The 54,788-nt window shown below is 69.1% G+C and carries 53 protein-coding genes (1 of these 53 running past the window's edge); 20 read left to right on the top strand and 33 right to left on the bottom strand.

Annotation, left to right across the window (positions count from 1 at the left end; genetic code table 11):
• Together AC07YS_RS17335 and AC07YS_RS17330 are read right to left on the bottom strand one after the other, a co-directional pair.
• On the bottom strand, window positions 1-313 hold the 5' portion of the coding sequence (locus AC07YS_RS17335) for a GNAT family N-acetyltransferase (protein WP_495268873.1). The gene continues 227 nt to the left of window position 1, outside the view; 313 of the gene's 540 nt are visible here — the first part of the coding sequence; it begins with the start codon at window positions 311-313; the stop codon falls past the left edge of the window.
• Window positions 310-912 carry a helix-turn-helix domain-containing protein gene (locus AC07YS_RS17330; RefSeq protein WP_307638432.1) on the bottom strand — a complete coding sequence of 201 codons (603 nt, stop codon included), beginning with the start codon at window positions 910-912 and terminating at the stop codon, window positions 310-312. Before AC07YS_RS17330 ends, AC07YS_RS17335 begins: the two co-directional genes overlap by 4 nt.
• A gap of 159 nt (window positions 913-1,071) precedes the next feature.
• Between AC07YS_RS17330 and putA the strand changes: the two genes are divergently transcribed.
• Window positions 1,072-4,812: a trifunctional transcriptional regulator/proline dehydrogenase/L-glutamate gamma-semialdehyde dehydrogenase gene (putA, locus tag AC07YS_RS17325; RefSeq protein WP_495268874.1), complete on the top strand. Its 3,741-nt coding sequence runs from the start codon at window positions 1,072-1,074 to the stop codon at window positions 4,810-4,812.
• Between the two features lie 6 nt (window positions 4,813-4,818).
• On the opposite strand, the gene AC07YS_RS17320 is transcribed toward putA, so the two are convergent.
• Window positions 4,819-5,211, bottom strand: a complete 393-nt coding sequence (locus AC07YS_RS17320) for a carboxymuconolactone decarboxylase family protein (protein ID WP_062481171.1) — start codon at window positions 5,209-5,211, stop codon at window positions 4,819-4,821.
• Between the two features lie 166 nt (window positions 5,212-5,377).
• On the opposite strand from AC07YS_RS17320, the gene AC07YS_RS17315 reads away from it, so the two are divergent.
• Complete coding sequence (locus tag AC07YS_RS17315) at window positions 5,378-6,847, top strand: YadA family autotransporter adhesin (RefSeq protein ID WP_495268875.1); 1,470 nt, start codon at window positions 5,378-5,380, stop codon at window positions 6,845-6,847.
• Window positions 6,848-6,900: 53 nt separating this feature from the next.
• Entirely contained in the window at window positions 6,901-7,308 is a 408-nt protein-coding gene (locus tag AC07YS_RS17310; RefSeq protein ID WP_493196110.1) for an outer membrane protein assembly factor BamE, read from the top strand.
• Here the strand turns inward: AC07YS_RS17310 and AC07YS_RS17305 are convergent, their stop codons facing one another.
• A complete protein-coding gene (locus tag AC07YS_RS17305) occupies window positions 7,309-7,740 on the bottom strand; it encodes a YbaN family protein (RefSeq protein ID WP_495268876.1) in 432 nt (143 codons plus the stop codon).
• 118 nt (window positions 7,741-7,858) lie between these two features.
• On the opposite strand from AC07YS_RS17305, the gene AC07YS_RS17300 reads away from it, so the two are divergent.
• Window positions 7,859-8,371 carry a bacteriohemerythrin gene (locus AC07YS_RS17300; protein WP_062481180.1) on the top strand — a complete coding sequence of 171 codons (513 nt, stop codon included), beginning with the start codon at window positions 7,859-7,861 and terminating at the stop codon, window positions 8,369-8,371.
• 29 nt (window positions 8,372-8,400) lie between these two features.
• Here AC07YS_RS17300 and AC07YS_RS17295 read toward each other — a convergent pair whose 3' ends face one another.
• From AC07YS_RS17295 to AC07YS_RS17275, 5 genes are all read right to left on the bottom strand, one after another.
• The gene (locus tag AC07YS_RS17295; RefSeq protein ID WP_070060062.1) at window positions 8,401-9,912 is read right to left on the bottom strand and encodes a tripartite tricarboxylate transporter permease; all 1,512 of its coding nucleotides are present in this window, start codon (window positions 9,910-9,912) and stop codon (window positions 8,401-8,403) included.
• Between the two features lie 33 nt (window positions 9,913-9,945).
• The gene (locus tag AC07YS_RS17290; protein WP_492733992.1) at window positions 9,946-10,434 is read right to left on the bottom strand and encodes a tripartite tricarboxylate transporter TctB family protein; all 489 of its coding nucleotides are present in this window, start codon (window positions 10,432-10,434) and stop codon (window positions 9,946-9,948) included.
• Window positions 10,435-10,572: 138 nt separating this feature from the next.
• The gene (locus tag AC07YS_RS17285) at window positions 10,573-11,946 is read right to left on the bottom strand and encodes a sensor histidine kinase (protein ID WP_495268877.1); all 1,374 of its coding nucleotides are present in this window, start codon (window positions 11,944-11,946) and stop codon (window positions 10,573-10,575) included.
• Entirely contained in the window at window positions 11,943-12,626 is a 684-nt protein-coding gene (locus AC07YS_RS17280) for a response regulator transcription factor (protein ID WP_062481198.1), read from the bottom strand. The genes AC07YS_RS17285 and AC07YS_RS17280 overlap by 4 nt, the downstream gene beginning before the upstream one ends.
• Before the next feature lie 227 nt (window positions 12,627-12,853).
• Window positions 12,854-13,285: a hypothetical protein gene (locus tag AC07YS_RS17275; protein ID WP_495273900.1), complete on the bottom strand. Its 432-nt coding sequence runs from the start codon at window positions 13,283-13,285 to the stop codon at window positions 12,854-12,856.
• A gap of 270 nt (window positions 13,286-13,555) precedes the next feature.
• Here AC07YS_RS17275 and AC07YS_RS17270 point away from each other — a divergent pair, with 270 nt between their 5' ends.
• Together AC07YS_RS17270 and AC07YS_RS17265 are read left to right on the top strand one after the other, a co-directional pair.
• Window positions 13,556-14,077: a hypothetical protein gene (locus AC07YS_RS17270; protein WP_495268879.1), complete on the top strand. Its 522-nt coding sequence runs from the start codon at window positions 13,556-13,558 to the stop codon at window positions 14,075-14,077.
• A 3-nt stretch (window positions 14,078-14,080) separates the two neighbouring features.
• Window positions 14,081-14,887, top strand: a complete 807-nt coding sequence (locus AC07YS_RS17265) for a DUF1266 domain-containing protein (RefSeq protein ID WP_495268880.1) — start codon at window positions 14,081-14,083, stop codon at window positions 14,885-14,887.
• Between the two features lie 245 nt (window positions 14,888-15,132).
• On the opposite strand, the gene glmS is transcribed toward AC07YS_RS17265, so the two are convergent.
• Window positions 15,133-17,013 carry a glutamine--fructose-6-phosphate transaminase (isomerizing) gene (gene glmS, locus AC07YS_RS17260; protein WP_070060065.1) on the bottom strand — a complete coding sequence of 627 codons (1,881 nt, stop codon included), beginning with the start codon at window positions 17,011-17,013 and terminating at the stop codon, window positions 15,133-15,135.
• A 141-nt stretch (window positions 17,014-17,154) separates the two neighbouring features.
• Between glmS and AC07YS_RS17255 the strand changes: the two genes are divergently transcribed.
• Window positions 17,155-17,637 (top strand): Lrp/AsnC family transcriptional regulator, encoded by a 483-nt coding sequence (locus tag AC07YS_RS17255; protein WP_139705322.1) that lies wholly within the window; start codon window positions 17,155-17,157, stop codon window positions 17,635-17,637.
• 18 nt (window positions 17,638-17,655) lie between these two features.
• On the opposite strand, the gene otsA is transcribed toward AC07YS_RS17255, so the two are convergent.
• From otsA to AC07YS_RS17235, 4 genes are all read right to left on the bottom strand, one after another.
• On the bottom strand, window positions 17,656-19,041 hold the full coding sequence (otsA, locus tag AC07YS_RS17250) for an alpha,alpha-trehalose-phosphate synthase (UDP-forming) (RefSeq protein ID WP_159273914.1): 1,386 nt from the start codon (window positions 19,039-19,041) through the stop codon (window positions 17,656-17,658).
• Window positions 19,038-20,960, bottom strand: a complete 1,923-nt coding sequence (locus AC07YS_RS17245; RefSeq protein ID WP_495268881.1) for a glycoside hydrolase family 15 protein — start codon at window positions 20,958-20,960, stop codon at window positions 19,038-19,040. Before AC07YS_RS17245 ends, otsA begins: the two co-directional genes overlap by 4 nt.
• Complete coding sequence (gene otsB, locus AC07YS_RS17240; protein WP_495268882.1) at window positions 20,957-21,748, bottom strand: trehalose-phosphatase; 792 nt, start codon at window positions 21,746-21,748, stop codon at window positions 20,957-20,959. The genes AC07YS_RS17245 and otsB overlap by 4 nt, the downstream gene beginning before the upstream one ends.
• 73 nt (window positions 21,749-21,821) lie before the next feature.
• On the bottom strand, window positions 21,822-23,093 hold the full coding sequence (locus tag AC07YS_RS17235; RefSeq protein ID WP_495268883.1) for a multifunctional CCA addition/repair protein: 1,272 nt from the start codon (window positions 23,091-23,093) through the stop codon (window positions 21,822-21,824).
• A gap of 165 nt (window positions 23,094-23,258) precedes the next feature.
• Here AC07YS_RS17235 and AC07YS_RS17230 point away from each other — a divergent pair, with 165 nt between their 5' ends.
• A complete protein-coding gene (locus tag AC07YS_RS17230) occupies window positions 23,259-23,996 on the top strand; it encodes an OmpW/AlkL family protein (protein ID WP_062477953.1) in 738 nt (245 codons plus the stop codon).
• A gap of 16 nt (window positions 23,997-24,012) precedes the next feature.
• Here the strand turns inward: AC07YS_RS17230 and AC07YS_RS17225 are convergent, their stop codons facing one another.
• The 3 genes from AC07YS_RS17225 to AC07YS_RS17215 form a co-directional block, all read right to left on the bottom strand.
• A complete protein-coding gene (locus tag AC07YS_RS17225; RefSeq protein WP_495268884.1) occupies window positions 24,013-24,699 on the bottom strand; it encodes a glutathione S-transferase family protein in 687 nt (228 codons plus the stop codon).
• A gap of 109 nt (window positions 24,700-24,808) precedes the next feature.
• Complete coding sequence (locus AC07YS_RS17220) at window positions 24,809-25,372, bottom strand: MgtC/SapB family protein (protein WP_495268885.1); 564 nt, start codon at window positions 25,370-25,372, stop codon at window positions 24,809-24,811.
• Between the two features lies 1 nt (window position 25,373).
• Window positions 25,374-27,404: a lytic transglycosylase domain-containing protein gene (locus tag AC07YS_RS17215; protein ID WP_492733985.1), complete on the bottom strand. Its 2,031-nt coding sequence runs from the start codon at window positions 27,402-27,404 to the stop codon at window positions 25,374-25,376.
• 9 nt (window positions 27,405-27,413) lie between these two features.
• Here AC07YS_RS17215 and AC07YS_RS17210 point away from each other — a divergent pair, with 9 nt between their 5' ends.
• Window positions 27,414-28,031, top strand: coding sequence for a 5-formyltetrahydrofolate cyclo-ligase (locus AC07YS_RS17210; protein ID WP_062477936.1), 618 nt, complete (start codon window positions 27,414-27,416; stop codon window positions 28,029-28,031).
• 117 nt (window positions 28,032-28,148) lie between these two features.
• Here the strand turns inward: AC07YS_RS17210 and AC07YS_RS17205 are convergent, their stop codons facing one another.
• Window positions 28,149-29,132, bottom strand: a complete 984-nt coding sequence (locus AC07YS_RS17205) for a LysR substrate-binding domain-containing protein (RefSeq protein WP_062477933.1) — start codon at window positions 29,130-29,132, stop codon at window positions 28,149-28,151.
• A 175-nt stretch (window positions 29,133-29,307) separates the two neighbouring features.
• Between AC07YS_RS17205 and AC07YS_RS17200 the strand changes: the two genes are divergently transcribed.
• Entirely contained in the window at window positions 29,308-29,625 is a 318-nt protein-coding gene (locus AC07YS_RS17200) for a DUF2917 domain-containing protein (protein ID WP_062477930.1), read from the top strand.
• 94 nt (window positions 29,626-29,719) lie between these two features.
• Here AC07YS_RS17200 and AC07YS_RS17195 read toward each other — a convergent pair whose 3' ends face one another.
• Complete coding sequence (locus AC07YS_RS17195; protein WP_495268886.1) at window positions 29,720-30,136, bottom strand: BLUF domain-containing protein; 417 nt, start codon at window positions 30,134-30,136, stop codon at window positions 29,720-29,722.
• Window positions 30,137-30,229: 93 nt separating this feature from the next.
• Here AC07YS_RS17195 and AC07YS_RS17190 point away from each other — a divergent pair, with 93 nt between their 5' ends.
• Window positions 30,230-31,000, top strand: coding sequence for a Crp/Fnr family transcriptional regulator (locus tag AC07YS_RS17190; protein ID WP_495268887.1), 771 nt, complete (start codon window positions 30,230-30,232; stop codon window positions 30,998-31,000).
• 14 nt (window positions 31,001-31,014) lie between these two features.
• On the opposite strand, the gene AC07YS_RS17185 is transcribed toward AC07YS_RS17190, so the two are convergent.
• A complete protein-coding gene (locus AC07YS_RS17185) occupies window positions 31,015-31,914 on the bottom strand; it encodes a DUF6279 family lipoprotein (protein WP_495268888.1) in 900 nt (299 codons plus the stop codon).
• Here AC07YS_RS17185 and glmU point away from each other — a divergent pair.
• Window positions 31,913-33,343, top strand: a complete 1,431-nt coding sequence (glmU, locus tag AC07YS_RS17180) for a bifunctional UDP-N-acetylglucosamine diphosphorylase/glucosamine-1-phosphate N-acetyltransferase GlmU (RefSeq protein WP_139705299.1) — start codon at window positions 31,913-31,915, stop codon at window positions 33,341-33,343. The two genes, AC07YS_RS17185 and glmU, sit on opposite strands and share 2 nt — an antisense overlap.
• Window positions 33,344-33,389: 46 nt before the next feature.
• On the opposite strand, the gene AC07YS_RS17175 is transcribed toward glmU, so the two are convergent.
• Complete coding sequence (locus AC07YS_RS17175; protein WP_307583109.1) at window positions 33,390-33,725, bottom strand: hypothetical protein; 336 nt, start codon at window positions 33,723-33,725, stop codon at window positions 33,390-33,392.
• Window positions 33,726-33,897: 172 nt separating this feature from the next.
• On the opposite strand from AC07YS_RS17175, the gene AC07YS_RS17170 reads away from it, so the two are divergent.
• On the top strand, window positions 33,898-35,412 hold the full coding sequence (locus AC07YS_RS17170; protein WP_495268889.1) for an aminotransferase-like domain-containing protein: 1,515 nt from the start codon (window positions 33,898-33,900) through the stop codon (window positions 35,410-35,412).
• On the opposite strand, the gene AC07YS_RS17165 is transcribed toward AC07YS_RS17170, so the two are convergent.
• The 8 genes from AC07YS_RS17165 to AC07YS_RS17130 all read right to left on the bottom strand — a co-directional run bounded on the left by AC07YS_RS17165 (window position 35,385) and on the right by AC07YS_RS17130 (window position 42,445).
• Window positions 35,385-36,311, bottom strand: coding sequence for an ROK family protein (locus AC07YS_RS17165; protein WP_495268890.1), 927 nt, complete (start codon window positions 36,309-36,311; stop codon window positions 35,385-35,387). The two genes, AC07YS_RS17170 and AC07YS_RS17165, sit on opposite strands and share 28 nt — an antisense overlap.
• A gap of 40 nt (window positions 36,312-36,351) precedes the next feature.
• The gene (locus AC07YS_RS17160; RefSeq protein WP_056575522.1) at window positions 36,352-36,546 is read right to left on the bottom strand and encodes a DUF2905 domain-containing protein; all 195 of its coding nucleotides are present in this window, start codon (window positions 36,544-36,546) and stop codon (window positions 36,352-36,354) included.
• 9 nt (window positions 36,547-36,555) lie between these two features.
• Window positions 36,556-37,332: a histidinol-phosphatase gene (gene hisN / locus AC07YS_RS17155; RefSeq protein WP_495268891.1), complete on the bottom strand. Its 777-nt coding sequence runs from the start codon at window positions 37,330-37,332 to the stop codon at window positions 36,556-36,558.
• A gap of 99 nt (window positions 37,333-37,431) precedes the next feature.
• Window positions 37,432-38,301, bottom strand: coding sequence for an ABC transporter permease (locus AC07YS_RS17150; protein WP_095743641.1), 870 nt, complete (start codon window positions 38,299-38,301; stop codon window positions 37,432-37,434).
• Window positions 38,298-39,197: an ABC transporter ATP-binding protein gene (locus AC07YS_RS17145; RefSeq protein WP_495268892.1), complete on the bottom strand. Its 900-nt coding sequence runs from the start codon at window positions 39,195-39,197 to the stop codon at window positions 38,298-38,300. The genes AC07YS_RS17150 and AC07YS_RS17145 overlap by 4 nt, the downstream gene beginning before the upstream one ends.
• A 4-nt stretch (window positions 39,198-39,201) precedes the next feature.
• The gene (locus tag AC07YS_RS17140) at window positions 39,202-40,212 is read right to left on the bottom strand and encodes an ABC transporter substrate-binding protein (protein ID WP_070060080.1); all 1,011 of its coding nucleotides are present in this window, start codon (window positions 40,210-40,212) and stop codon (window positions 39,202-39,204) included.
• A 32-nt stretch (window positions 40,213-40,244) separates the two neighbouring features.
• The gene (locus tag AC07YS_RS17135; RefSeq protein ID WP_495268893.1) at window positions 40,245-41,144 is read right to left on the bottom strand and encodes a TauD/TfdA dioxygenase family protein; all 900 of its coding nucleotides are present in this window, start codon (window positions 41,142-41,144) and stop codon (window positions 40,245-40,247) included.
• A 392-nt stretch (window positions 41,145-41,536) separates the two neighbouring features.
• Entirely contained in the window at window positions 41,537-42,445 is a 909-nt protein-coding gene (locus tag AC07YS_RS17130) for a LysR family transcriptional regulator (protein ID WP_095949478.1), read from the bottom strand.
• 89 nt (window positions 42,446-42,534) lie between these two features.
• Here AC07YS_RS17130 and AC07YS_RS17125 point away from each other — a divergent pair, with 89 nt between their 5' ends.
• Window positions 42,535-43,545, top strand: coding sequence for a zinc-binding alcohol dehydrogenase family protein (locus AC07YS_RS17125; protein WP_495270293.1), 1,011 nt, complete (start codon window positions 42,535-42,537; stop codon window positions 43,543-43,545).
• A gap of 19 nt (window positions 43,546-43,564) precedes the next feature.
• The gene (locus AC07YS_RS17120) at window positions 43,565-44,158 is read left to right on the top strand and encodes a GNAT family N-acetyltransferase (protein ID WP_495270292.1); all 594 of its coding nucleotides are present in this window, start codon (window positions 43,565-43,567) and stop codon (window positions 44,156-44,158) included.
• On the opposite strand, the gene AC07YS_RS17115 is transcribed toward AC07YS_RS17120, so the two are convergent.
• From AC07YS_RS17115 to AC07YS_RS17105, 3 genes are read right to left on the bottom strand one after another with little or no spacing between them, the layout of a single operon-like run.
• Complete coding sequence (locus AC07YS_RS17115) at window positions 44,150-44,863, bottom strand: sulfite exporter TauE/SafE family protein (protein ID WP_062480617.1); 714 nt, start codon at window positions 44,861-44,863, stop codon at window positions 44,150-44,152. The two genes, AC07YS_RS17120 and AC07YS_RS17115, sit on opposite strands and share 9 nt — an antisense overlap.
• On the bottom strand, window positions 44,860-46,272 hold the full coding sequence (locus tag AC07YS_RS17110; RefSeq protein WP_495270291.1) for an amidohydrolase family protein: 1,413 nt from the start codon (window positions 46,270-46,272) through the stop codon (window positions 44,860-44,862). The genes AC07YS_RS17115 and AC07YS_RS17110 overlap by 4 nt, the downstream gene beginning before the upstream one ends.
• Before the next feature lie 38 nt (window positions 46,273-46,310).
• Window positions 46,311-47,687, bottom strand: coding sequence for a uracil-xanthine permease family protein (locus AC07YS_RS17105; protein ID WP_495270290.1), 1,377 nt, complete (start codon window positions 47,685-47,687; stop codon window positions 46,311-46,313).
• A 147-nt stretch (window positions 47,688-47,834) separates the two neighbouring features.
• On the opposite strand from AC07YS_RS17105, the gene AC07YS_RS17100 reads away from it, so the two are divergent.
• Entirely contained in the window at window positions 47,835-48,875 is a 1,041-nt protein-coding gene (locus tag AC07YS_RS17100) for a LacI family DNA-binding transcriptional regulator (protein ID WP_495270289.1), read from the top strand.
• A 7-nt stretch (window positions 48,876-48,882) separates the two neighbouring features.
• On the opposite strand, the gene AC07YS_RS17095 is transcribed toward AC07YS_RS17100, so the two are convergent.
• Window positions 48,883-50,241, bottom strand: coding sequence for a PQQ-dependent sugar dehydrogenase (locus AC07YS_RS17095; RefSeq protein WP_495270288.1), 1,359 nt, complete (start codon window positions 50,239-50,241; stop codon window positions 48,883-48,885).
• Window positions 50,242-50,371: 130 nt separating this feature from the next.
• On the opposite strand from AC07YS_RS17095, the gene AC07YS_RS17090 reads away from it, so the two are divergent.
• The 4 genes from AC07YS_RS17090 to AC07YS_RS17075 form a co-directional block, all read left to right on the top strand.
• On the top strand, window positions 50,372-51,145 hold the full coding sequence (locus tag AC07YS_RS17090) for an alanyl-tRNA editing protein (RefSeq protein WP_495270287.1): 774 nt from the start codon (window positions 50,372-50,374) through the stop codon (window positions 51,143-51,145).
• Window positions 51,146-51,206: 61 nt separating this feature from the next.
• Complete coding sequence (locus AC07YS_RS17085; protein WP_495269923.1) at window positions 51,207-53,435, top strand: protein-disulfide reductase DsbD family protein; 2,229 nt, start codon at window positions 51,207-51,209, stop codon at window positions 53,433-53,435.
• Window positions 53,436-53,561: 126 nt separating this feature from the next.
• Window positions 53,562-54,254, top strand: coding sequence for a redoxin domain-containing protein (locus AC07YS_RS17080; RefSeq protein WP_174250269.1), 693 nt, complete (start codon window positions 53,562-53,564; stop codon window positions 54,252-54,254).
• Window positions 54,255-54,489: 235 nt separating this feature from the next.
• On the top strand, window positions 54,490-54,788 hold a 299-nt coding region (locus tag AC07YS_RS17075; RefSeq protein WP_495273816.1), incomplete at its 3' end, for a contractile injection system protein, VgrG/Pvc8 family.

The following is a 54,788-nucleotide window of genomic DNA, read 5'->3' as shown; positions in this document are numbered from 1 at the left end:
GGTGCACCAGCATCTTCGCGACCTCGCCACGGTGCGGCTGGTTCTCGGGCTGCGCCAGCACCAGCTGCACGGTGCCGACGATGCCTGCGTCGTCCTCGGCCACGAGCAGCTCGCGCTCGCCGCGCGCCACGCCGCCGGCCACGTGGCGCCAGAAGGCCCGTGCGCGTTCGGGCGTGAGCGGCTGCATGAAGCTCACCGACGCGCCGCCCTCGACGCAGTCGATGAGCACGTCGGCCAGGGCGTTCAGCTCGGCCTCGCTGACGGAAGAAAGGGCGCGCAGGCGCGGGGTGGTGGTGGCAGCAGTCATGGTCATTTCCGGTTGGCGTGAGAAGGCGCGCTGGTGATGACGACCGCGTAGCGCGCCGTCTCGCGGGTGGGGTTGAAGTAGCTCGTCGGCTGGTCGAGCACGAGCGCGAGGCAGTCGCCCGCTTCGAGCCGGTGTTGCTGGTCGCCGACCGCGAGTTCGATGCAGCCTTCGAGCACCCACACCTGCTGGTGGATGCGCGGCTCGCGCGCGCCGGTTTCATAGGCCACGCGCGCGCCGGGCGGAAACAGCACCTCGACGATCTGGATCGGCGAGGCGTCGCCGCCGGCCGAGACGTTGCGGCGCAGGTAGCCCGAATGCGGATCGCGCCATTCGAGCTGGTCGGCGCGGCGCGACACCGGGCTGGCGGCCGGCGCGTCGGACTCGAACAGCGAGGCCAGCGGCACGCCCAGGCCGGTCGCGAGTTTTTCGAGCAGCACGGCCGTCGGACTGCTCTCGCCGCGCTCGATCAGAGAGATCATGGAGCGGCTGACGCCGCAGTGCGTGGCCAGGGCGTCGAGCGAGAGATCGCGCGCGGCGCGCAGGGCGCGCACGCGCTGGGCGATGCGGTCGTTGAGGCTGGGGGGTGATGCTGATTCTTCTTTCATATTGGATGAAATATCCAATTAAATAGAAATTCAGTCAACCCCGGGATCGAAGCCGCTCGTCTCGAGCACAGAGACTTGCTCGTCGAAGTGACCGTTCTTTGGAGAAATATTCATGCCAATCGCTGAAATCATCCAACACATCACCACCACCGACGCACCATGAGCGCCAACGACCCCGCCCCCCTGCCCTCGACCTTCGTCACGTTCGCCGACGGCCCCGCCGCGCCGTCCGCGCTGCGCGCCCGCATCACGGCCGCCTGCCGGCCGCCCGAATCGGAGGCACTGCAGCCGCTGCTCACGCAGGCCCGGCTGCCGGCCGACCAGGCCGCCGAAGCCCACGCCCTGGCCCATCGCATCGCCCACCAGTTGCGCCAGCGCAAAAACGGCGGTGGCCGCTCAGGCCTCGTGCAGGGCCTGCTGCAGGAGTACGCGCTGTCGTCGCAGGAAGGCGTGGCGCTGATGTGCCTGGCCGAGGCGCTGCTGCGCATTCCCGATGCCGACACGCGCGACGCGCTCATCCGCGACAAGATCGCGCAGGGCCAGTGGCAGGCGCACGCGGGGCACAGCCCGTCGGTGTTCGTCAACGCCGCCACCTGGGGCCTGCTGCTCACGGGCAGGCTGGTGGCCACGCACAGCGAGACGGGCCTGTCGGCCACGCTCACGCGGCTGATCGGCAAGGGCGGCGAGCCGCTGATCCGCAAGGGCGTGGACATGGCGATGCGCATGATGGGCGAGCAGTTCGTCACCGGCGAAACCATCGCCCAGGCGCTGGCGCATGCGCGCACGCTCGAAGCGCAGGGCTTTCGCTATTCGTACGACATGCTCGGCGAGGCCGCGCTCACGGCCGACGACGCGCGCCGCTACCGCGCAGCCTACGAAGACGCCATCCACGCCATCGGCCGCGCCTCGAACGGGCGCGGCGTGTACGGCGGGCCGGGCATCTCGATCAAGCTGTCGGCGCTGCACCCGCGCTACAGCCGCGCGCAATACACGCGCGTGATGGCCGAGCTGTACCCGGTGCTGCGCGACCTGGCGCTGCTGGCGCTGCACTACGACATCGGCCTGAACATCGACGCCGAAGAAGCCGACCGGCTCGAGCTCTCGCTCGACCTGCTGGAGCGCCTGTGCTTCGAGCCCGCGCTGGCGGGCTGGCAAGGCATCGGCTTCGTGGTGCAGGGCTACCAGAAGCGCTGCCCCTTCGTGATCGACTGGGTGATCGACCTCGCGCGCCGCAGCGGCCACCGGCTCATGGTGCGCCTCGTGAAAGGCGCCTACTGGGACAGCGAGATCAAGCGCGCGCAGCTCGACGGGCTCGCGGGCTACCCGGTCTACACGCGCAAGGCCTACACCGATGTGTCGTACCTCGCGTGCGCGCGCCGCCTGCTCGATGCGCCCGACGCGGTGTACCCGCAGTTCGCCACGCACAACGCCCACACGCTGGCCGCGATCTACACGATGGCCGACCCGTCGCGCTACACGCCGGGCCAGTACGAGTTCCAGTGCCTGCACGGCATGGGCGAGCCGCTGTACGAGCAGGTGGTGGGCCCGCTCGGGCGGCCCTGCCGCATCTACGCGCCCGTGGGCACGCACGAGACGCTGCTGGCCTACCTGGTGCGGCGGCTGCTGGAGAACGGCGCCAACACCTCGTTCGTGAACCGCATCGCCGATGCGTCGATCCCGCTCGACACGCTGGTGGAAGACCCGGTCGCGACCGTCGAGCGCATGGCTGCAGAAGAAGGCGCGATGGGCCTGCCGCATGCGGCCATTCCGCTGCCGGCCGCGCTCTACGGCGCGCAGCGCGCGAACTCGCAGGGACTGGACCTCGCGAGCGAGACCACGCTGCATGCGCTCGCCGCCACGCTGCAGGCCAGCGCGACCGAACCCTGGCGCGCCACGCCGATGCTTGCTGCGCCGCGCGCCGAAGACGACGCCAGTCGCACCTGGGCCGAGGTGCGCAACCCCGCCGACCGCCGCGACCTCGTCGGGCAGGTGCAGGACGCGGTGCCGGGCGACGTGGCCTCGGCCATTGCGCAGGCCGAAGCCGTCGCCGCCGCGTGGGCCGCCACGCCGCCCGCCGAGCGCGCTACCGCGCTCGAGCGCGCCGCCGGCCTGCTCGAAGCGCAGCAGCCGCGCCTGCTCGGCCTCTTGATGCGCGAGGCCGGAAAGAGCGGCGCCAACGCCATCGCCGAGGTGCGCGAGGCGGTCGACTTCCTGCGCTACTACGCGGCGCAGGCGCGCACCGACTTCGCCAACGCCACGCACCGCCCGCTCGGGCCGGTGGTGTGCATCAGCCCGTGGAACTTTCCGCTCGCGATCTTCACCGGCCAGGTGGCCGCCGCGCTCGCGGCCGGCAACCCGGTGCTGGCCAAGCCGGCCGAGCAGACGCCGCTGGTCGCGGCCGAAGCGGTGCGCGTGCTGTGGGAGGCCGGCGTGCCGCGCGCGGCGGTGCAGCTGCTGCCGGGGCGCGGCGAGACCGTCGGCGCCGCGCTGGTCGGCGACGCGCGCGTACAGGGCGTGATGTTCACGGGATCGACCGAGGTGGCGCGCCTGCTGCAGAAGACGCTGTCGACGCGCCTCGGTGCGCACGGCGCGCCGGTGCCGCTGATCGCCGAGACCGGCGGACAGAACGCGATGATCGTCGACTCGTCCGCGCTGGTGGAGCAGGTGGTGGCCGACGTGATGGCCTCGGCCTTCGACAGCGCGGGCCAGCGCTGCTCGGCGCTGCGCGTGCTGTGCGTGCAGGAAGAAGCGGCCGACCGCCTCGTGGCGATGCTGCAGGGCGCGATGGCCGAGAGCTGCATCGGCAACCCCGCGCGGCTCGCGGTGGACGTGGGCCCGGTCATCGACGACGAGGCGCGCGACGGCATCGAGCGCCACATCGCCGGCATGCGCGGGCGCGGCCGGCGCGTGTTCCGCCAGGGCCGCGAGTTCGGCCACGACACGCGCCACGGCACCTTCGTGCTGCCCACGCTGGTCGAGCTGGAACACCTGGGCGAGCTGCAGCGCGAGGTGTTCGGCCCCGTGCTGCACCTGCTGCGCTACCGCCGCCGCGACCTGGGCGCGCTCATCGGCCAGATCAACGGCAGCGGCTACGGCCTCACGCTGGGCGTGCACACGCGCATCGACGAGACCATCGCGCAGGTGGTGGCGCAGGCGCAGGCCGGCAACGTCTACGTGAACCGCAACATGGTCGGCGCCGTGGTGGGCGTGCAGCCCTTCGGCGGCGAAGGGCTGTCGGGCACCGGGCCGAAGGCCGGCGGGCCGCTGTACATGGCGCGCCTGCTGTCGGCGCGGCCCGACGACGTGCTCGCGCGCGCCGTGGCGGACGACGCACCCGTCTCCCCGTCGGCCGGCCTCGCGGCGCTCGAAGGCTGGGCGCGCGACACGGGCCACGACGCGCTGGCCGCGCAATGCCGCCGCTTCGCGGGCTTGGCCCACGTCGGCCGCGCACGCACGCTGGCCGGCCCGACCGGCGAGCGCAACGTCTACACGCTGCAGCCGCGCGAAGCCGTGCTGTGCCTCGCCGATGCGGAAGCCGACCGGCTCGTGCAGCTGGCGGCCGTGCTGTCGGTCGGCAGCACCGCCATCTGGCCGGCCGATGCGCCCGGCGCGCACGCGCTGCTGGCCGCGCTGCCCGACGAAGCGCGCCACGCGGTCGTGCTCGCCAACGACTGGCGCGCACCCACCGTGGTCTTCGATGCCGTGCTGCACCACGGCGACGCCGGCCACCTTGCCGGCGTGCTGCAGCAGGTGGCGGCGCGGCCCGGCCCCATCGTCGGCGTGCGCGGCTTCGCGCCCGGCGATACGGACATTCCGCTCGAAAGCCTGGTGCTGGAGCGCGCGCTGAGCGTCAACACGGCCGCGGCCGGCGGCAATGCGAGCCTGATGACGATCGGTTGAGCGGGCTTACTTGTCGAACGCCGGGTCGATCGGCACGCGGTAGCCGTTCACCAGCCGGTTCGTCTCGTTCGCCATGCCGACCACGGCCATCAGCTCGGCGAACATGGCCGGCGTCATGCCGGCCTTTTCCGCGCCCGCGTGGTGGCTTGCGATGCAGTAGCCGCAGTTGTTGGTGACGCTCACCGCGAGGTAGATCATTTCCTTCACCACCGGGTCGAGCGCGCCCGGCGCCATCACCTCCTTGAGGCTGGCCCAGGTGCGCTTGAGCGTGGCCGGGTCGTTGGCCAGGTACTTCCAGAAATTGTTGACGTCGGGCACGTTGCGCGACGCCTTGATGTCGTCGAACACCGCGCGGACCTCGTCGGAAGCGGCGGCGTGCTCGATGGGCTGGGGTTTCATGCGATCTCCTGAAGTGTGAATGCGGGATGGAAAGCAACATTTGCTTTCGGTGCCTTCACATTTATTGTGAATTAGGTCCTAGGTTCACGCGCCCTGCGGTTCATACAGTCGAAGCGTCACACATCAAGCGCGCCATCAGGCGCCATCTCAGGGAGAAGAGAGAACCATGGAACACGTCACACAGCACGTGGGGGGCGGTGCGCGCGCCGCATTCGTCTGCAAGAAGAAAACCCGAGGCATCGCGGGCGCCGTGCTCGCACTGGCCGCCGGCCTCGCAGGCCCGTCGGCCTGGGCCGACGTGAGCCTGGGCGGCACCAGCTACACCACCGGCTCGGGCGCGGTCTGCAGCTCGGGCGGCGCCGGTCCCACGTGGGCCTGCCAGGTGCCCAACGGCAGCGGCGGCTTCGCGCTCATCACCGGCGTACCGACCGACCCCGTGAACGGCGGCCCCGATGCCGCGGCCTTGCAAGGCATGGTGAGCGGCAACCTCGGCGGCGACGCGCTGCTGCTCGGCGGCACGGCCGCCAAGGCCACCGGCTTCGGCAGCGTGGCGGTGGGCTCCGACGCACGCGCCACCGAAACCTACGCCACCGCCATCGGCTCCACCACCGTGGCCGCGGGCGTCAGCAGCACGGCCGTGGGCAACGTGGCCCAGGCCTTCGGCACCAACGCCACCGCCATCGGCGCCAACAGCACGGCCGTGGCCACCAGCAGCGTCGCAGTGGGCGACCGCGCCACCGCGAGCGACATCAATTCGACCGCCCTCGGCGCCAACACGCAGGCGCGCAAGAAGAGCAGCCTGGCGGCCGGCGACAAGGCGATCGCCGACGGCATCAACGCCGCCGCGCTGGGCGCGAACACGCAGGCGCTGGCCGACAGCGCCGTGGCCGCGGGCGACCGCGCCACCGCGGGCGCCGATTCGGCCGTGGCCGTGGGCCGCCAGAGCACCGCATCGGCCGCGTCCGCCGTGGCCATCGGCACGGGCGCGACGGCGAGCGCCGTCAATGGCGTGGCACTCGGCGCCGGCGCCGTGGCCGACCGCGCGGGCATGAACGGCCAGCAAGAGCGCTTCTCGAACATCGCCGTGGGCTCCACGCAGGGCGCGGTCTCGGTCGGCAGCGCGGGCGGCGAGCGGCAGATCACGAACGTGGCGGGCGGCACGCAGGCGACCGACGCGGTCAACGTGCGCCAATTGCAGGCCGTTCAGGCCGGCGCGGTCAACTACGTGACCAACGTCGATGGCAGCGTGAACCACAACCAGATCGTGCTGGGCAACGGACAGGCGCCCAACGGCACCACCGTGTCCAACGTGGCGCCCGGCGTGGCCGGCACCGACGCCGTGAACGTGAACCAGCTGAACGCACAGAGTGCGCAGTGGCGCGACGCCATCCGCGTGAACCAGCGCGACGCCAACGCCGGCACCGCCGGTGCGATGGCCATGGCCGGCATGCCGCAGGCCTACATGCCGGGCAAGAACATGATCGCGGCCGGCATCGCCGGCTACGAGGGCCAGAGCGCGCTCGCGGTCGGCTTCTCGAGCATCTCGGACAACGGCAAGTGGGTGATGAAGTTCACCGGCTCGGCCAACTCGCGCGGCAAGGTCGGCGTCTCGGCCGGCGCGGGCTACCAGTGGTGAGCCGCATGAACCCCAGCACCGCCATCGCTCCAGGCCCCACGCATTCCTCCCTCATGACACGCACCTTTTTTCTGCCCACCGCCGCGCTACTGGCCTTGCTCACCCTCGCCGGCTGCACCTCGTACGTGAGCCGCGGCATCGATAGCGACGGCAAGGCCGCCGAACTCGTCTGGCCCGGCGCGGATCAACAGCAAACGTGGCAAACCGAAGGCAGCTTTCCGAACCGCGAAAACCTGCGCGCCATCGGCCCCGGCGCCACCAAGGACCAGCTGTACGCCCTCATCGGCCGCCCGCACTTCGACGAAGGCATGGCGGCCGTGCGCGAGTGGGACTACGTCTTTCACTTCCGCTCGGGCGGCGGTGCGACGAGCTGCCGCTACAAGGTGATCTTCGACACGGCCTACAAGGCGCGCAGCTTCCACTGGAACCCGGCGATCTGCGCCGAGCTGGCCAAGGGCTGATCAGCCGCCCTGCGGCGGCTCCGGCCGCCGCCACAGCCACGCCAGCACGACCGCCATCGAGCCGATGGCGACGCCTGCGAGCCACGGCTTGTGCGCCGTCAACACGATGACGACCGCGCAGAACGCCATCGCCGCGGTGGCGCTCCACTTGGCGCGCCGGCTCACGGTGCGGCCGTTCTCCCAGTTGCGCAGCAGCGGACCGAAGAGCCGGTGGTTCAGCAACCAGCGGTGCAGCCGCGGCGAACTGCGCGCCGCGGCCCAGGCGGCCATCAGCACGAAGACCGTGGTCGGCATGCCCGGCGCGACCACGCCGATGGCGGCCAGCACCAGGCACAACGCGGCAAAGACCATCAGCAGCCAGCGCACGAGCAGCGGCAACGGCCGGGGCTCCACGGCAGCGGGCGGGTTCTGGGGGTCTTCGGCGGGCGTCACGGGCCGATTGTCTTTCTTTCTCTTTCACCGCACCGACGCGCTTGATTCAGATCAACCGCGCGCCGCTTTCGGCTGCCGATACTGGACTTTTACATCCACCTGCAAAGTTCTGAAGACCATGGCCCACCTTGTATGGAAGACCGAGCTCAATACGGGGATCCATGAGATCGACACGCAGCACCAGCGCATCGTGCAGTACATCAATGCGCTGGACGATGCCCGCCGCACGAACGACCGCCAGGCCGTGGGCCGGATCATCGAAGAGACCATCGACTACACCGCTTCGCACTTCGCGTTCGAGGAGGCCATGATCGAGGACGCGGGCTACCCCTTCACCGGCCCGCACCGGAAGGTGCACGAGATCTTCGTGCGCCGCGTCACCGAGTTCCGCACGCGCTTCGAGCACGGCGAAGAGGTGCTGGCCGAGCTGCACGACATGCTCTCGCGCTGGCTGTTCAACCACATCCGCCATGAAGACGGCGCGTACGTGCCGACCGTGAAAGCGCACCTGCACACGACGGATTCGTCGGCGGAGGTGTTGGTGCATGCGCAGGTGCGCAAGGCGGTGCAGCAAGGCGGCGCCGCGGGGCAGGTCAAGATGGGGTGGATGCGGCGGCTGTTCGGCGGGTGACGCGGCTTTGACGCCGCGCCACCGCCGCGTCACTCCTCCACGAAGGCTTCTTCGCGCTTGGCCTTCACCGAAGGCAGCAGCACCACGATGAGCAGCAGCGCCGCCGCGGCCAGCAGCCCCGCCGACAGCGGACGCATGACGAACACGCTCCAGTCGCCGCGCGACAGCAGCAGCGCGCGGCGCAGGTTCTCTTCCATCATCGGCCCGAGGATGAAGCCCAGCAGCAGCGGCGCGGGCTCGCACTTGAGCTTCAGGAACAGGTAGCCCACGATGCCGAAGATCGCGACCATCCACACGTCGAAGGTGTTGTTGTTCTCCGAGTACACGCCCACCGCGCAGAACAGCACGATCGACGGAAAGAGCCACTTGTAGGGAATGGTCAGCAGCTTGATCCAGATGCCGATCATCGGCAGGTTCAGCACGATGAGCATCAGGTTGCCGATCCACATCGAGGCGATCAGGCCCCAGAAGAGTTCGGGGTTGCTGGTCATCACCTGCGGGCCCGGCTGGATGTTGTGGATGGTCATGGCACCGACCATCAGCGCCATCACCGCATTGGGCGGAATGCCCAGCGTCAGCAGCGGAATGAACGAGGTCTGCGCGCCAGCGTTGTTGGCCGACTCCGGTCCCGCCACGCCGCGGATGTTGCCCTTGCCGAAGGGCACCTCGCCCTGCTTGAGCTTGATGCGCTTCTCGATGGTGTAGGCCGCGAAGGCCGACAGCAGCGCGCCGCCGCCCGGCAAGATGCCCAGCGCCGAACCCAGCGCGGTGCCACGCAGCACCGCAGGCGTCATGCGCCGGAAGTCTTCCTTGGTGGGCCACAGGCCCTTGACCTTGGCGGTGAACACCTCGCGCTCGTGCTCGGGCACGGCCAGGTTGGCGATGATCTCGCCGTAGCCGAACACGCCCATCGCGATCGCGATGAAGCCGATGCCGTCGGTGAGCTCGGGAATGTCGAAGCTGTAGCGCGCCACGCCCGAGTTGACGTCGGTGCCCACGAGGCCCAGCGCCAGCCCGAGCAGGATCATCGTGATCGCCTTGAGCAGCGAACCCGAGGCCAGCACCACGGCGCCGATCAGGCCCAGGATCATCAGCGAGAAGTATTCGGCGGGGCCGAACTTGAAGGCCAGCTCGGTCAGCGGCGGTGCGAAGGCGGCCAGGATGAGCGTGCCCACGCAACCCGCGAAGAACGAGCCCAGGCCCGCCGCAGCGAGCGCTGGTCCGGCCCTCCCCTTGCGCGCCATCTGGTAGCCGTCGATCACGGTCACCACCGACGACGACTCGCCGGGCAAGTTCACCAGGATCGCGGTGGTCGAGCCGCCGTACTGCGCGCCGTAATAGATACCGGCCAGCATGATGAGCGCCGACACGGGCGGCAGCGCGTAGGTGGCGGGCAGCAGCATCGCGATGGTGGCCACGGGACCGATGCCCGGAAGCACGCCGATCAGCGTGCCCAGCAGGCAGCCGACGAAGGCATAGACAAGGTTCTGCGCGGTGAAGGCCACGCCGAAGCCGATCGAGAGGTTGGTAATCAGGTCCATTGTTCTCTTGGATTTCTTGTTGTTCTGCGCGGGTCAGCCGGCGATGAAGGTGGGCCACACCTGGAACTGCAGCTTCAGCGCCACCACGAAGGCCAGGTAGCTGCCGAGCGCGAGCACGGTCGCCAGCAGGGTCACGCCCTTCCAGCCGAAGCTGTCGCCCGCCAGGCTCGCGATGAAGGTCAGCGCATAGATCGCGACGATGAGCCCCATCGACGGCAGGCCGATGCTCGGCAGCCCGCCGAGCAGCACGCCGAAGATCAGGTTGGCGCCGATGATGAACAGCAGCGGCTTCCATGCGATGCGGCCCACCGGTTCGCCGTCGGCGGTCTCGACCGTGAGGGCCTTGAACGTGATCAGCACGCCCATGCACGCGATGAGGATGCCCACGATGAGCGGAAAGTAGCCGGGGCCCATGCGGGCGCCGGTGCCCACGTTGTAGGTCGTGGCGCCCCATGCAAAGGCCACGCCGAAGGCGCTGAAAAGCACGCCCGAGCAGAAGTCTCTCTGACTCTTGATTCTCACCGTTGATGTCTCCTGGAACTGCGTTGATCGGCACAGGATGTGCGTCAGCGATCCTAGGAATTCAGTGCGGCGGTGTGTATGAACAAAGCATTGCCATTCGGCAATGTTCGAGGCGCGAGGAAACGAAGAAGGCGCCGCTCAGGCGTCCGCCGCCGGCAGGTCGATGCAGGCGCGCAGGCCCGGGCGGGCATCGCCGAACTGCAGGCGACCGCCATGCAGCGCCACCACCGCCTGCACGCTCGCGAGCCCCAGGCCGTGGCCCGGCGTGCTGTGGTCCAGCCGATGGAAGCGCACGCCCAGGCGCTCGTACTCGGCGCTCGGAATGCCGGGCCCGTCGTCCTGCACGACGAGCTGCGCGCGCCCGTCGACCGTGTGCGTGCCGATGCGCACCGTGGCGCCGGCCCCGCCGTACTTCAGCGCGTTGTCGAGCAGGTTGGCCGCCGCGCCCGCGAGCAGGTCGCGGTCACCGAGCGCGATGGCGCGCTCGGCCGGCTCGCGCAGCAGCGCGATGCCCCGCACCTCGGCCACCGCCTCGTACAGCTCCGCCACGTCGTCGGCGATGACATGCAGCGCCACCGGCGCGAACTGCTGGCGCCGCGCACCGGCCTCGACCTCGGCGATCTGCAGCAGCTTCTCGAACATCACCGCCAGCTCCTCGAGTTCGCGGATGGCGGTGGCCACGGGCTCGCGCTGCGGATGGCTCGCGTCGCCGAGCCCCGCCTCCACCGCACGCAGGCGCACCAGCACGCGCGTGAGCGGCGTGCGCAGGTCGTGCGCGATGGTGTTGGACACATGGCGCACGCCGTCCATCAGCGACTGGATGCGGTCGAGCATCGCGTTGATGTCGCCCTCCAGCAGCGCGAACTCGTCTTCCTGGCCCGAAGGCGCCACGCGCTCCTGCAGCTCGCCCGCCGCGATGCGCGCGGCCGTGCGCCGCACCGCGCCCACGCTGCGCTCCAGCTCCTGGCGGAAGACGAAGGTGCCGCCGATGAGCAACAGCACCGCCACGATGCCCGCCGCCGCGCTGGCGCTCGCCACCAATGATTCGATCGACTCCTGGTCGCGCAGGTCGTGCCCCACCACGAGCATGCCGCCGTCGGGCAGCGGGCGCATCACGAGGTAGGCGATGACGGTCTGGCCTGCGCGCACTACGCGGCGGTGCACGCCGTCGCCGGCGTCGGGCGCCAGCGAGGGCATCTGGTCGAGGTTGCCCGCGCGCTTGTTTCCGTCGCGGTCGGTGAGCAGGTAGATCTCGTTGTCGGAGTTGCGGCCGTCGGAAAGCGCATGGGCGATCTCGCCCGCCACGCCTTCAGCGCCGCGCGCTTCGTAGCGCACCACCAGCTGCTGCACGCTGGCGGCCACCTGCCGCACCATGCGCTGCTGCAGCACGCCCACGGTCTGCATGTAGACGATGGCCAGCGCGGCCAGCATCGTGATGGCCACGAGCAGGCCGTAGTAGAAGGCCAGGCGGAAGCCGACCGAGCGCCACAGCTGGCGCAGGGCCCGGGTCATTGCGGCGCGGCCAGCGTGTAGCCCACGCCGCGCACGGTGTGGATCAGCGTCGGCGCGCCGCCCGCATCGAGCTTGCCGCGCAGGCGGCTCACCTGCACGTCGATCACGTTGGTCTGCGGATCGAACTGGTAGTCCCACACGGCTTCGAGCAGCATGGTGCGCGTGACCACCTGCCCCGGATGCATCATGAGGTAGGCCAGCAGCCTGAACTCGCGCGGCTGCAGCGCGATGGGCCGGCCGCCGCGCTCCACGTGGCGGCGCGCCAGGTCGAGCGTGAGATCGGCCAGCTGCAGCGTGCGGATCTCGGGCCCGGTGCGCGAGCGCCGCACCAGCGCCTCGGCGCGCGCCGCGAGTTCGGAGAAGGCAAAGGGCTTGGCCAGGTAGTCGTCGCCGCCGGCCTTGAGCCCGCGCACGCGCTCGTCGAGCGCGCTCAAGGCGCTGAGCACCAGCACCGGCGTCTTCTTGCCGAGGGCGCGCATCGTGGTGAGGATCGACAGGCCGTCCACGTCGTTGGGCAGCATGCGGTCGAGGATGACGAGGTCCCACGTCTCGCCCGTGGCGCGCGCGAACGCATCCGCGCCGTCGCGGCTGATCACCGCCACATGGCCGAGCGAGCGGAAGCCTTCGGCGATGTAGCGCGCGTTGTCGGCATCGTCCTCGACGATGAGGCAGTTCCAGATGACGGTGGGGCCGAGCACGTCAGTCGGTGCGGCCACGGCAAGAAATACCCATGGATGGCGGTGCGGTTGTGCTCACGTTGCGGCCCCTGGAATGCAGGGGCGTGCGACACAAATCCTAGCCCAGCTGGAAGCGGGAAAGGCCCACGTTTCATTACCGTTTGTCCATGAAGGCCGCGCGGTCGCGCGTGCGAGGAGCTGATCTGGCCCCATCAAGTCGAAGACCACGCTCACTCTCCGTTCACCAGAGACACCCCGTCCACCGGCTTGCGCATCCATGTCGCAACGTCCACGCCCAACCCGTGAATCACTGCATCCATTGCGCTGCATTCGGTCGTCTCCGCCGTGATATCCGCGTAGGGGATGTGCACTTGGCGCAGGGCCTTGAATTGCGCGGGGGGCAGTCCCGGTCGATCAAGCACCGCATGGATGACCACGATCGTGGGGCCGCCGGCGCTGACGGTCACGATGTCCATGATGTCGATCTTCAGCACAAGGGCGGCCTCCCTGCCGGGACCCGGCACAGGGCGCACAACCTCATGCCGCGCCTTCAACTGATCTTGCACGGCCTGACGCAGCGGGTCCGGCACGCCGCACGCGTCATCGGCTTCGGACATCCGGCGGCCCTGGTCATACCCGTACGCGACGGACGGCAGCATCACCGTGGTGGGGGCAGCAGGCGCGGGTCGCGTTCGCTCGGGCGGCTGGGGATCGTGTGAACCGCAAGCAGCCAGAAGTGCGCTTACCGCCATCGCGATGCACGTGTTGCGCACGAAGGCAGGCGAAGCCTCTGCAGGCGCATTGGAGGTACAGCAGGTCGGCGGCATCAAGACGCGATTTGTTACATTAGTCCGGGGGTTGGAGGAATTTTGCAGGACCGACTACCTACCGGGCGATCGCCCGGCCAAATCAACTATAAGGAAAAAAGCTACATGCACACCATCAATTACAAGATGGAGTACTCGATTCTCGAGTACGTTTTCGGCCTGATTGGCCCGGCAATTATCATTGCCGCCATTTTTTATCCGATTGCAGATCTGAAAATAGGCACCCTTCGGCTTCACCTGCCGACCGGCGTGGCCAATGGCGTTCTCATGTTGATCGGGGCGTACGTCACGTATCTTACGGTCGGAACACTTTTCAAGAAGCGCGCAGCCAACAGCCAGGGCGCCAGCATTGTTCTTGATGAAAAGGGCATGTCTTTCACGACCGTCAAGAAATTTTCGGGCGTACTGACCACCGTGGGCTATGACGCCATCAATCAAGTCACCATCACGGACATCCCGGAAACCTCCACATCGAGTGCGGAGAAAACAGTAGAAATCAGCACGCCGTCGATGGCACCCAAGAAGCACGAGTTCGATGCCATTCACATGGTGAAAGACTCAGACTTTGAAGTTCTTGTGAATGCGCTCAAGCATCGCGCCATCAATGCCACCTTCAAGCAAATCTGACCCATGGGTTTCTTGAAGAAGTTGTTCCAGATAGTTTCTGGCAAAAAATACAGAAATTGCCCCGATGGGGCCGCAGCGGATCCGGCGGCGCAGCGCGCACTTCAAGCGGGGCTCATCAACTCCGAACAGATCATGGCGTATTGCGACAGCTACGCAACGGGGCTGTCTGACGATGCGCTCGCCGAGGGACTTGGCTCGCACTGGGGCATACGCTCGCCCCAGGAGGCTGCTGAAACCCTGGCGTCACTCGGTCGCCATGGCCATCGCTTTTTTTACGACATTGTTTTTCGTATTTACAGCGATGGTGCTTCAGGAGAGGAGCGCCAGGAGGTTCTCGAGGCCTTGATCGCCAGCGGTCGATACGGCTCCCCGGAAACGGTGCGCGAGCAGATTGCCGCACAGGGGCCGTGTGAGGAAAAAGACCTCGTTTTTTCGGCTTTGGCGCAGGCGATGGAGATGCTGGAGAATTTGCGATCCGTTTTTCGTCTTCTCGAAGACAAAGTCAATGGCTCGTACCTTCCCAAGGATTACAGCGCCGGCATCCTTGCCTGGGATCTGGGCCGCCTCGTCACGGTTGCGAGGATGTCATTGGACTGCAAATACATCGAGCAGACTGAATTCGATCGAATTCTTTCGCATGCAGACAAAGAATTGCGCTCGAATTTTTCGTCCTGGCCGCAGTTTGCAAAAAGCTACATCATCGGCCGGGCCAGCTGGGCGGGTCAGAATATGACGCTGGGCGGAATCATCGGTATTGCCGAAGATCTCATGACCGATGAGCGGAGCCCTTGGGTGCTGTCGCCTCTGTGAGTTGCATTCGACGACAGCGCTGGAAAAGATCCTGCTCGTCGGATCGCTCCCTGCTGATTTCCGTGGACGTTTGATCCACCTTTCCATCGTGAACCGAGCGGCCGCAATGTCTTGCGGCCGTTTTTCGCATGGAAGACTGGATTACTCGTAAACGGAAATCAACAAATTCAAAGTATTTACGACGCTATTTGCGCGTTCAAGACTTTATTTGGCGAGATCATCAGGATCGCGCCACCCACGCACGCTCACTCCACCGTCACGCTTTTCGCGAGGTTCCGCGGCTTGTCGACATCGGTCCCGCGCGCACACGCCGTGTGATACGCCAGCAGCTGCAGCGGCACCACGTGCAGCAGCGGCGACAACGCGCCGTAGTGCTCGGGCATGCGGATCACGTGCAGGCCTTCGCCGCTGGCGATCTGCGTGTCGCCGTCGGCCAGCACGTAGAGCACGCCGCCGCGGGCGCGCACTTCCTGCAGGTTGCTCTTGAGCTTTTCGAGCAGGGCGTCGTTCGGCGCCACGGCGACCACGGGCATCTCGCTCGTGACGAGCGCGAGCGGGCCGTGCTTGAGTTCGCCGGCGGCGTAGGCCTCGGCGTGGATGTAGGTCACTTCCTTGAGCTTGAGCGCGCCTTCGAGCGCGATCGGGTAGTGCAGGCCGCGGCCCAGGAACAGGGCGTTGTCCTTGCGCGCAAAGTCTTCGGCCCAGCCGATGATCTGCGGCTCGAGCGCGAGCACCGACTGCAGCGCGACGGGCAGGTGGCGCATTTCCTTCAGGTAGCGCGCCTCGTCGAGCGCGCTCAGGCGGTCCTTGGACTGCGCGATGGCCAGCGTGAGCAGGAACAGGCCCGCGAGCTGGGTGGTGAAGGCCTTGGTCGAGGCCACGCCGATTTCGACGCCGGCGCGCGTGATGTAGGCCAGCTTGCACTCGCGCACCATGGCGCTGGTGGCGACGTTGCAGATGGTCAGCGTCTGCTCCATGCCCAGCGAGCGCGCGTGCTTGAGCGCGGCCAGCGTGTCGGCGGTTTCGCCCGACTGGCTGATGGTGACGACCAGCGTCTTGGGGTCGGGCACGGAGTCGCGGTAGCGGTACTCGCTGGCGATCTCGACCTGGGTGGAGATCTTCGCGATGCTCTCGAGCCAGTACTTGGCGGTGCAGCCGCTGTAGTAGCTGGTGCCGCAGGCCAGGATGAGGATCTTGTCGATGTCCTGGAACACGCGGTGCGCGCTCGCACCCGTGGCGCCGTCCTGGCCGATGCCGTCGAACAGCTCGGGCACGATGCCCTCGACGCCTTCGAGCGTGTCGCCGATGGCGCGCGGCTGCTCGAAGATTTCCTTTTGCATGTAGTGGCGGTACGGGCCCAGCTCGGCCGCGCCGCTGTGGGCGTGCACGGTGCGCACGGTGCGGGTGACGGGCTTGTGGTTCTTGTCGACGATCCAGTACTTGCCGGGCTGCAGGTCGACCACGTCGCCTTCTTCGAGGTACACGATCTGGTCGGTCACGCCGGCCAGCGCCATCGCGTCGCTGGCCAGGAAGTTCTCGGTGCCGTCCTTGCCGGCGCCCAGGATCAGCGGCGAGCCGGCGCGCGCGCCGATCACGCGCTGCGGTTCGTCGCGGCAGATGACGGCGATGGCGTAGGCGCCGTGCAGCTGCAGCACGGCGGCCTTGACGGCCTCGAACAGGTCGCCGTTGTAGAGGCTGTCGACGAGGTGGGCGATGACCTCGGTATCGGTCTGGCTCTCGAACACGTAGCCCTTGGCCTCGAGCGCGGCGCGCAGCGGTTCGTGGTTCTCGATGATGCCGTTGTGCACGAGCGCGATGCGGCCCGGGCGCGCGGCGGGCGCGTCGGCGCCGACGCCGTGGCTGAAGTGGGGGTGGGCGTTGTGCACGGCCGGTGCGCCGTGGGTGGCCCAGCGCGTGTGGGCGATGCCGGTGAGGCCTTCGACCTTGTCGTCGCGCACCTGCGTCAGCAGGTCGGCCACGCGCGAGGTGGTGCGTGCGCGGCTCAGGCCGCCGGCATGCACCGCGACGCCGCAGGAGTCATAGCCGCGGTATTCGAGCCGCTGAAGGCCCTGGACCAGGACCGGAACGATGTCGCGATGGGAGGCTGCGCCGACGATGCCGCACATGGGGTGTACCTTGTCTTGAAGAACAGAAGAGCTCGATGGTAGGGAGACGTACAAGAAATATGGCGTCTAAATTTCCTCAGTTTCGGACTTTTATTTCACTGAAACCCATAGATGGAGTTTTATTCCATAATTTCAACCGATATGGAATCAATCTCCCTCGACGCCATCGACCTCAAGCTGCTCGACGCACTCCAGAACGACGCCTCGCAGACCAACCAGCGCCTGGCGGCCGAGGTGGGCATCTCGCCGCCGACCTGCCTGCGCCGGGTGCAGCGCCTGCGACAGGAAGGCCTCATCGAGCGCCAGGTCGCCCTGCTCTCGCCCGACCGGCTCGCCACGGTGCTGGGCCATGGCCTGCAGGCGGTGGTGGAGATTTCGCTCGACCGGCAGGACGCCGCCGCGCTCGATGCCTTCGAGGCCCGCGTGATCGCAGACGACGCCGTGCAGCAGTGCTGGCGCGTGTCGCCGGGGCCCGATTTCGTGCTGGTGGTGGTGGCGCGCGACATGCCCGGCTATGGCGCGCTGACGCAGCGGCTGTTCACTGCCGACGCCAACGTGCGCAACGTGAAGGCGTTCTTCAGCCTGAAGCGCGCAAAGTTCGGGGCCCGCGTGCCACTGGGCTGACGCCGGTTCTGTGCGCGATCAGCGCTCGCTCGCCGCCTCGCGCAGCGCTTCGAGGAAGGTGCGCCGCCACCAGTGGATGTCGTGCTCGCGGATGCGCGACAGCAGCTTCTGGTGCCGCTCGCGCCGCTCTTCCAGCGGCATCTGCAGCGCCTGCTGCACTGTCTCCGCGGTGCCGTGTGTGTCGTACGGATTCACCAGCAGCGCCTCTTTCAGCTGCTCGGCCGCGCCGGCAAAACGCGACAGCACCAGCACGCCCGGGTCGGCCGGGTCCTGCGCCGCGATGTACTCCTTGGCCACGAGGTTCATGCCGTCGCGCAGCGGCGTCACCAACCCCACGGCGGCCGCGCGGCACAGGCCGGGCACGCGGCGGCGCGCCACCATGCGGTGGATGTAGCGCACCGGCATCCAGTCGAGCTCGCCGTAGTCGCCGTTGATGGCGCCGCACAGCGATTCGAGTTCCTTGCGGATGTCGGCGTAGGCATCGACCGTCTCGCGCGTGGGCGAGGCGATCTGGATCAGCGTGGCGCTGCGGCGGTTCTCGGGGTAGTTGGCCAGCAGCTCGCGGAACGAGCGCACGCGCTGCGGGATGCCCTTCGAATAGTCGAGCCGGTCGATGCCCAGCAGCAGCCGGCGGCTCGAGTACTCGCGCTTCATGGTCTCGTACATGTCGCGCGATTCCTTGGCGTGCGTGAGCGCCGCGAACTCGTCCACGTCGATGCCGATGGGGAAGGCGTTGCAGCGCACCGTCTGCCCGTAGGCGCGATACATGTCGTTGCCCAGGTACTCGCCGTGGGCCTCGTTGCGCACGTAGTGCTCGAAGTGCTGCACGTCCTGCTGCGCCTGGAAGCCGATCAGATCGTACGAGAACAGCGAACGCATCAACCATTCGTGCTGCGGAATGGCCGCGATGATGATCTGCGGCGGCAGCGGAATGTGCAGGAAGAAGCCGATGCGCTGCTTGCAGCCCATGGCGCGCAGCTCGGCGGCCAGCGGCATCAGGTGGTAGTCGTGGATCCAGATGATGTCGTCGTCCTTCAGCAGCGGCATCAGCTTGCGCGCGAACAGCTGGTTCACGCGCCGGTAGCCGCCGATGAAGCCGGCATCGAAATGCGCCAGGTCCAGGCGGTTGTGGAACACCGGCCAGAGCACGTCGTTGCTGTAGCCCAGGTAGTAGCTGTCGTGGTCGTCGCGGCTCAGGTCGAGCGTGGCCAGCGTCACCTTGCCGGCCTGCTGCTTGTGCAGCTCGCCTTCGCCCGTGGGCCCGCCCTCGACGATCTGCCCGCTCCAGCCGAACCACAGGCCGCCGCTTTGCTGCAGGCTCTCGCCCAGGGCCACGGCCAGGCCGCCGGCGGCGGGCTTGCGCGGGTCGGCCACGCGGTTCGAAACAACGACGAGACGACTCATATGCACGAATCCCAGGGAGCGGACAGGCGCACGGCCGCGTTGATGATGCCGACCATCGAATAGGTCTGCGGAAAGTTGCCCCACATCTCGCCCGTGACCGGGTGCGTGTCTTCCGACAGCAGCCCCAGCGGGTTGCGCGCGGCGAGCATGGTTTCAAAAATCTGCCGCGCCTCGGCCTTGCGGCCGATCTTGGCCAGCGCGTCGATGCGCCAGAAGGTGCAGATGTTGAAGGCGGTCTCGGGCTTGCCGAAGTCGTCGGCGGCTTCGTAGCGGCGCATGTAGGGGCCGTCGCACAGTGACTTTTCCATGGCGTCGACGGTGGAGATGAAGCGCGGGTCGCGCGCATCGATCAGGCCCACCTCGACCATCAGCAGGATGCTCGCGTCGAGCTCGTGCCCGCCGAAGCTTTCGGCAAAGGCCTGGCGCTCTTCGCACCACGACTTGGCAAGAATCTCTTCCTTCATGCGTGCGGCATGGCCATGCCAGTAGGCGGCGCGCTCGGGAAGTTCGAGCCGTCGCGCGATCTTGGCGAGGCGGTCGCAGGCGGCCCAGCTCATGAGCGCCGAGCTGGTGTGCACGCGTGCGCGCGTGCGCAGCTCCCACATGCCGGCGTCGGGCGTGCCGTACACGCGCACGGCCTGCTCGCCCACGGCTTCGAGGTGCGGAAACTCCGCCACGCCCGCGCGGCTCAGCAGCCGGTGGTCATGAAAAGCCTGCGCCGCGCCGAGCACGATGTTGCCGTACACGTCGTGCTGGAAGTGCTCCTGCGCCTGGTTGCCCACGCGCACCGGGCCCATGCCGCGGTAGCCGGGCAGGCCCTCGACGAAGGACTCGGGCAACTCGCGCTCCAGCCCGATGCCGTACAGCGGCTGGATGTGCTCGCCGTGCGAGCCGATCACCACGTTGCCGAGCCAGCGCAGGTAGTCTTCCATCGTGCCCACCTCGCTCAGCGAGTTGAGCGCGCGCACCACGAAGAAGGCGTCGCGCAGCCAGCAGTAGCGGTAGTCCCAGTTGCGCTGGCTGCCCGGCGCCTCGGGGATGCTGGTGGTCATGGCGGCCACGATGGCGCCGGTGTCCTCGTACAGAGAGAGCTTGAGCGTGATGGCCGCGCGGATCACCGCGTCCTGGTACTCGAAGGGAATGGCCAGGCGCTTGCTCCAGGTGCGCCAGTAGGCGATGGTTTCCTGCTCGAACTTGCGCGCGGTGTCGGCGATGCCTTCGAGCAGCGTCTCGTCCACGCCGAACATGAAGTTGTACTCGCGCGAGATCACGAAAGGCTGGCGCGACAGGATGTGCGAAATCGACGCGTCGGTGTTCAGCCGCAAGGTCACGTCGGGCCCGACATAGCGGATGTGGTTGCTGCCGCGCGTGACCTCGGTCGGCGCCGAGGCACCCCACTGGAAGCGCGGGTCGAGCGACACGCGGATGCGCGGCGCGCCGGCAATCGGGCGCACGCGGCGCACCATCATGAGCGGGCGGAAGTAGCGCGAGCGGCTGTGAAAGCGCGGCGCGAAGTCGGTGATCTCGATGCCCTGCCCCGCGCTGTCGAACAGCTGCGTGCGCAGCACGGCGGTGTTGGGCTCGTACCACTGCTTGCTGGAGGCGAAGTCCTCGATCTCGATGGCCCAGGCGCCGGCCTCCTCGCCGGGGTGCAGCAGCGCGTTGAAGACCGGGTCGCCGTCGAAGCGCGGCAGGCAGCACCAGACGGCGCGGGCGCGCGCATCGATGAGCGCGCTGTAGGCGCAGTTGCCGATCACGCCGACATTGAGCGAGGGCTCGGCCGGCGGCGCGAAGCCGCGCGGCGGGGCCGCAGCCACTTTCGCGGCGTCGACGGGCGCCTGGTCGTCGGGGCCTGCCGCGCCGGCCAGGGCGTCGCCCGCGCGGTCCTCCGGAGCCTTCGGCAGTTGTTGTTCGCTCATGCGGGCTTCCTCGGTGATGGTGTCTGGGGGGCAGGCGCGGCCAGCAGGTCGCGCGCCTGCACCAGCCATTCGTAGACCGCGCGCGGCGATTCGAGCCGGTGCAGCGCCAGGCTCGGCCCGGTGCCGACCTTGATCGCGACGCCGCCGCGCGGCTGCACGACGGCGAAGCCGCTCTCGTCGGTGGTGTCGTCGCCCGCAAAGACCGGCGTGCGGCCCGCGAACGGCGCTTCGGTCATGAAGGCTTCGATGGCGAGGCCCTTGTTGACGCCCGAAGGCTTGACCTCGAACACGAACTTGCCATGCATGAGCTCGAGCTGCGGACGGCCTTCGATGGCGCGTGCCATCGCGTCGCGGCACACGGCCTCCAGCTGCGGCGCGAGCCGGTAGTGCAGCGCGATGGCGCCGTGCTTGCGCTCCACCAGCAGGCCTTCGTGGATGCGCGCGAGCTCGTTCGCCACCTCCAGGATGGGCACGAGGTCGGGCGGGCGCTGCTCCTGCATGCCGCCTTTGGCATCGCGGCGCTGCACGCCGTGCTCGCCGGCCGCTGGCAGCCGCAGCGGCGCGAGAAAGCGGTCGATGGCATCGATCTGGCGCCCCGACACCACGGCGAGCGCGCCACCGAGCAGGTCGCGCAGGTCGCTCAGCAGGGGCACGAGGGCGGGCGGCACCTCGATGGCTTCAGGCGTGGCGGCGAGGCCGACCAGCGTGCCGTCGAAGTCGAGAAAAAGGGCGGCGTCCCGGCCCGGCGGAGGTGGCAACTGGGCGTTGCTGCTGGAGGACTTTGGCATTGGGAAAAACCATAGCACGGCTCGCACGCGGCGCGTGTCGGCCAAAGTCCCGGCGTGCGCCGATGGCGGCGATTCAGTCGGCCGTGGCCGGCAACGAGGCCTTCACCGCCGCGATGCGCGCACGGTGGATCGCCTCGCCGATGCGCGGCCCCGTGGCACCGGCCTGCTGCGCCTCGCGCGCCACCACGTCGGTGGCCACGGCCTGGGCCGCCGCGAGCACCGCGAGCAGGCGCGGGCGCTGCGGGTAGGCCGTGTCCTCGAAGCCGAGCCGGCCGCGCGCGTCGCATTCGCAGGCCAGCAGCGCCTCGGCGAAGCGCGCCGGCTTGCGGAAGGCGTCGCAGCGCTCCAGCAGGCGCACCAGCGGCGTCGCGTCGAGCGCGCCGCTGCGGTGGATGTTGCCGTGCTCGCGCGCCACCACCTCGGCCAGCTCGCGCAGCTCCACCGGCACGCGCCAGCGTTCGCACACGGCCTGCAGCAGGTCGACGCTGCGCAGCTCGTGGTTGATGTGGCGCGGCAGCATGTCGGCGGGCGTGGTGCCCTTGCCGAGGTCGTGCATCAGGCAGGCGAAGCGCACGGGCAGCGTGGCGCCCAGCCGCGCGCTGGTGTCGAGCACCATCATCAGGTGCACGCCGGTGTCGATCTCGGGGTGGTGCTGCGCCGGCTGCGGCACGCCCCAGAGCCGGTCGACCTCGGGCAGCAGCACGGCGAGCGCGCCGCAGTCACGCAGCACCTCGAACATGCGCGAGGGGCGCGTTTCCATCAGGCCGCGCGCGAGCTCCTGCCACACGCGCTCGGGCACCAGCGCATCGACCTCGCCGGCCGCGACCATCTCGCGCATGAGCGCCATGGTTTCGGGCGCGACGGTGAAGTCGTCGAAGCGCGCGGCAAAGCGCGCCACGCGCAGGATGCGCACCGGGTCTTCACGGAAGGCGTCGGTCACGTGGCGCAGCACCTTGTCGCGCAGGTCGCGCTGGCCGTGGAAGGGGTCGGCCAGGGTTTCGGCGCGTGCCTCGAAGCTGCCGTCGGCGCCCACGTGCTCGGCGGGCAGCGCGATGGCGTTGACGGTCAGGTCGCGCCGGGCCAGGTCCTGCTCCAGCGTGACGTCGGGCGCCGCATGCACCACGAAGCCGCGGTAGCCCGGCGCGCTCTTGCGCTCGGTGCGGGCCAGCGCGTACTCCTCGCGCGTGCGCGGATGCAGGAACACGGGGAAGTCGCGCCCCACGGGCAGGTAGCCGCGCGCCACCATGGCCTCGGGCGTGGCGCCCACCACCAGCCAGTCGTGGTCGGAAACGGGGCGGCCCAGCAGCCGGTCGCGCAGTGCACCGCCGACGAGAAAAATGTTCATGAGTGCAGTGTAGGGATACTCTCCCTGCACAAAAAGAACGGTCGTTCGATAATCGCCGAGCGATGCGAACGACCGTTCGTAAATTCGCGTCGCGCGAAGCACCGGTCGCTGGCCGGTGCCCCCGTGCGCGGGGCTGTTTTCAACACCCAAGGAGCATTCACAGCTATGAAGAAACTCACAACAACAGCATCGTTGGCATTGGCGGCACTCGGGGTCCTGGCATCGGGCAGCGCCCTGGCGCAGAACGCGGGCGACTGGGTCGTCGGCACCGGCTGGTTCCACCTGTCGCCGCAGGATTCGAGCAAGCCGCTGACCGTGACCTCGCCCGTGCACAGCGTGCTGGCCGGCTCGGGCGCCAGCGTCACCAACTCGGACACGCTGGGCCTGAACGTCGCGTACTTCATCGACCCCCACTGGGCCGTCGAGGGCGTGCTCGGCGTGCCGCCCAAGTTCAAGCTCAACGGCAGCGGCACGCTGGCGCGCGTGGGCGAACTCGGCCAGGCCCGCCAGTGGAGCCCGACCGTGCTGGCCAAGTACTACTTCAACGAAGGCAACGACGCCTTCCGTCCGTTCGTGGGCCTGGGCGCCACCTACGTCTGGTACAGCGACGTGAAGCTCACGTCGAACCTGCAGGGCGCGCTGGCCAGCCAGTTCCACGTGCGTCCGTCTTCGGTGAACACCACCGCCAAGCTCGACAGCTCGTTCGCGCCCGTGCTCAACGCCGGCGTGGCCTACCAGTTCGACAAGCACTGGGGCGTGTCGTTCTCGGTGTCCTACATCCCGCTGAAGACCAAGGCCAAGCTCACCACGACCAGCATCACCGGCCTGCCGGTGGCGCGCAGCGAGGCGAGCCTGAAGCTGAACCCGATCGTCACCTACCTGGCGGCGACGTACCGGTTCTGACGAAGTCCGACGGGCCTCAGTCGCGTGAAGTGCGATAGGGCTCGTCGAAAGCCACAAAGGTCTTCTCGGCCAGGGCGCCCGCGATCCACGCGGCGACGCCCGGCAGGGCCGCCACGCGCGCGATGTACGCGTCGATGGCCGGCGGCACCGGCAGGCCGTAACCTCGGATGCGCATGCCCACCGGCGCGAAGAAGGCGTCGGCGATGGTGAAGGCGCCGAACAGCATCGGGCCGCCGTGCGTCTCGAGCAGCTCGGTCCACATCTGCACGATACGGTCGAGGTCTTCCTGCACGCCGGGCTGTTCGGCCAAAAGCCGCGCGCCCACCTCGGGCAGCGAGGCCTCGATGTTCATCGGGCAGTTGCCGCGCAGGTTGGTGAAGCCCGAGTGCATTTCGGCGCAGATGCTGCGCGCACGGGCCCGCTCGGCCACGCCCTGGGGCCACAGCTGCTTCTCGGGGAAGCGCTCGGCCAGGTACTCGGCGATGGCCAGCGTGTCCCAGACGGCCAAGTCGCCGTCGACCAGCACCGGCACCTTGGCCACGGGGTTGATGGCGCCGATCACGTGCTTGAACTGCGAGGTGGTGTCGAACGAATCGAAGCGCACCATCACCTCCTCGAAGGGAATGCCGGCCTGGGTCATGAGCACCCAGGGGCGCATGGACCACGACGAGTAATTCTTGTTGCCGATGTAGAGCTTGGACATCTATCTGGGTCTCCGGGTCAGTGCGGGAATGCGGGGCAAAGCCGTCGATGCTAGCCGGGCGGCGGGCTGCGATTGATGACGAAGGCGGCGCGAATTGATGCAGGCCGCTTCAGCGGTCGCCGTCCTGGCGGGATTCGGGCGGGACGATCACGCGTGGGCCGGAGGCGTTCGTGTCCGGCGAGGGCTTCACGACGCGTTCGATCAGGCCCACGAGGCGCGGCACCAGCGACAGCACCGCGAGCGCCAGCAGCGCGCTGAACACGGCCGTGACCTCGCGGCCCAGCCCGCAGGCCATGCCGATGGCGGCCGTCATCCACAGCCCGGCGGCGGTGGTGAGGCCCTGCACGTGGGATTCGTCCTTGCCCTGCTTGAGGATGGTGCCGGCGCACAGGAAGCCGACGCCGGCCACCAGCCCCTGGATCACGCGGCTCATGTCGGCCGGCACGATGCCGGTCTGCTGCGGGATCAGCACGAACAGCGCCGAGCCGATGGCCACCAGCATGTGGGTGCGCACGCCGGCCGCCTTGCCCTGCTGCTCGCGCTCGAAACCGAGCAGGAAACCCAGCACGGCCGCCAAGAGCAGCCGCACCGAGATGCGCGTGAGCTGCGCGACATCGCCCACGTCCGAGAATTCGGACGCGACGGTGTCGAGCACCTTGTCGCGCCAGCTCATGTCAGGGCAGGTCCTTGTTGGGTTCCGGCTCGTTGGCGTTGCGCGGGCCCACGCGGCCCAGGCGCTCCTTCAGCGACTGCGGCTTGCCGCTGATGATGGCGGCGTAGTTGGTGGTGTTGGCCAGCACCTTCTTCACGTAGTCGCGCGTCTCGTTGAAGGGCACGTTCTCGGCCCAGATGGCCGCGTCGATCACCGGGCCGTTGCGCCAGTTGCGCGGGCGGCCCGGGCCGGCGTTGTAGGCCGCGGCGGCCAGCGCCATCGAACCGTCGAAGTCGTCGAGCGCGAGCTTCAGGTAGTTGGTGCCGATGGTGATGTTGGTTTCGCGGTCGTTGATCTGGCCGGGCGTGAAGTCGGTCAGGCCGATCTTGCGGGCGGTCCAGCGCGCCGTGGCGGGCATGACCTGCATCAGGCCCGAGGCGCCGACGCCAGAGCGTGCGTCCATGATGAAGCGGCTTTCCTGGCGGATCAGGCCGTAGACGTAGGCCGGGTCCAGGCCGATGTCCTGGCTCTTGCGCAGCACCGTGTCGTGGAAGGGCATGGGAAAGCGCTGCTCGACGTCGATCACGCCCTTGGTGCGCTCGCTGGTGTTGATGCAGCGGTCCCACACCTCGCGCTGGCAGGCCAGGTCGGCGGCGGCCAGCAGGGCGCGGTCGTCCATGCCGCCCTTGTCGTGCAGGTTGGTGGCGTAGTTCCACTCGCGCGTGCCTTCGGAGCGCAGGCCCATGCCGATGGCCTGCAGGCCGCGCTGCAGGCCCGGGTTGGTGCGCGCGGCGTTCTTTTCTTCGGGCGTAAGCGGCGCGGGCCGCGTGGCCGCCACGACGCGCTGGCCCAGCTCTTCGAGCGCCAGCATTTCATAGAAGCCGCGCGTACCGGCGATGCTGGTGTACAGCTCGCGGGCCTGGGCGCGGCGCTCGTCGCCGCCGGCGCTGCTCAGTGCGCGGGCCTTCCAGTAGACCCAGGTCGGGTCTTGCTGGGCGGCGTCGCTCATGGCGTTGATGGCGGGCGCGACGTCTTTCCACTGGCTGGCGCGCAGGGCGGCGCGCACGCGCCAGCCGAGCATGTCGTCGGACAGGTCGCTGTTCTTCGTGACGTTGCCGAAATAGCTCACGGCCATCGGCGAGAGCTTGTTCGCGGCCGCGCGGCCGATGGTGCCCCAGACCCAGTTGCGCTCCTCGGCGGAGAGCATCGGGCCCCACTTGCCGTCGAGCTGCGCGGCGCCCTGGTCGGGATCGGCCACCGCGATCTTGATGAGCGCGAGCACCACCAGTTCCTTGCGCGACTTGGCGGCGACGAAGGCGCGGCCGGTGAGGAACTTGGCGGCGCTGGCGTTGACCTCTTCGAACAGCGGCAGCGCGTCGGGCGCGGCGATGGTGACCGCGCCACGCGCGGCCGCGGGCCGGTTGGCCTCGATGGCCAGGCGCGCCTTCTTCCAGGCGTCGTTGGTGGTCATCAGGCGGGCCGCCACCATGCGGTCGGCGGCGGTGAGGCAGCCGTCGTCGCTGTCCTTCTGCGCGAACCAGTTGCGGCGCACCTCGTCGGCCTGCGCCTGCGTGGCCGTGCCAGTGCGCAGCGTGTCGACCAGCACCGCGTAGCAGCGCACCTGGGCGTCGTCGCCCATGCGGAAGCCGGCGATGTTGGAGGCGAAGCCGTCCCAGTCGCGGCGCTGGCCGAGCAGCAGCAGCCAGTCGTTGCGCAGGCGGTCTTCCTGGTAGGTGTTGGGGTAGCGCGCGTAGAAGTCCTGCACCTCGTTGGGCGCGGCCTCCTGCAGGCGGGCCTTGAGCTCCCAGTAGGCGGCCCAGGGTTCGAGTGCATGGCCGCGGGCCTGCGGCAGCAAGGCCGTGAGGCGGGCCTTGTCGCCGCGCTGGAAGGCCTGCTTCATCTGGACCAGCACGTCGTCGTTGGTGTTGTTCTGCGCGGCGGCGGGCTGTTGCGACAGCAGCGCGGCGAGTGCGAGAACGGCGGAAAAAACCAGGGCGGGCGCGCCGCGACGCTGACGAGCGCGCGCGGATGCCAAAATGCTTGGGAACTGCATCGGGGGATTATGGACAAGTCAAAGGATGCCGACACCTCGGCCACGGCGAGTTTTCTGAAGGGTCAACTGCGAAAGGCACTCATCGAGCAACGCCTGGCGCTGCCCGACCGCCTCGCGCGGGCCGACCTGCTGCAGCGGGTGATGCGGATCTGGCTGGTCGGCCGGCCCGACACCGTGATCGGCGCCTACTGGCCGATCAAGGGCGAGTTCGACCCGCTGCCCGCACTGCATCGCTGGAAGGAAGACGGCGAACTCATGGAAGAAACGCAGCGCCGCCGCATCGGACTGCCGGTGATCGACAAAGTTCACAAGACGCTCACCTTCCATGCCTGGTACCCGGGCTGCCAGATGGAAGAAGACGCCTACGGCATTCCCAAGCCCAAGGACACCGAGCTGATCGTGCCGACCCTGCTGTTCGTGCCCTGCGTGGGCTACAGCGCCGGCGGCTACCGGCTGGGCTACGGCGGTGGTTTCTACGACCGCACGCTGGCGGCGCTCGAGCCCCGGCCGTTCACGGTGGGGCTGGGCTTCACGAACGGCTTCCTGGAAGACTTCGAGCCCGAGGCGCACGACCTGCCGCTCGATGCCATCCTGAACGACAACGGCGTGGTCTGGCCAGTCACTTGACTCTCCCCCAGGCTGCGCGCACTTCGTGTCGCTTCGCCAACCCCCTCACCGGGGGCAACACCAGCGGCCCGGCAAAGCCGGTTCCGCGGTGTTCCTGGAAGGGACAAATCCTTTCCATCAATCGAGGTTGTCGACGGTGTCGGGGTCGGGCACCTCGCCGATGGTCTGGCGCGTGGTCACGGCCTGCGCCTCCAGCCAGTCGGAAAAGGCCTTGATCTCGGGCCGCAGCGCATTGCGCGGCCCCGAGATGAGCCAGTAGGCCATCGGCGAATCCAGGCGGTGCTGTGGCAGCACCTCGATCAGGTCGCCGTTGGCCAGGCTTTCGGCAATGAGCGAACTGCGCGCCAGCACCAGGCCCTGGCCCGTGAGCGCGGCCTGCACCATCTGGTACGCATAGTTGAAATAGAGCCAGCGCTTGGGCTGCGCGCGCTCCAGCCCGTTCACTTCGAACCAGCGCCGCCACGTGAGCCATTCCAGGTGCGTGCGGTGCGCGTCGCCCGCCTCGATGAGCGTGAAGCGGGCGATGTCGGCCGGCGTCTTGATCGGTGGGTTGCTCTTGATGAGCCACGGGCTCGCCACCGGCGTCAGCGTTTCGCCGAACAGCCGCACGGCGCCGGGCGGCATGCCTTCGGGCGGGCCGTAGCGCAGCGCGATGTCCACGTCGGCCACGTCGAGGTCGACCGCGATGTCGCTGGCGTCGATGCGGATGTCGATCTCGGGGTTGTCGCGCTGGAAGGCCTCCAGCCGCGGAATCAGCCACATCGACGCGAACGAGGCAAACGTGGTGAGCGCCACGCTCTTGCGCCCCGCGCTCTGGCGGATCTGCCGCACCGCCATGTCGATGCGCGGCAGCGCCTGCTGCACCGACAGCAGCAGCTGCGCCCCGGCGCTGGTCAGCTCCACGGCCCGCGTGTGGCGCAGGAACAGCGACACGCCCACTTCCTCTTCGAGCGACTGGATCTGCCGGCTCACGGCCGACTGGGTGAGCGCCATTTCCTCGGCCGCGGCGCGGAAATTGAGGTGCCGCGCGACCGCCTCGAAGGCCCGCAGGTGCCCCGCCGAAATGGGCCGGGAGCGCAGGTGGGTTTGCGAATGTTGCATGGGTATGACTTTGGTGTGCGTTCCCGGCGGCCGGGCGATTGATGCGAAACGCGCATCAGTAGGCTACCTCGTTTTCATTGGACCTCCAAGGCCGCAAAAACGATCATTCATTCCCGAACTGCGCCAACCTCTCTGTCTGTCAAAGGCGCTTCGGATCAGCCAAGGAGTCCTCATCATGTCCACCGCCGTCTGCACCAACGAATCGCTCGCTTCCCTGTCCCGTTCCACCCGCACCGCGGCCATTCCGCCGGCCGTGCGTCGTGGCGCCTGGCAGATTGCGCCCGGCGAGGCGATGAGCCTGAAGGCGCGGTCGGCGAGCGTGCTGCGCGTCAAGCAGGGCCGCGTGTGGGTCACGCCCGACGCCACCGCCCATGGCCCCAGCGAAGACATCGTGCTGGCCCCGGGCGAGTCGCTCACCGTGGCCGCCGGCCAGCGCATCGTCATGGAAGCCTGGGATGGCTACGGTGCCACCTACGTGTGGGACCCGGTCTGACCGACCGCCTGCACTCCCGGCTCTTCTGAACAAAGGCGGCTTCGGCCGCCTTTTTCTTTGCCCGTCGTTTTCAGTCGGTCAGTCGGTCAGTCGGTCAGGTGCTGATGTCGAAGCTGGCGCGCAGCGCCAGGAAGTGCGCCAGCGCCGCCTCGCCGCGCAGGGCCCGCAGGCCGGAGACCGGGTCCGGGCCCTCGCATTCGGCCAGGCCCATCGCAAACCCGCTGTAGCGCCGGGCGGCCAGCGGGCCGTCGTGGACCACCACGAGCGCCACGTGGCGCGGATCGCGCTGCAGCCGCGCCATCAGAGCCTGCACCGCCTCGCGCGGCCCCTCGAAATGCTGGCAGAAGCACTGGCCGTCGAACACCAGCAGGCCGGAGATGCCGTCCTCGGCGTTGCGCGCGCGGGCCTGGGTGACGATCGCGCCCACGGTGGCGGGCGGCAGGTCGGAGGCGAGCAGGCTGCAATAGAGGAATTCGTACAGGGATTCTGCAGAGGCTTGTTCTTGTGTCATGCGGTGCAAAAAGGGGACATCGTTTCGAGTCTAGGGGGCCATCCTGCACCCCGAAATGTCAAAAGACATAGCCCCGCCAGCCTATAGTGCGGCGTGAAGTTCGAGGACTACCCCGTTGCCGCCTCCCCGCCGCAGGGTGCGAACCCCTGCGAACACTGCGCGCTGCGGCGCCTGGAGGCCTTCCTGCCGGTGACGGCGCAGCAGCTGGAGGCGATCCAGTCCTTTCGCACCGGCACCCGGCGCGTCGAGGCGGGCGGCACCATCGTCGACGAGCACCGCGCCAGCCCGCAGCTGTTCACGCTCTATGCGGGCTGGGCCTTCCGCTACAAGACCCTGAGCGACGGCCGGCGGCAGATCCTGGGTTTCCTGCTGCCCGGCGACTTCATCGGCCTGCAGGACGAGTTCGCCGACGGCCAGACCCACGGCGTCGAGGCCGTGACCGATGCCACGCTCTGCGCCTTCGCCCGCGAGCGGCTGTGGGCGCTGTTCCAGACCCAGCCCCGGCTCGGCTACGACGTCACCTGGCTGGCCGCGCGCGAGGAAAAGCTGGTGGACGACCACCTCGTCACCGCCGGGCGCCGCAACGCCGGCGAGCGCGTGGCCATGCTGCTCATGCACCTGTACCGCCGCGCCCAGCGCGTGGGCATGGTGCGCGACGGCTGGGTGGAGTTTCCGTTCAACCAGCAGCACATCGCCGACGCGCTGGGGCTGTCGCTGGTGCACACCAACAAGACGATGCGGCGCTTGCAGCGCCTGGGCCTGTACAAGCTCGACGGCGGCTGGCTGCGCATCCTGGAGCCGCATGCGCTCGAAACGCTGGGCGACTACTTCGAGCGCCCCATGCGGCCGGTGCCGATGATCTGAAGGCGCCGCCTGCCTCAGCGCGCCGCCACCAGCTGCCGCAGGTCGCCCTGGTAGGCCTGCAGCCGCCGCACCGCCTGCTCGCGCTGCGTGGCGCTGGTGGTGTTGTGCAGCGCCGCCAGGTTGCGGCAGCCTTCCTGCAGCAGCGCCTGCTGCTGGTCGCGCCAGGGGCCGGGCGGCGGATCGGCGATGCGCTGGATGTAGGCATGCAGCGCGGCGCGGGCCTCGGCCGGCGACACGCGCGGGCCGCCGTTGCTGCCCTGGAAGCCGCGCAGCAGCACCAGCGCCTCCTGCTGGCGCTGGCGCCGCTCCTCGTACGCCAGCTTCGGGCTGAACACCGACTGCGCCACCTGCTGGCGCAGCAGCGCGCGCTGCTCGGTCGTGAGGCGGCCGTAGAAGTCTTCCTGGCGCTCGAGGAACTGGTCGTAGCGTTTTTCCTGCACCTGCGCGGGGCTGCGATCGAGCCAGTCCTTGCGGTAGTCGGTGTTGTTCTTCGCGTACTTGCGTTCGAGCTGCTGCAACTGCGCGTCGCTCAGGCTCAGCGCGAGTTCGGCGCTGGCGGCCTCGGCGCGCTCGGTGACGGCGAGCAGGCGCTCGCGGACGCGGTCGGCCAGCTGGCAGGCTTGGGCCGGCGTCACCTCGGCGCTCGCCAGGCCCTGGGCCTCCTGCAGCAGGCCGATGATGCGCGGCAGCTCGTTCTGGCGGTGCCAGGCCAGCAGCTGGGCGAGCTCGTCGCGCACCTTGGGGGTCTGGGCGCCGTCGAAGTCGAAGTAGCCGTCGAGCCACCAGTAGCTCAGCTCGGGCAGGTTGTTGTAGGCGAGCTTGACCGCGCTGCAAGCCCCCAGGGCAGCGGCCAGCAGCAGCACACCGATAATTCGGGCCAGTCCAGCACAACGAATCCGGGAAGAAAAGCGCATGAATCAGACTCCGCAGCAGAGCAACCAGGGACCGGTCGACGTCGTCATCATGGCGGCCGGCAAGGGCACGCGCATGAAGAGCAAGCTGCCCAAAGTGTTGCATCGTTTGGCCGGCCGCGCCTTGCTGGCCCATGTGACCGACACCGCCGCGCGCATCGGCGCGCGCCATGTCGTGGTCGTGACGGGCCACGGCGCCGAGCAGGTCGAGACCGCGATCAAGGCCACGGCCGTGAACGCCGCCGCCCTCGGTTTCGCGCGCCAGGAGCCCCAGCTGGGCACCGGCCACGCCGTGCAGCAGGCCACGCCGCAGCTGCCGGACGACGGCACCGTGGTGATCCTGTCGGGCGACGTGCCCCTGATCGCCGAGGACACGCTGCGCACCCTCATCGCCGCCAGCGGCGGCGAGCGGCTCGCGCTGCTGACCATCGAGCTCGACGACCCCACGGGCTACGGCCGCATCATCCGCACCACGGCGGGCGGTGAAGTGACGGCCATCGTCGAGCACAAGGACGCCACCGAGGCGCAGCGCGCCGTGCGCGAGATCAACAGCGGCGTGATGGCCGCGCCCGCACGCCTGCTCAAGGGCTGGCTGGCGCGCCTGGACAACAAGAACACCCAGGGCGAGTACTACCTGACCGACATCGTGAAGTTCGCGGCCGACGACCGCGTGCCGGTGGTGGCGCATGTCACGACCGACGCGCTGCAGGTGGCGGGCATCAACAGCCCGGCCCAGCTCGCGGCGCTGGAGCGCGCCTGGCAGCTGCGCCAGGCCAACGCGCTGATGGAACAGGGCGTGCGCCTGGCCGACCCGGCGCGCTTCGACCTGCGCGGCACGCTGAGCTGCGGCGCCGACGTCGACATCGACGTCAACTGCGTGTTCGAAGGCACGGTGTCGCTGGGCGAAGGCGTGCGCATCGGCGCGAACTGCGTCATTGCCAACGTGCGCATCGAGGCGGGCGCGGTGATCCACCCCTTCACCCACATCGACGGCGAGAAGGCCGGCGTGACGGTGGGCGCGGGCGCGCTGGTCGGGCCCTTTGCGCGGCTGCGGCCCGGTGCCCAACTGGGCGCCGAGGTTCACATCGGCAACTTCGTCGAGGTCAAGAACTCCACGCTGGCGGCGGGCGCCAAGGCCAACCACCTGGCCTACCTGGGCGACGCCACGGTGGGCGAGCGCGTGAACTACGGCGCAGGCAGCATCACGGCCAACTACGACGGCGCCAACAAGCACCGCACCGTGATCGAGGCCGACGTGCACGTGGGCAGCAACTGCGTGCTCGTGGCGCCCGTGACCATCGGCGCGGGCGGCACCATCGGCGGCGGCTCGACGGTGAACAAGTCGACCGAGCCCGGCGCGCTGACCGTGGCGCGGGGCAAGCAGGTCAGCTTCGCGAACTGGAAGCGGCCGCAGAAGTTGCCGAAGAACTGACAGCGGCTTCGGGCTCTGGTTCGGGGCAGGCGCCCTGCCCCGGACCTCACCAGCCCGTCAGCAGGCGCACGAAGCGCATCACCGGCCGCGCCGCCACCGGCGCCGTGGCCCGGGCCGTGCGCTGGGGCGCATGCACCCGCAGGTGCACCGCCGTCACCGCCGACACCTCGATCCACCCGCCCTGCGGCACGCAGTGCATGTCGCCCTCGCCGAGCAGCGTCTCGGTCATGAACACCGTCTCGCCCAGCCAGCCCGGCGGCGACACCACGCGGGCACGGCCCTCGGCCAGCTGCAGCCAGGCGCCCGCATCGACGGCGGTGCGCAGCGACTGGCCGGGTTCGAGGACGATGGAATCGGGGGCTTCGGACAGGGTGGTGATCATGGCGGACCTCGGGTGGATGTGGGCTTCATCGTAGGAATTCCACCGCCCGAAAAACAGGCACACCCGATGGCTATTGCGACCGGAACAGCCGGGCCGCCACACCATCTGTTATGGTCTTTTTCCCAGTCAACTGCATCTGTTTTCGGATGCCCGATGCGGGGAACATCGACCCATGGACTCGCTACCGCTCTACCGCCAGCTCGCGGCGCACTACGTGGACGCGATCCACGCCGGTTCGCTCAAGGCCGGCGACAAGCTCCCCTCGCTGCGCAGCCTGATGCGGCTGCACGACATCAGCCTCTCGACCGCGCTGCAGGTGTGCCGCGCCATGGAAAGCGAAGGCTGGGTCGAGGCGCGCGACCGCTCCGGCTACTTCGTGCGCCGCCCGCAGCGGCTGGCCATCGCGGCCATGGAAGAACCCGTGTCCGGCCTGCCGCCCGACCCGGCGCAGTTCGTCAACATGCGCACGCGCATGGCCAACTTCATGGCGCGCGGGCGGCTCAACGACGTGAAGCTCAACTTCGCGATCTCGCGCGCCGCCCCCGAGCTCTACCCGGCCGAGGCGCTGCGCAACGCCATGACGCGCGCGCTGCGCCAGCGCCCCGAGCTGCTGACCACCGCCTCCTCGCAAAAGGGCCACGAGCAGTTCCGCCAGGTCGTGGCCCAGCGCAACCTGCGCGTGGGCATGACCGTGGCACCCGACGACGTGCTGGTCACCAACGGCTGCATCGAGGCGCTGAACCTCGCATTGCGCGCCATCGCCAAGCCCGGCGACACCGTGGCCGTCGAATCGCCCACCTTCTACGGCCTGCTGCAGGTGCTCGAGAGCCTGGGCCTGCGCGGGCTGGAGATTCCCACCAGCCCGCAGACCGGCATCTCGCTGGAAGCGCTCGACCTGGCCATCCACACCTACGACGACATCAAGGCCGTGGTGGTGGTGCCGCACCTGCAGAACCCCATCGGCAGCGTGATGCCCGACGCCCACAAGCAGCGGCTGGTGCAGCTGTGCGAAAGCCACGGCATCGCGCTGGTCGAGGACGACACCTACAGCGACCTGGTGGAGACCGAGGTGCCGCCGCGCGCCATCAAGTCCTGGGACCGCACGGGCAACGTGGTGTATTGCGCCTCGCTGCACAAGGTGCTGGCGCCGGGCCTGCGGCTGGGCTGGATCACGGCCGGGCGCTGGCACGCGCAGGTCGAGATGCTCAAGTACGCGCAGACGCGCAACAACGAGGCGCTGGCGCAGATCGCCGCGGGCGAGATCATTGCCAGCGGCGGCTACGACCGCCACCTGCGCCGGCTGCGCGAATGCCTGCACACGCAGCGCGACCAGACGGCCGACGCCATCGCCCGCTACTTCCCGGCCGGCACGCGGCTGAACCTGCCGCGCGGCGGCTTCCAGCTGTGGGTGGAACTGCCCGAGCGGCTGTCGTCGGTGGCAGTGTTCGAGGCGGCCCTGCGCGAGCACATGCTGGTGGCACCGGGCGCGCAGTTCTCGAACGCCTCGCGCTTCGACCACTACCTGCGCATCAACTGCGGCTGGCCCTTCAGCGAAGCGGTCGACGCGGGGCTGCGGCGGCTCGGGCGGATCGTCGAAGAAGGCTGTGCGGCGCAGAAGCACCCGCCGGCGACGCTGGTGCGATCGCCGCGCGCTGCAACTCAGTCCAGCAGCGCCAGAGCCGCGTAGTCGCCCACCTTGTCGCCGAGTCCGGCGGGCACCAGCAACACGCCGCGCGTGAGCGGCGGCAGCTTGCCGTCGACCTGCGCCTGCAGCCGCGGCAGCACGAAGTCGCGGTGGTGCAAAAACACGCTGCCGCCCAGGCTGATGCGCTGCAGGTCGAGCGTGATGACCAGATTGTAGAGCATGCGGCCGATCACGCGGCACAGCGCGTCGGCCTTCTCGAGCGCGGCGGCGTCACCGGCCGCGGCGGCCGTGAACAGATCGGCCGCGGGCTGGCCGAAGCGGTGCGCGATCGAATTGCCGCCCGCCAGCGCTTCCACGTCGCCCAGGTTGCCGCAGCCGCACAGCGCGCCGCTGTCGTCGTCGACCACGAAGCTGTGGCCCGCATGGCCGGCGTTGCCGTTCTTGCCGCGCAGCGCCTTGCCGTCGACGCACAGGCCCACGCCCACGCCCGTGCTCCAGGTGGCGTAGGCACAGTTGTCGAGCCCCTTCAGCGCGCCCCAGTGGCGCTCGGCCTCGAGCGCGGCCACGGCGTCGTTCTCGACGCGCACGCGCGCGAAGCGGCGCGCCAGCGGCGCCTCGACGATGGCCGTCATCCAGTTGTTGGGCAGCCCGCGCGAGGGGCCGGCGATACCGCCGCAGATGTTGGGCGTGGCCAGCTCGACCATGCCGTCGTGCAGCTCGAAGGGCCCGGTCGACGACACGCCCACGCGGTCGATGCTGGCCGGGTCGATGCCCTGCTCGGCGCACACCTCATCGATGAGCCGCAGGATCTGCACCGCCACGGCGTCGTTGCTGCCGGTCTTGGCGGTGGGCTCGCTGCGGCGGCCGATCAGCGGCGCGTCGCTCGAAGCGGAAAGGCTCACGGCGACCTTGGTGCCGCCGATGTCTACGCAGGCTCTCATTGCGGGGTTCTCTTCTTTCTCTGTCTTGCCCGTGCCGTGCTCAGAGCAGCCGCGCCACCAGCGCCGCGATCATGCTGAGCACCACCGTGCTCGCGATCGGCAGCTGCCAGTCGCGGCCGAAGGCGCGAAACTCGAAATCGCCGGGCAGCCGTCCGAAGCCGAAGCGGCGCAGCCAGGCGGTCAGGCCGCTCATGAGCACCAGCGCCAGGACGACGACGATCAGCCAGCGGAACATGCAGACAGTCTAGGCGGCCAGTACAGCCAGGGCTTGTCGGTGAAGTTCGGGTGTGGCTGCAGCGATCACGCGCTGGTCGGGATTCAGCCCCAGCGACCGGCCCTCCCAGTCGGTGACGACGCCGCCCGCGGCCTCGATCAGGCCCGCCGGGCCCAGGAAGTCGTAGGGCTGCAACCCCGTCTCGACCACGAGGTCGATGGTGCCGCCAGCGAGTTGGGCGTAGCCGTAGCAGTCGCCGCCGAAACGGCGCATCGCGCACTGGCGGCTCAGGCGGTCGAAGGCGCTCCAGTCGGCCGGCGAGAAGATGTCGGGCGAGGTGGTCACGATGCGGGCCTTGGCGATCTCGGTGCAGCCGCTCACGCGCACGGGCTGGCCGTCGCGCGTGGCGCCCTTGCCGGCCTCGCCCACCCAACGTTCTTTCAGCACCGGCATGTCGACCATGCCCAGCACCACGCGACCGCCCTGCAGCACGCCGATGAGCGTGCCCCACAGCGGCGAGCCGGTGATGAAGCTGCGCGTGCCGTCGATCGGGTCGAGCACCCAGATGCGGTCGGCGTCGAGCCGCTCGGGGCCGTGCTCTTCGCCGAAGATGCCGTCGGCGGGCACGCGCGCGCCGAGGATCTCGCGCATGGCTGTCTCGGCGGCGCGGTCGGCCAGCGTGACCGGGCTTTCGTCGGCCTTGGTGATGATGTCCAGCGGCGTGCGGAAGTAGCGCATCGACTGGGCGGCGGCCGCATCGGCCAGCGCACCGGCGATCGCGGAAAGGTCGGGGGCGGAAGAGCTCATGGGAAGGAGAACGCGTGCCAAAAGCTGCGATTAGACCCGAGCCCGCAGCCCTTGCGCCATCGCCGGGGCATTCGTCCGCCCGGCCCCTTCGCCTGTTGGCTAGCGCTGCTGGCCCCAGCGCCGCACCGTGAGCCGCTCCAGCGTGCGAAAGCCCAGGCTTTCCACCAGCAGGCCGATCAGCACCACCAGCGCGAGGCCGGCGAACACGCGGTCGGTGTACAGCTCGTTGCGGTTCTGGAAGATGTACCAGCCCAGCCCGCCCTTGCCCGACGAGGCGCCGAACACCAGCTCGGCCGCGATCAGCGTGCGCCATGCAAAGGCCCAGCCGATCTTCAGCCCCGACAGGATCGACGGCAGCGCGGCCGGCACCAGGATCTGCAGCACGTAGCGCAGCCCCTTCAGCCCGTAGTTGCGCCCCGCCATGCGCAGCGTCTCGGGCACGCCCTGGAAGCCCGCATAGGTGTTGAGCGCCAGCGGCCACAGCACCGAGTGGATCAGCACGAACACCAGGCTACCCCGGCCCAGCCCGAACCACAGCAGCGCCAGCGGCAGCAGCGCGATCGCGGGCAACGGGTTGAACATCGAGGTCAGCGTGTCCAGCAGGTCGCGCCCGATGCGCGTGGACACGGCCAGCGTGGTGAGCCCGAAGGCCAGCAGCACGCCCGCCAGGTAGCCCTGCAGCAGCACGGCCAGCGAGATGCGCACCTTCTCGACCAGCTCGCCGCTCGCCAGCCCCTCGGCCAATGCGCGGGCGGTGGCGGTGAAGGTGGGCAGCAGCAGGTCGTTGTCCTGCCAGCGTGCTGCCAGCTCCCACAGCACGGCGATGACGGCGAGGATCAGCCCCTTGCGCAGCCAGGTGTGCGAGGCCAGGCGCGTGGCCAGCGGCAGCGCGCGTTCGACCGGCAGTTCTGTGAAGGGCTCGAGCGTGCGTTCGTATTCGGGGCGGATGGGTGGCGTCAGGGTGCTCATGGTGTGCCCTGTTCTTCCTCGAACAGCATGTCGTGAATGCGCCGCGCCGTCGCCTGAAAGTCCGCACCGCCCAGGCTCTCGAGCGAGTAACCGTGGCTGTTGAGTTCGGCGCGCATGCGCCCCGGATGCGGCGACAGCAGCGCCACGCGGTTGCCGACCACCAGCGCCTCCTCGATCGAGTGCGTGACGAACAACAGCGTGAAGCGCACCTCGTCCCACAGCTCCAGCAGCTCCTGCTGCATGCGGCGGCGCGTGAGCGCGTCGAGCGCGGCAAAGGGCTCGTCCATCAGCAGCACGCGCGGCTGCATCGCCAGCGCCCGCGCGATCGCCACGCGCTGCTTCATGCCGCCCGAGAGCTGGTGCGGGTGCACGTCGGCGAATTTCGAGAGGCCCACCTTGTCCAGGTAATGCAGCGCGCGCTCGGCCGCTTCCTTGCGCCCCAACGTGCGCGAGGCGAGCAGCGGGAACATCACGTTCTGCTTCACCGTCTTCCACGGCGGCAGCTGGTCGAACTCCTGGAACACGACGATGCGGTCGGGCCCCGGCTGCGTCACGCGCCGGCCGTCGAGCCGGATCTCGCCCTCGACCGGCGGAATGAACCCGGCCACGGCCTTGAGCAGCGTGGACTTGCCGCAGCCCGAGGGCCCGAGCAGCACGAAGCGGTCGGCGGCATGCACGTCGAAGCTCACGCGGTGCGTGGCGCGCACCACGCGCTCGGGCGTGCGGTACTCGAGGCTGACGCCGTCGACCTGCAGCAGCGCATCGTGCACGTACGGCGGTGCCGCGTCGCCCGTGGCCACCACGCCGCGCCGCCGGGCCGGCCGCTGCGGCGCCGCCGTGCCGCCAAGGAAGGCCGCGGCGGGCGGCCCCGCCAGGCGCTCGAGCGGGGACAGCATCGCGTCAGTTCCCCGAGGCCGTGTGCGCGTCGTCGAAGAAATAGTCCTTCACCGACGCCGGCTTGTTCTTGATCGCGCCCACGCGGTGCATGAACTCCGCGAACACGTAGGTGTTCTGCGGCGCGGTCTTGAACTGCACCTCGGGGTTCTTGATGATCTTCAGCAGCAGCTCGCGGTCGAGCTTGGCGTTGCTCACCTTCAGGTAGATGTCGGCCGCCTTCTCGGGGTTGGCCGTGACGAACTTCGCCGCCTCGTCGAGCGCATCGACGAAGGCCTTGTAGGTCTTGGGGTTCTCGTTGCGGAATTTCTCGGTGGCGTACAGCACCGTGGCCGACGACGGCCCGCCCAGCACCTGGTACGAGTTCAGCACGATGCGCGCGTTCGGATTGCCCGCGAGCTCCTGCTCCTGGAACGGCGGATTGCCGAAGTGCCCCGTGATCTCCGTGCCGCCCTTGATGATCGCCGCCGCCGCGTCGGGGTGCGGCAGCGCCACGCTGATCTTGTCGAGCTTGTTGAACTCCTTGTCGCCCCACAGCTTGGCCGACGCGATCTGCAGCACCCGCGACTGCACCGACACGCCCACAGCGGGCAGCGCGATGCGGTCCTTGTCCGTGAAGTCGGCGATCGACTTCACGTTCGGGTTGTTGCTCACCAGGTAGTACGGAAAGTTGCCCAACGAGGCCACGCCCTTCACGTTCTGCTTGCCCTTGGTGCGGTCCCACAGCGTGAGCAGCGGCCCCACGCCCGCACCCGCGATCTCGATGTTCCCCGACAGCAGCGCGTCATTCACCGCCGAGCCGCCCGAGAGCTTGACCCACTCCACCTTCGCATCGACCCCTGCGGCCTTCGCGTGCTTCTCGATCAGCTTCTGCTCCTGCGCCACGTTGAGCAGCAGGTAGACGATGCCGAACTGCTCGGCGATGCGGATCTGCCCTTCGGCGTGCGCGGCCAGGCTGCCGGCGAGAAGGCCGAGGCCGGTGACGAGTGCGGCGGCGCGGCGGGTGAAGCGGTTCATTGGAAAGTCCGGAAGAGAAGGAGAAGAAGAAATCAGAACGGCGTGTCGCCCACGATGGTGGTGCGGTTGAGCCGGCGGCGCAGGTGGTCGGGCGTGCCTGCCGCGAGGTGCATCAGCGAGCGGTTGTCCCAGAACACCAGGTCGTGCGGCGCCCACGCGTGGCGGTACACGAACTCGGGCTTCACGCTGTGCGCGAACAGCTCGACCAGCAGCGCATCGCTCTCGCCTGGTGGCAGGCCGACGATGCGCGTCGTGAAGTGCTCGCTGACGAACAGCGCCTTGCGCCCCGTCTCCGGGTGCGTGCGCACCACGGGTTGCACGGCGGGTGCGACCTGATCGATCTGCGCCTGTGAAAGCTTCGGCCGCCACGGATTCTTCGCACGCAGCTCCTCGTATTTCGCGAGGTAGCTGTGCTCCGCCTTCAGCGGCAGGATGCGTTGCTGCAGCTCGGGACTCAACGCTTCCCACGCCAGATGCTGGTCGGCAAACAGCGTGTCGCCGCCTTCGCTCGGCAGCTCTTGCGCGTGCAGCAGCGAACCCAAGCTGGGATGGGGCTTGTACGAAATGTCGGAGTGCCAGTACACGCCCGCATCGCCGAGACCGATCGGTTCGCCGTTCTCCTTGATGTTCGAGACGATCAGGATCTCGGGGTGGTTCTTCAGCTGGAACTGGTGCAGCACGTGAATCTCGAGCGGCCCGAAGCGGCGGCTGAAGTCGATGTGTTGTGCGGGCGTGATGCGCTGGTCGCGAAAGACCAGCACGTGGTGGTCCAGGTGCGCGCGGTGGATGCGTTGGAAGTCGGCGGCGTTGATCGGCTCAGCAATGTCGAGCCCGACGATCTCCGCACCGACAGGCGCATCGAAAGGCCGCACCTCGAAGTGCTGCGCAGGGGCCTCGGCAGTGGAGGTTGCACGGGAAAGAACGGCAGTCATGCCGCGAATGTAGGAGCGCGCCCTCCATTCCCCAACGAAGTCTTTGTTGCTTGCTTATGACCAAGTCTTTCCGTTGAAAGCACAAGCTCCAAGCGCTCAAAGCGCGCAGCGCCTTTGGCGCCATGGTGGCCGAGCGCAGCGACGGCCCGCCCGGTATCCAAGCCCCTCTGGCTGCGCCGAGGAGCGCAGCGTTTCGCGGATCAGGGCTCGCCCTTGTTTGAGCGAAGCGAGTTTGGGCGAGACCCCGCGAAACGCGAGCACCGCAGGTTGCCCGCAGCGAAGCGGAGGGACGCAGACAGTGGGGTCGCCTTTTCTTTGCTTACTTTCTTTTGGCGAAGCAAAAGAAAGTGAGTCGCCCGCCGGGGCGAGTCCCGGCCCCGGAAAGCAACCCCTCAGCCCAAAGCCAACAACCCCTCGAACTTCAAAGCTAGGAAATCCACAAACCCCCGAACCCGAGCCGGCACAAACCTCCCACTAGGCAACAGCGCATGCAACGGATAAGGCTCCGTCTCCCAGTCAGGCAGCAGCCGCACAAGACGACCTTCCCGAATGTCATTACGCACATCCAGCGCAGACTTCAGCGAAATCCCATACCCCGCCACAGTCCACTCCCGCGCCAGCGAAGCATCATCCACACTGCGATCCCCATTCACCCGCACCTCCGTCCACTGCCCCAACTGCGCAAACCGCCACACCCGGTGCCGTCGCCCACTCCGGTTGAACGTCAGGCAGTTGTGCTGCAGCAGATCCTGCGGAACCCGAGGCAAGGGATGCCGACGCAGATAGTCCGGTGAAGCCGTCAGCACCGGGTTCGTCAGCGCAAACGCCCGCGCCACCAGCCGCGAATCGGCCAGCGCCCCGTAGCGCAGCGCCACATCCACCTCGTCCCGCATCACGTCCAGCGGCCGATCCCCAACAGACAGCGACAACTGCACCCCCGGGTGCAACGCCAGGAACTCGTCGAACCAGGGCAGCAAGGTGCTGCGCGTGAGGTCCGACGGCGAGGCCACCCGCAAGGTACCGACAAGTTCGCCGCGATCCGCAGTGACCAGCGACTCCCCTTCGTCCAGCAGTTCAAAAGCACGCACCGCATAGTCGAGCAGCGTCTGCCCCTGCGGCGTCAGCCGCATCGCCCGCGTCGACCGCTCGAACAGCCGCGCCCCCAACTGCGCCTCCAGCCGCTTCAACGTCGCACTGGCCGCCGCCGGCGTGATCCCTAGCGCGTGCCCCGCCGCCGTGAGCGTGCCGCCACGCGCCGTCTGCACGAGCACCTGCAGGTCCGATATATTTTCAATCTTCATTTGAAAGTGCTGGTGATTCAGACCACCTTATCAAACAGACGTTGTCATCCTACAGTCCAGCCATCGTTCCAGAAAGAAGGTCTCTTCCCATGAAAGCCGTCGGCTACCACCAGCCCCTCCCCATCGACAACCCCGAATCACTGCAGGACATCGAGCTCCCCGCCCCGGTGCCCGGCGCGCGCGACCTGCTGGTGCGCGTGAAGGCCGTGTCGGTCAACCCGGTCGACACCAAGGTCCGCAAGAACGCCGCCCCCGAAGCCGGCCAGGCCAAGGTGCTGGGCTGGGACGCGGTCGGCATCGTCGAAGCCATCGGCAGCGGCGTGCAAAACTTCAAGGTCGGCGACCGCGTCTACTACGCCGGCTCCATCATTCGCCCCGGCGCCAATTCGGAGCTGCACGCGGTCGACGAGCGCATCGCCGCCCTCGCCCCAAAGAGCCTCGACGACGCGCAAGCCGCCGCCTTGCCGCTGACCACCATCACCGCCTACGAACTGCTGTTCGACCGCCTCCAGGTGCCCAAGGGCGGCGGCGAAGGCCAGACGCTGCTGATCACCGGCGGTGCGGGCGGCGTGGGCTCCATCCTCATCCAGCTCGCGCGCCAGCTCACGAAGCTGCGCGTGGTCGCCACCGCCTCGCGCGCCGAAACGCGCGCCTGGTGCCTGGCGCTGGGCGCGCACGTCGTCATCGACCACTCGAAGCCGCTCGCCGCCGAACTGAAGGCCGCCGGCATCGATGAAGTCGACATGGTCGCCAGCCTCACGCAGACCGACCAGCACTACGCGCAGCTCATCGAAAGCCTCAAGCCCCAGGGCCAGCTCGCGGTGATCGACGACATGAAGGTGCTCGACGCGATGCCGCTGAAGACCAAGTGCATCTCGCTGCACTGGGAAATGATGTTCACGCGCTCGCGCTTCACCACGCCCGACATCGCCGAGCAGGGCAAGCTGCTGGCCGAGGTGGCCGCGCTGGTCGACGCGGGCCGCATCCGCACCACGGCGAATGCGAGCTTCGGCACCATCAACGCCGCGAACCTGCGCAAGGCGCATGCGCTCATCGAGAGCGGCAAGGCGCAGGGCAAGGTGGTGCTGGCCGGGTTCTGATCTGCGCACAATCGGTCGCATGACCGAAGAAAGCACACACCCGCCCCTCATCGAATTCGACACCCCGCGCCTGCGGGTGCGCCAATGGCGCGAGAGCGATCTCGCGCCATTTTTCGCGCTGGCCTGCGACCCGCAGGTGATGGAGTTCCTGCTCCCCTTGCCCACGCGCGCCGAGAGCGACGCAGCGGCGAACCGTGCCCGGGCGCTCATCGCGCAGAAGGGCTGGGGCTTCTGGGCCGTCGAGCGCAAGGACACAGGCGAGTTCATCGGCTTCACCGGCCTGAACGTGCCGATGGCCTCGCTGCCTTTCTCGCCCTGCGTGGAGATCGGCTGGCGCCTGTCGCGCGCCAGCTGGGGCCAGGGCTTCGCGACGGAGGCGGCGCGCGGCGCGCTGCAGGTCGGCTTCGAACGGCTCGGGCTCGACGAGATCGTGGCGTTCACCGCCAACGGCAACCTGCGCTCGGCCGCCGTGATGGCACGCATCGGCATGCACGAGGACGTGGCCGGCGCCTTCGAGCATCCGGCGGTGCCCGAAGGCGATGCGCTGCGCGGCCACCGGCTGTTTCGCATCGACCGCGCGGCATGGCAGGCCGCGCAGCGCGCCTCAGAATGAATGCAGCAGCAGGGCGGCGCCCGACACGATCGCGAAGACCTGCACGAAGATGCGCAGCACGCGGCCGTTGATGCGCCGATGCACCACGCGGCTGAGCACCGCGCCCACGACCAGCGCAGGCAACAACAGGGCCGCCGCGTAGAGCTGTGAGCCGTCGATGCGCCCCGCCGCCATCAGCGTGGCCAGCGACACCAGCTCGCCGACCAGGAAGCACAGCGCAATGGTCGAACGCATGGTGGGCGCCGGCTGGTGCTGGTAGACCAGTGCCAGCGGCGGCCCGCCGATGCCGGTCGCGGTTTCGGTGACGCCGGTGACGAGCCCCGCCGCCACGAAGGCGGTGCGGCCCGGCGAGAAGGCCGGCATCATCAACGTGACCAGGGCCGCCGCGATGGTCGAGGCACCGACGAACAGCGACAGGTGGCTCGCGCTCAGCGCCGCCAGCACCCACAGGCCGCCGACGGTGCCGAGCAGCCGCCCGCCGGTGATCCAGCTGGCGCCGGTGCGGTCGATGGCGCCGCGCTCGCGCCACATCACGTAGAAGTTCAGCGGCAGCATCAGCACCAGCACGCACACGGGCAGCAGGTCGGGACGCACGATGCCGATCACCGGCGCGGCGATGAGCGCAAAACCGACGCCGGTCGCGCCCTGCACGAAGGCGGCGAACAGCACGGCGAGCGAGACGAGGACAAGGTGCTGCGCGCTCACTGCGAGTGCCGCTCCGAGGCCAGGCGGCGGTGCGCGGCGGCCGGCGGATGCAGGCGCACGATGGGCGCGCGGTCCATGGCCGCGTGGGCGACGCGCGCCAGTTGGCGCTGCAGCGCGCGCGCATCCCAGTCGGGCGGCCAGCCCTCCCACAGGCGCAGGCGTCCGTCGACGAACACGGCCACGATCTGGTCGCGGTTGCCCAGGCGCACGAGGTCCCACGTGAGATCGACCGAGGTGCACATCTCGGGCGTGTCGACATCGACGATGAGGAAGTCGGCCGCCTTGCCCACGGCGATCTCGCCCGTGAGATGGCCCAGGCCCACGGCGCGCGCGCCTTCGTGCGTGGCGTGGTCGAACCAGGTCCAACCGCCACCGCTCGATGCGTCGCCGATGGCCATGCCGAAGGTCAGCTTCTGCGCGGCCTCGGCCGCGTCCATCAGGCGGAAGGCGTCGCTGCGCGTGGCGTCGGTGCCCAGGCCGAAGCGGATGCCCAGCGCGGCCATCAGGTTCGCGGGCGCCACGGCGTTGCCCTTCCACTGGCTGGCGACGGGGTTGTAGCTCACGGCGGTGTCGGTGTCGCGCAGCACCATGAGTTCCGACGGCGTGACCAGCGTGCCGTGCGCGATGAGCACCTGCGGGCCGAGCGCGCCCAGGTGCGCCAGCAGCTCCAGCGGCCGCCTGCCGCGCTGCACGACCGAGCGCTCGACCGAGGCGAGGTGTTCGTTGACGTGCGTCTGGAACACGGTGCGCGCCTCGGCGCACAGGGCCGACACGGCGACCAGCATCTCGTCGGACGCCGCTTCGGGCACCGAGATGGCGAGCGAGGGATGCACCAGGTCCGCACCCGACCACTGCTGCAGGAACTGCGCGGCATGCGCCTGGATCGCCTGCCGGTCGGCGGCGCTGCTGTCGTTGCCACCGTCGTTGCAGATCAGGCCCAGCACGCAGCGCAGCCCGGCCTCCTTCACAGCCGCGGCCACGGCGCCGATGTCGCCCGGCGCGCGCGTGCCCGCGTCGCACACGGTGGTGAAGCCGCCGCGCAGCGATTCGAGCGCCGCGAGCTTGGAGGCCATGTAGACGAACTCGTCGTCCAGGCTCGACTCGAGCGGCACCCACACGCGCCGGAAGATCTCGGACGGCTCGCCATAGGCCAGCGACTTGCCGAAGGACTGCGTGAGGTGGTGGTGCGCGTCGATCATGCCGGGCATCAGCAGTTTGCCGGGCAGGTGCAGCGGTGTGAGCTGCGGGTGGCGGGCGATGAGCGCGTCGGCGGGGCCGACTTCGCAAAAGCGCCCGCCTTCGATGCGCACGGCATGGCCGGTGGCGGGGCCGTCGCGCAGCATCAGGTGGTCGGGAACGAGCAGCAGCTCGTCGGCCGCGAAGTGCGCGGCATCGAGTTCAGGAGACATGGTCAAAGGAGAGAGCGGGAAAAGAAATGAGGAGGCGCTCATTGCGGCGCCGGTGCGATGGCCGGGCTGTCGGCCGGCACGCGGTTGAACACCAGGTTGAGCACCACCGCCGTGAGCGAGCCCATGGCCAGGCCGTTGCCCAGCACCAGCTGCAGCGTGTCGGGAAAGCGGCTGTACAGGCCCGGCACGACGATGGGCAGCAGGCCCATGGTCAGCGCGCCGGCGAGCACGAACATGTTGCCGCGCTCGTGCAGGTCGACCTTGCGCAGCATGTCGATGCCCATGGTGCCGATGATCGCGAACACCACCATCGCGGTGCCGCCGACCACGGCCGACGGGATGGCGCTGGCCAACCGGCCCAGCGGCGCCGACAGCGCGATGAGGATCAGGATCACGCCGGCCGCGGCCGTCACGTAGCGCGAGCGCACATTGGTGGCGCGCACGATGCCGATGTTCTCGCCGCTGGTGATGATCATCGAGGTGCCGAAGAGGCCCCCCGCCAGCGACACCAGCGCGTCGCCGCGGATGGTGCGCGGCACCACGTCGCGCGCATCGATCCTGCGGCCCACCACCTCGGCCACCGCCACCGTCTGCCCCGTGGCCTCGACCATCGAGATGATGCTGAAGATGAGCAGCGGCACGGCCGCCACCAGGTCGAAGCGCGGCATGCCGAAGGGCAGCAGCGTCGGCGCGCTCCAGAAGGGCCCGGCCGCCACGCTGCTGAAGTCCATCAGCCCGCAGGCCGCGGCCAGCACCGTGCCGGCCAGCAGGCCCAGCAGCACCGCGAGCTGGCCGAGCGTGCCCTTGAACACGCGCGCGAACAGCACCGTGAAGCCGATGGTCGCCAGCGCCAGCCCGATGTTCACCGGGTCGGCAAAGGTGGACGTGCCGGCCTTGCCCGCGATGATGCCGCCGTACACCTTCACGAGGTTGATCGACACCAGCAGCAGCAAGGTGCCGATGACGATCTTCGGAAAGTAGCGCAGGCAGCGCGCGAACACCGGCAGCACCAGGAAGTAGAAGAGCGCCGTGAGGATCACCGCGCCCGAGGCCGTCTGCAGGTCGCGCTGCTGGGCGATGGTCACGAACATCACGATGGGCGCGCCGCCCGGCACCATCACGAAGGGCAGGCGCGCGCCGAACTTCCACGGCCCGAACGACTGCAGCAGGGTGCCCACGCCGCACAGCAGGAAGGTGGCGCTGATCAGGTTGACCGTGAGCGCGGACTCCAGCCCCAGCGCCTTGGCCACGAGGAACACCGAGGTGATCGGCACGGCCGCCATCACCAGCACGTGCTGCAGGCCGAACAGCAGCAGTTGCGACAGGGGCAGCACCGCATCGACCGGGGCGATGGCGGAAGGCGCGCCGACAGGCGCGACCGGGGGCACAGCAGAGGCATCGGGCACACGGGACATCATGGAATCCTTGAACCGGGACCGCGCCCAAATCGATTTGGGCGCACTGGCAAAAAAAACCGCCGAAGCGGGTGAAGTACATTCCGTGGCATGGCGCCCCAAAACGATTTGGGAATTGAATCACCGCTTTTCGAAAAGGTCAACGGGATGAGCACTGATCCATCGCCGCGGGCAAACATCAAGGACGTGGCGCGCGAAGCGGGCGTGTCGCCGACCACCGTCTCGCACGCGCTCAACGCCCGGGGCCAGGTCGACGCCGAAACGCGCGCGCGCGTCGAGCAGGCGGCGCTGAAGCTGGGCTACCGGCCCAACCGCAATGCGCAGCGGCTGCGCACGGGCGAGGCGCACATGATCGTGCTGCTGTCGTCGATGCCGTTCGCGGTGGCCGGCGGCCCGTCGCGGCTCGGCTTCCTGATGGAGGTGGCGGCCGTGGCGGCGGCGGCGGCGCTCGACCGCCGCCTGGCGCTGGTGCTGGCGCCGCCCATGGAAACCGGGCGCGTGCCCATGGAGCTGCTCGACGTGGACGGCGCGCTGGTCATCGAGCCTTCGGCGGGCGACCCCAACCTGGCGTACCTGCTGCGGCGCGGCCTGCCGGTGGTGGCCATCGGCAAGCCGGCCGAGGAAGCGGCCGACGGGCCGGCGATGCCGCCCTATGTCGACATCCATTCGGGCCAGACGACGCGCCTGCTGCTCGAGCACCTGCACGACCAGGGCGCGCGCAAGGTCGCGATGATCCTCGGCTCGGCCGCGCGCAACTCCTATGTGGAAGGCCAGGCGGCCTACCAGGCCTTTGCTGCCGCACGCGGGCAGGCACCGCTGCTGTCGCTGGTCGACGAGGCCGAGGGCGAGAACGGCGGGCGGCAGGCCGCGCTGGCGCTGCTGGAAGCACACCCCGACATCGACGCCTTCTGCGTGCCGGTCGACGCGTTCGCCTCCGGCACGGTGACGGCCGTGCGCGAATCGGGCCGGCGCATTCCCGAGGACGTGATGGTCGCCACGCGCTACGACGGCCTGCGTGCGCGCACCTGCGTGCCGCCGCTCACGGCCGTCGACCTGCACCTGGACGAGGTGGCGCAGCAGGCGATTGCGCTGCTGTTCGACCACCTGCGCGGCGACACCAGCCGGCGCCGCGTCGACGGGCCGGCGGCCCAGCTGGTGCCGCGCCTGTCGTCGGCGCGCCGGGGCTGATCGCGCCTCAGTTGGGCTTGCTGCGCGACACACGCCACACCGCGTTGCCCACGTCGTCCGCCACCAGCAGCGCGCCGCCCTTGTCCAGCGCCACGCCCACCGGCCGGCCGTGCGCCTTTTCGTCGGCGCTCAGGAAGCCCGTGAGGACGTCGACCGGCGGCCCGCTCGGCTTGCCGCCGATGAAGGGTACGAACACCACCTTGTAGCCCGACTTGGGCTTGCGGTTCCACGAGCCGTGCTCGCCGATGAAAGCGCCGTTCGCGAACTCGGGCGGCATGCCGCGTGCGTGCGAGAACACCAGGCCCAGCGGCGCGACGTGCGCGCCCAGCGCGTAGTCGGGCGCCAGCGCCTTGGCCACGCGCTCGGGCTGTTGCGGCGTGACGCGCGCATCGACCACGCCGCCCCAGTAGCTCCAGGGCCAGCCGTAGAAGGCCCCCTCTTTCACCGAGGTGAGGTAGTCGGGCACGAGGTCGCTGCCGATCTCGTCGCGCTCGTTCACCACGGTCCACAGCACGTTCGTCTCGGGCTCCCAGCCCAGGCCGTTGGGGTTGCGCAGGCCGCTGGCGAACAGGCGCTTCTCGCCGCTCTTCGCATCGACCTCCCAGATCGCGGCGCGGCCCTCTTCGGCCGCCATGCCGTTCTCGCCGATGTTGCTGTTGGAGCCGACCGTGACGTACAGCTTGCTGCCGTCGGCGCTGGCGATGACGTTCTTGGTCCAGTGGTGGTTGAGGCCGGCGGGCAGCGCCGTCACCACGGTGGGCGTGGCGCTGACCGAGGTCTGGCCCTCGGTGTAGGGCACCTTCACGAGCGCGTCGGCGTTGGCGATGAAGAGCTCGTTGCCGACCAGCGCCATGCCGTAGGGCGAGCTGAGGTTCGCCAGGAACACCTGCTTCACCTCGGCCAGGCCGTCGCCGTCGGCGTCGCGCAGCAAGGTGATGCGGTTGGCGCTGGGCACGCCGGCGCCCGCGCGGCCCATGACCTTGCCCATGACCCAATTGCGCACCTTGGCGACCGGGCCGCTGGCGCCGCTGCCCTCGGGCTTGGGCGGCTTGTTGCTCTCGGCCACCAGCACATCGCCGTTGGGCAGGGTGTAGACCCAGCGCGGGTGGTCCAGCCCGCGCGCCAGCGCCGTCACGCGCAGGCCCTCGGCGGGCGTGGGCCCGGCGGTGTCGGTCCAGCCGACGGCGGGCGCCACGTTGACGGTGGGGATCAGCGTCTTGTTCGGGTCGGCCAGCTGCGGCCGGGGGCCGGTCGTGAGCTCGGGCGCGAGCTTGGCGGTCTCGCCGCAGCCGGCGACGAGCAGCACGGCGGCCACGGCCGCTGCAGAAAGAGCGAGGCGGACGGGAAGGTGCGGCGATGCGTTCATGCGGATTCCTTGCGCGGCAGGCGGCCGCAGACCGCCGGATCATGCGCAATCGCACGGCGCAGGCGTGTCGGCCGTGGGCGCTTTCCGGCGTGCGCGCACCTCCTTCGCGCATCGTCGCTACCATCGCCGCATGACCGACGACCTGTTCCGCGCCGACGCCTACCTGCGCACCTGTGAAGCCCGCATCCTGCGCATCGACGACACCGGCATCGTGCTGGACCGCACCGTGTTCTATCCGCTGGGCGGCGGGCAGGCTGGCGACGCCGGCGCGCTGGTGCTCGCCGACGGCCGCGAAATCGCCATCGCCGACACCCGCAAGGCCAAGGACGCCGAGGGCCAGCCGACCGCCGAATTCGTCCACGTGCCCGCGCCCGACCAGGCCGATCTGCTGGCCGCGCTGGCGACCGGCGACACCGTCACCGCCCGCCTCGACTGGGAGCGTCGCCACCGGCTGATGCGCTTTCACACCGCCAGCCACCTGCTGTGCCACCTCGTGCCGGTGCCGGTGAACGGCTGCTCGATCACGCCCGAGTACGCGCGCATCGACTTCCACATCACCGACCCGCTCGACAAGGAAACGCTCACCGCCGGCCTCGCCAAGCTGGTCGAGGCCGCCCACCCGCTGACCGTGGGCGCCATCAGCGACGCCGAACTCGACGCCAACCCCGCGCTGGTCAAGAGCATGAGCGTGCAGCCGCCGCGCGGCACGGGCACGGTGCGCACCATCCGCATCGGCGGCACGGGCGAAGACGGCGGCACGCCGTCGATCGACTTCCAGCCCTGCGGCGGCACGCACGTGGCCAACACGGCGGAAATCGGCGCCATGGTCGTCACGAAGATCGAAAAGAAGAGCGCGACCACCCGGCGCGTGGTCCTGGGCTGGCCCGCGGCCACCGCCGTCTGAGCCCCCGGACAGACCCGGCCCCCAGGAACTTCGCCCCGCCCTCTGGCTCCGACTGACCGGCATGACCTTTTCGCGCATCTCTTTCGCTACTTTTCTGATAGCTACCGCCGCAGCCTGCATGCCGGCTGCGGCCCAGCTGGCTCCGAAGACCGGGGCCGTGGTCACCACCCCCCACGTGCGCGCCGAACTGGTCGCCCACGCGCCCCAGGGTGTGGCGCCCGGCGCGCCGGTCTGGGTCGGGCTGCAGATCACCCACCAGCCCGAGTGGCACACCTACTGGAAGAACGCCGGCGATTCCGGCCTTCCGACCGAATTGAAGTGGACGCTGCCCGCCGGCGTCTCGACCGGCGAGATCGCCTGGCCGGTGCCCAAGAAGATCCCGGTCGGCACGCTCGCCAACTACGGCTACGAGAACACCGTGCTGCTGCCGGTGCCGCTCGAGGTCTCGACGCTCTACAAGCCCGACGTGGCGCTCACCGGCGGCTCGCCGGCCATGGACATCAAGCTGCAGGCCTCCTGGCTGGTCTGCCGCAAGGAATGCATTCCTGAAGAGGGCGAGTTCACGCTCTCGCTGCCCACGCGCGGCTCGACCGCGCTGAACAAGGCGGCCTTCGACACCGCGCAGGCCGCGCAGCCGCAGCCGCTGGGCACGCCCGGCGCGATCGCCGTCGAGGGCCAGCAGCTGAAGGTGCGCCTCGAAGGCCTGCCCGCCGCCGTGCGCGGCAAGACGCTCGAGTTCTTCCCCGAAACGCCCGAGGTGATCCGCACCGCGGCCGTGTCCGGCAAGGACTGGACACAGACTTGGGACGGCGCGACCTGGACCGCCACCGTGCCGCTGGCCGATCAGCGCAGCGAAAGCCCCACCGCCATGCCGGTCGTGGTGGCACTGGCCGAGGCCGACCGCCAGGCCGGCCAGCCCGTGGCATGGCGCGCCGAAGCGCCGGTGTCGGGCACCTGGCCCGCCGCCACCGCCGCACCGCGCGCCGCCGAGGTGTCGCCCGCGCTGCAGGCGGCGCTGGCCGCCAACGCGGCCCAGGCGGCGGCCCCTGCTGCCGCTGCGCAGGCCCAGCCCGCCGGCACCTTCATCGTCGCCCTGCTCGGCGCGCTGCTCGGCGGACTGCTGCTCAACCTCATGCCCTGCGTGTTCCCGATCCTCGCGATCAAGGTGCTGGGCTTCGCGCGCCAGGCGGGCAACGCCAGCGCGCACCGCAAGGCGGGCCTGGCCTACACGGGCGGCGTGATGCTGTCCTTCCTCGCGCTGGGCGGCGCCATGCTCGCGCTGCGCGCGGCCGGTGCGCAGCTCGGCTGGGGCTTCCAGCTGCAGTCGCCCGGCGTGGTGGCGGCGCTGGCGGCGCTCTTCACCCTGCTCGGCCTGAACCTGGCCGGCGTGTTCGAGTTCGGCCGCGCCGCGCCGCAGTCGGTGTGCAGCGCGCAGGCCAAGCATCCGCTGGCCAACGACTTCCTGTCCGGCGTGCTCGCCGTGGTGATCGCCTCGCCCTGCACCGCGCCGTTCATGGGCGCTTCGCTGGGCTTTGCCATCGGCCTGCCGGCGGCCCAGGCGCTGCTGCTGTTCGCCGCGCTGGGCCTGGGCCTGGCGCTGCCCTACCTGGTGGCGGGCTTCGTGCCGGCCGTGGCGCGCCTGCTGCCCAAGCCGGGCCCGTGGATGCACACGCTGCGCCGCCTGCTCGCCTTCCCGATGTTCGCGACCGTGGCCTGGCTGGTCTGGGTGCTGGGCCAGCAAAGCGGCATCGACGGCGCGGGCACGCTGCTCGCGCTGCTGGTGTGCCTGGCCGCCGTGGTCTGGGCGCTCACGCTGACCGGACGCACGCGCATCGTCATCGCCACCGTGATGATCGCCTTCACCGCCGTGCTGGCCGGCACCATCGGCCGCAACATCGTGCAGGTGCCCGAGCCGACTGCGAAGCTGGCCTCGGCAGCGCCGAACGACGGCGAGCGCTGGCAGCCGTGGTCGGCCCAGCGCGTGAACGACATGGCGGCCGCGGGCCGGCCCGTGTTCATCGACTTCACCGCCGCCTGGTGCGTGACCTGCCAGTACAACAAGAAGAGCACGCTGGCCGACGCTGAGGTGCTCGCCGACTTCGACACGAAGCAGGTCGCCATGCTGCGCGCCGACTGGACCCGCCGCGACCCCGCCATCACCGCCGCGCTCACCGCGCTGGGCCGCAGCGGCGTGCCGGTGTACGTGCTGCAGGCGCCGGGCAAGGCGCCCGTCGTGCTGACCGAAATCCTCAGCAAGGACGAGGTGCGCGCCGCGTTGGCAGCGCTTTGAGCGCCGATGCGGTGAATTGAAACAAGATGACAACGCCGCTGTCATGGGTTGTCACACGCACTTGAAGAAACCGTTCTAAGCTGCAGTTGTTGTTTGGAATTTTGTTTTTTGGAGTTCAAGCTGGCCATGACGCTTTCGCCCACTGTCGACTCACGCTCCCTTCGCGCCGCGCGCCAGGCACGCGCCGCCCTCAGCCGCGCTTCCCGCCGCGCCGTCGTGGCCGCCGCCGTCGCGCTGGGCGCCACCTTCCTCATGGGCACCAACGCCTTCGCCGCGCCCGCCGTGGGCCAGCAGGCGCCCGACTTCGTGGCCGTCGACACCACCGGCGCCAAGCACAAGCTGTCCGACTTCGCGGGCAAGTTCGTGGTGCTCGAATGGACCAACCCCGGCTGCCCCTTCGTGCGCAAGCACTACGGCAGCGGCAACATGCCGGCCACCCAGAAGGCGGCCACCGACAAGGGCGTGGTCTGGCTCGCGATCAACTCCACCGAACGCGCCGCCAGCGACTACCTGAAGGCCGACGCGCTCGACGCCTGGATGAAGTCGCAGAAGGCCGCGCCCACCGCCGTGCTGATGGACGAAGACGGCGTGATCGGCCAGGTCTACGGCGCGCGCACCACGCCCCACATCTTCATCATCGACCCCAAGGGCACGCTGGTGTATGCCGGCGGCATCGACAGCATCGCCTCGGCCCGCGTCGACGACATCAAGACCGCCACCAACTACGTGAACCAGGCGCTGGGCGAAGTGACCGGCGGAAAACCGGTGTCGATGGCGAGCACGCGGCCGTACGGGTGTTCGATCAAGTACAAGAGTTGAGCGTGCGGGCGCTGTGCCCGCAGGGAATCACGCTCAAGGCAGGGCGCAGCATTCCTTTCTTGCGTCTTCGATGAGGCGCTGTTTCCCGGCCTGGAACAGGCTCATCCTTCTTCACGACGAATGACAAATCCCACGCATGGCGAAAGGTGTGCGTGGAGTTTGACGATTGTTATCAGTGTGATCGCGAGGCGACTCGCAAACTGCGCGACCTGTTTTCCTCCCAAGGAAGTCGTCGATGCCGCGCACGCTGTCTGTCTCTTCTGCTGCGATCCCTGTTGTTCTTGGTCAGGCTGCACTGGCGCCCGTGCGGCTGTCGGGACATGAAGGGGTCAACAGCCTCTTTGCCTACGAGCTCTTTCTCAAGACCCCGGATGCGCTGGCTCTGTCCGGTGTCTCTTCTGGCGCCGACTTCGACCTGGATGCCTTCATCGGCCAGGAGATCAGCTGCGAGATCGAACTCGATGGCTCTTCCCCCCGCCAGATCAACGCCCTGATCACCGACGCAGCCCTGTGGGGCGAGGAAGGGCGCCACGC

Source organism: Variovorax sp. GW458-11-26-14-LB1, assembly GCF_059423965.1.
Note: the sequence above shows the minus strand (reverse complement) of the source record. Positions and strands in the feature narration are given on the sequence as shown.

What these genes read in the sequence shown, in the direction of transcription:
- AC07YS_RS17205 (WP_062477933.1), bottom strand. Translation starts at nt 29,132, where the DNA reads ATGCAACATTCGCAAACCCACCTGCGCTCCCGGCCCATTTCGGCGGGG.
- AC07YS_RS17175 (WP_307583109.1), bottom strand. Translation starts at nt 33,725, where the DNA reads ATGATCACCACCCTGTCCGAAGCCCCCGATTCCATCGTCCTCGAACCC.
- AC07YS_RS17110 (WP_495270291.1), bottom strand. Translation starts at nt 46,272, where the DNA reads ATGTCTCCTGAACTCGATGCCGCGCACTTCGCGGCCGACGAGCTGCTG.
- AC07YS_RS17245 (WP_495268881.1), bottom strand. Translation starts at nt 20,960, where the DNA reads ATGAGCGAACAACAACTGCCGAAGGCTCCGGAGGACCGCGCGGGCGAC.
- AC07YS_RS17220 (WP_495268885.1), bottom strand. Translation starts at nt 25,372, where the DNA reads ATGAGCTGGCGCGACAAGGTGCTCGACACCGTCGCGTCCGAATTCTCG.
- AC07YS_RS17195 (WP_495268886.1), bottom strand. Translation starts at nt 30,136, where the DNA reads ATGACACAAGAACAAGCCTCTGCAGAATCCCTGTACGAATTCCTCTAT.
- AC07YS_RS17225 (WP_495268884.1), bottom strand. Translation starts at nt 24,699, where the DNA reads ATGTCCAAGCTCTACATCGGCAACAAGAATTACTCGTCGTGGTCCATG.
- AC07YS_RS17095 (WP_495270288.1), bottom strand. Translation starts at nt 50,241, where the DNA reads ATGAACGCATCGCCGCACCTTCCCGTCCGCCTCGCTCTTTCTGCAGCG.
- AC07YS_RS17085 (WP_495269923.1), top strand. Translation starts at nt 51,207, where the DNA reads ATGACCTTTTCGCGCATCTCTTTCGCTACTTTTCTGATAGCTACCGCC.
- AC07YS_RS17295 (WP_070060062.1), bottom strand. Translation starts at nt 9,912, where the DNA reads ATGGACCTGATTACCAACCTCTCGATCGGCTTCGGCGTGGCCTTCACC.
- otsA (WP_159273914.1), bottom strand. Translation starts at nt 19,041, where the DNA reads ATGAGTCGTCTCGTCGTTGTTTCGAACCGCGTGGCCGACCCGCGCAAG.
- AC07YS_RS17165 (WP_495268890.1), bottom strand. Translation starts at nt 36,311, where the DNA reads ATGAGAGCCTGCGTAGACATCGGCGGCACCAAGGTCGCCGTGAGCCTT.
- AC07YS_RS17310 (WP_493196110.1), top strand. Translation starts at nt 6,901, where the DNA reads ATGACACGCACCTTTTTTCTGCCCACCGCCGCGCTACTGGCCTTGCTC.
- putA (WP_495268874.1), top strand. Translation starts at nt 1,072, where the DNA reads ATGAGCGCCAACGACCCCGCCCCCCTGCCCTCGACCTTCGTCACGTTC.
- AC07YS_RS17100 (WP_495270289.1), top strand. Translation starts at nt 47,835, where the DNA reads ATGAGCACTGATCCATCGCCGCGGGCAAACATCAAGGACGTGGCGCGC.
- glmS (WP_070060065.1), bottom strand. Translation starts at nt 17,013, where the DNA reads ATGTGCGGCATCGTCGGCGCAGCCTCCCATCGCGACATCGTTCCGGTC.
- AC07YS_RS17160 (WP_056575522.1), bottom strand. Translation starts at nt 36,546, where the DNA reads ATGTTCCGCTGGCTGATCGTCGTCGTCCTGGCGCTGGTGCTCATGAGC.
- AC07YS_RS17120 (WP_495270292.1), top strand. Translation starts at nt 43,565, where the DNA reads ATGACCGAAGAAAGCACACACCCGCCCCTCATCGAATTCGACACCCCG.
- AC07YS_RS17255 (WP_139705322.1), top strand. Translation starts at nt 17,155, where the DNA reads ATGGAATCAATCTCCCTCGACGCCATCGACCTCAAGCTGCTCGACGCA.
- AC07YS_RS17145 (WP_495268892.1), bottom strand. Translation starts at nt 39,197, where the DNA reads ATGCTGTCCCCGCTCGAGCGCCTGGCGGGGCCGCCCGCCGCGGCCTTC.
- glmU (WP_139705299.1), top strand. Translation starts at nt 31,913, where the DNA reads ATGAATCAGACTCCGCAGCAGAGCAACCAGGGACCGGTCGACGTCGTC.
- AC07YS_RS17270 (WP_495268879.1), top strand. Translation starts at nt 13,556, where the DNA reads ATGCACACCATCAATTACAAGATGGAGTACTCGATTCTCGAGTACGTT.
- AC07YS_RS17125 (WP_495270293.1), top strand. Translation starts at nt 42,535, where the DNA reads ATGAAAGCCGTCGGCTACCACCAGCCCCTCCCCATCGACAACCCCGAA.
- AC07YS_RS17130 (WP_095949478.1), bottom strand. Translation starts at nt 42,445, where the DNA reads ATGAAGATTGAAAATATATCGGACCTGCAGGTGCTCGTGCAGACGGCG.
- AC07YS_RS17215 (WP_492733985.1), bottom strand. Translation starts at nt 27,404, where the DNA reads ATGCAGTTCCCAAGCATTTTGGCATCCGCGCGCGCTCGTCAGCGTCGC.
- AC07YS_RS17315 (WP_495268875.1), top strand. Translation starts at nt 5,378, where the DNA reads ATGGAACACGTCACACAGCACGTGGGGGGCGGTGCGCGCGCCGCATTC.
- AC07YS_RS17230 (WP_062477953.1), top strand. Translation starts at nt 23,259, where the DNA reads ATGAAGAAACTCACAACAACAGCATCGTTGGCATTGGCGGCACTCGGG.
- AC07YS_RS17210 (WP_062477936.1), top strand. Translation starts at nt 27,414, where the DNA reads ATGGACAAGTCAAAGGATGCCGACACCTCGGCCACGGCGAGTTTTCTG.
- AC07YS_RS17170 (WP_495268889.1), top strand. Translation starts at nt 33,898, where the DNA reads ATGGACTCGCTACCGCTCTACCGCCAGCTCGCGGCGCACTACGTGGAC.
- AC07YS_RS17185 (WP_495268888.1), bottom strand. Translation starts at nt 31,914, where the DNA reads ATGCGCTTTTCTTCCCGGATTCGTTGTGCTGGACTGGCCCGAATTATC.
- AC07YS_RS17080 (WP_174250269.1), top strand. Translation starts at nt 53,562, where the DNA reads ATGACGCTTTCGCCCACTGTCGACTCACGCTCCCTTCGCGCCGCGCGC.
- hisN (WP_495268891.1), bottom strand. Translation starts at nt 37,332, where the DNA reads ATGAGCTCTTCCGCCCCCGACCTTTCCGCGATCGCCGGTGCGCTGGCC.
- AC07YS_RS17300 (WP_062481180.1), top strand. Translation starts at nt 7,859, where the DNA reads ATGGCCCACCTTGTATGGAAGACCGAGCTCAATACGGGGATCCATGAG.
- AC07YS_RS17105 (WP_495270290.1), bottom strand. Translation starts at nt 47,687, where the DNA reads ATGTCCCGTGTGCCCGATGCCTCTGCTGTGCCCCCGGTCGCGCCTGTC.
- AC07YS_RS17150 (WP_095743641.1), bottom strand. Translation starts at nt 38,301, where the DNA reads ATGAGCACCCTGACGCCACCCATCCGCCCCGAATACGAACGCACGCTC.
- AC07YS_RS17140 (WP_070060080.1), bottom strand. Translation starts at nt 40,212, where the DNA reads ATGAACCGCTTCACCCGCCGCGCCGCCGCACTCGTCACCGGCCTCGGC.
- AC07YS_RS17320 (WP_062481171.1), bottom strand. Translation starts at nt 5,211, where the DNA reads ATGAAACCCCAGCCCATCGAGCACGCCGCCGCTTCCGACGAGGTCCGC.
- AC07YS_RS17135 (WP_495268893.1), bottom strand. Translation starts at nt 41,144, where the DNA reads ATGACTGCCGTTCTTTCCCGTGCAACCTCCACTGCCGAGGCCCCTGCG.
- otsB (WP_495268882.1), bottom strand. Translation starts at nt 21,748, where the DNA reads ATGCCAAAGTCCTCCAGCAGCAACGCCCAGTTGCCACCTCCGCCGGGC.
- AC07YS_RS17285 (WP_495268877.1), bottom strand. Translation starts at nt 11,946, where the DNA reads ATGACCCGGGCCCTGCGCCAGCTGTGGCGCTCGGTCGGCTTCCGCCTG.
- AC07YS_RS17330 (WP_307638432.1), bottom strand. Translation starts at nt 912, where the DNA reads ATGAAAGAAGAATCAGCATCACCCCCCAGCCTCAACGACCGCATCGCC.
- AC07YS_RS17265 (WP_495268880.1), top strand. Translation starts at nt 14,081, where the DNA reads ATGGGTTTCTTGAAGAAGTTGTTCCAGATAGTTTCTGGCAAAAAATAC.
- AC07YS_RS17090 (WP_495270287.1), top strand. Translation starts at nt 50,372, where the DNA reads ATGACCGACGACCTGTTCCGCGCCGACGCCTACCTGCGCACCTGTGAA.
- AC07YS_RS17200 (WP_062477930.1), top strand. Translation starts at nt 29,308, where the DNA reads ATGTCCACCGCCGTCTGCACCAACGAATCGCTCGCTTCCCTGTCCCGT.
- AC07YS_RS17235 (WP_495268883.1), bottom strand. Translation starts at nt 23,093, where the DNA reads ATGAACATTTTTCTCGTCGGCGGTGCACTGCGCGACCGGCTGCTGGGC.